35 protein-coding genes are annotated in these 43,766 nt (G+C 63.5%); 20 read left to right on the top strand and 15 right to left on the bottom strand.

Annotated features, from left to right (window positions below):
- Window positions 1–641: 641 nt before the first annotated feature.
- The 3 genes from AAHM40_RS22385 to AAHM40_RS22395 are packed head-to-tail and all read left to right on the top strand — an operon-like array spanning window position 642 to window position 2,376.
- Window positions 642–1,040, top strand: a complete 399-nt coding sequence (locus AAHM40_RS22385) for a thioesterase family protein (protein ID WP_342246630.1) — start codon at window positions 642–644, stop codon at window positions 1,038–1,040.
- 12 nt (window positions 1,041–1,052) lie between these two features.
- A complete protein-coding gene (locus AAHM40_RS22390) occupies window positions 1,053–1,955 on the top strand; it encodes an alpha/beta fold hydrolase (protein WP_342246631.1) in 903 nt (300 codons plus the stop codon).
- A gap of 1 nt (window position 1,956) precedes the next feature.
- On the top strand, window positions 1,957–2,376 hold the full coding sequence (locus AAHM40_RS22395; RefSeq protein ID WP_342246632.1) for an acyl-CoA thioesterase: 420 nt from the start codon (window positions 1,957–1,959) through the stop codon (window positions 2,374–2,376).
- Window positions 2,377–2,477: 101 nt separating this feature from the next.
- On the opposite strand, the gene AAHM40_RS22400 is transcribed toward AAHM40_RS22395, so the two are convergent.
- Entirely contained in the window at window positions 2,478–2,780 is a 303-nt protein-coding gene (locus AAHM40_RS22400) for a hypothetical protein (protein WP_342246633.1), read from the bottom strand.
- A 206-nt stretch (window positions 2,781–2,986) separates the two neighbouring features.
- On the opposite strand from AAHM40_RS22400, the gene AAHM40_RS22405 reads away from it, so the two are divergent.
- Together AAHM40_RS22405 and fusA are read left to right on the top strand one after the other, a co-directional pair.
- Window positions 2,987–4,027 carry a threonine aldolase family protein gene (locus AAHM40_RS22405; protein WP_342246634.1) on the top strand — a complete coding sequence of 347 codons (1,041 nt, stop codon included), beginning with the start codon at window positions 2,987–2,989 and terminating at the stop codon, window positions 4,025–4,027.
- A gap of 809 nt (window positions 4,028–4,836) precedes the next feature.
- Window positions 4,837–6,930, top strand: a complete 2,094-nt coding sequence (gene fusA, locus AAHM40_RS22410; RefSeq protein WP_342246635.1) for an elongation factor G — start codon at window positions 4,837–4,839, stop codon at window positions 6,928–6,930.
- 283 nt (window positions 6,931–7,213) lie between these two features.
- Here fusA and gstA read toward each other — a convergent pair whose 3' ends face one another.
- Both gstA and gbcB read right to left on the bottom strand, forming a co-directional pair.
- A complete protein-coding gene (gstA, locus tag AAHM40_RS22415; RefSeq protein WP_342246636.1) occupies window positions 7,214–7,819 on the bottom strand; it encodes a glutathione transferase GstA in 606 nt (201 codons plus the stop codon).
- 293 nt (window positions 7,820–8,112) lie between these two features.
- Window positions 8,113–9,216, bottom strand: coding sequence for a glycine-betaine demethylase subunit GbcB (gene gbcB, locus AAHM40_RS22420; protein ID WP_342246637.1), 1,104 nt, complete (start codon window positions 9,214–9,216; stop codon window positions 8,113–8,115).
- A gap of 362 nt (window positions 9,217–9,578) precedes the next feature.
- Between gbcB and gbcA the strand changes: the two genes are divergently transcribed.
- From gbcA to AAHM40_RS22445, 5 genes are all read left to right on the top strand, one after another.
- Complete coding sequence (gene gbcA, locus AAHM40_RS22425) at window positions 9,579–10,868, top strand: glycine-betaine demethylase subunit GbcA (protein ID WP_342246638.1); 1,290 nt, start codon at window positions 9,579–9,581, stop codon at window positions 10,866–10,868.
- 527 nt (window positions 10,869–11,395) lie between these two features.
- Window positions 11,396–11,713, top strand: a complete 318-nt coding sequence (locus AAHM40_RS22430; RefSeq protein WP_342246639.1) for a hypothetical protein — start codon at window positions 11,396–11,398, stop codon at window positions 11,711–11,713.
- A 438-nt stretch (window positions 11,714–12,151) separates the two neighbouring features.
- Window positions 12,152–12,727 (top strand): fimbrial protein, encoded by a 576-nt coding sequence (locus AAHM40_RS22435; RefSeq protein ID WP_342246640.1) that lies wholly within the window; start codon window positions 12,152–12,154, stop codon window positions 12,725–12,727.
- A gap of 76 nt (window positions 12,728–12,803) precedes the next feature.
- Window positions 12,804–13,556, top strand: a complete 753-nt coding sequence (locus AAHM40_RS22440; protein ID WP_342246641.1) for a fimbrial biogenesis chaperone — start codon at window positions 12,804–12,806, stop codon at window positions 13,554–13,556.
- A gap of 236 nt (window positions 13,557–13,792) precedes the next feature.
- Window positions 13,793–16,228, top strand: a complete 2,436-nt coding sequence (locus AAHM40_RS22445; protein ID WP_342246661.1) for a fimbria/pilus outer membrane usher protein — start codon at window positions 13,793–13,795, stop codon at window positions 16,226–16,228.
- 29 nt (window positions 16,229–16,257) lie between these two features.
- Here the strand turns inward: AAHM40_RS22445 and AAHM40_RS22450 are convergent, their stop codons facing one another.
- On the bottom strand, window positions 16,258–16,893 hold the full coding sequence (locus AAHM40_RS22450; RefSeq protein WP_342246642.1) for a response regulator transcription factor: 636 nt from the start codon (window positions 16,891–16,893) through the stop codon (window positions 16,258–16,260).
- A gap of 163 nt (window positions 16,894–17,056) precedes the next feature.
- Here AAHM40_RS22450 and AAHM40_RS22455 point away from each other — a divergent pair, with 163 nt between their 5' ends.
- A complete protein-coding gene (locus AAHM40_RS22455; protein ID WP_342246643.1) occupies window positions 17,057–18,253 on the top strand; it encodes an EAL domain-containing response regulator in 1,197 nt (398 codons plus the stop codon).
- Here the strand turns inward: AAHM40_RS22455 and AAHM40_RS22460 are convergent.
- Window positions 18,247–21,861: a transporter substrate-binding domain-containing protein gene (locus AAHM40_RS22460; RefSeq protein WP_342246644.1), complete on the bottom strand. Its 3,615-nt coding sequence runs from the start codon at window positions 21,859–21,861 to the stop codon at window positions 18,247–18,249. The two genes, AAHM40_RS22455 and AAHM40_RS22460, sit on opposite strands and share 7 nt — an antisense overlap.
- Window positions 21,862–22,368: 507 nt before the next feature.
- On the opposite strand from AAHM40_RS22460, the gene AAHM40_RS22465 reads away from it, so the two are divergent.
- Complete coding sequence (locus AAHM40_RS22465) at window positions 22,369–23,001, top strand: response regulator transcription factor (protein ID WP_342246645.1); 633 nt, start codon at window positions 22,369–22,371, stop codon at window positions 22,999–23,001.
- 28 nt (window positions 23,002–23,029) lie between these two features.
- Here AAHM40_RS22465 and AAHM40_RS22470 read toward each other — a convergent pair whose 3' ends face one another.
- From AAHM40_RS22470 to choX, 4 genes are all read right to left on the bottom strand, one after another.
- Window positions 23,030–23,509, bottom strand: coding sequence for a thioesterase family protein (locus tag AAHM40_RS22470; RefSeq protein ID WP_342246646.1), 480 nt, complete (start codon window positions 23,507–23,509; stop codon window positions 23,030–23,032).
- A gap of 85 nt (window positions 23,510–23,594) precedes the next feature.
- Complete coding sequence (locus tag AAHM40_RS22475; RefSeq protein ID WP_342246647.1) at window positions 23,595–24,560, bottom strand: L-carnitine dehydrogenase; 966 nt, start codon at window positions 24,558–24,560, stop codon at window positions 23,595–23,597.
- A 165-nt stretch (window positions 24,561–24,725) separates the two neighbouring features.
- A complete protein-coding gene (locus tag AAHM40_RS22480) occupies window positions 24,726–25,610 on the bottom strand; it encodes a 3-keto-5-aminohexanoate cleavage protein (protein WP_342246648.1) in 885 nt (294 codons plus the stop codon).
- Between the two features lie 66 nt (window positions 25,611–25,676).
- Window positions 25,677–26,615 carry a choline ABC transporter substrate-binding protein gene (gene choX, locus AAHM40_RS22485; RefSeq protein ID WP_342246649.1) on the bottom strand — a complete coding sequence of 313 codons (939 nt, stop codon included), beginning with the start codon at window positions 26,613–26,615 and terminating at the stop codon, window positions 25,677–25,679.
- A 225-nt stretch (window positions 26,616–26,840) separates the two neighbouring features.
- Between choX and AAHM40_RS22490 the strand changes: the two genes are divergently transcribed.
- Window positions 26,841–27,836, top strand: coding sequence for a GlxA family transcriptional regulator (locus AAHM40_RS22490; RefSeq protein WP_342246650.1), 996 nt, complete (start codon window positions 26,841–26,843; stop codon window positions 27,834–27,836).
- A 229-nt stretch (window positions 27,837–28,065) separates the two neighbouring features.
- Here AAHM40_RS22490 and AAHM40_RS22495 read toward each other — a convergent pair whose 3' ends face one another.
- From AAHM40_RS22495 to AAHM40_RS22515, 5 genes are read right to left on the bottom strand one after another with little or no spacing between them, the layout of a single operon-like run.
- On the bottom strand, window positions 28,066–28,287 hold the full coding sequence (locus AAHM40_RS22495; protein ID WP_137823420.1) for a formate dehydrogenase subunit delta: 222 nt from the start codon (window positions 28,285–28,287) through the stop codon (window positions 28,066–28,068).
- Complete coding sequence (gene fdhF, locus AAHM40_RS22500) at window positions 28,284–31,160, bottom strand: formate dehydrogenase subunit alpha (RefSeq protein ID WP_342246651.1); 2,877 nt, start codon at window positions 31,158–31,160, stop codon at window positions 28,284–28,286. The genes AAHM40_RS22495 and fdhF overlap by 4 nt, the downstream gene beginning before the upstream one ends.
- Complete coding sequence (locus AAHM40_RS22505; protein ID WP_342246652.1) at window positions 31,157–32,716, bottom strand: formate dehydrogenase beta subunit; 1,560 nt, start codon at window positions 32,714–32,716, stop codon at window positions 31,157–31,159. The genes fdhF and AAHM40_RS22505 overlap by 4 nt, the downstream gene beginning before the upstream one ends.
- Window positions 32,710–33,192: a formate dehydrogenase subunit gamma gene (locus AAHM40_RS22510; protein ID WP_342246653.1), complete on the bottom strand. Its 483-nt coding sequence runs from the start codon at window positions 33,190–33,192 to the stop codon at window positions 32,710–32,712. The genes AAHM40_RS22505 and AAHM40_RS22510 overlap by 7 nt, the downstream gene beginning before the upstream one ends.
- A 10-nt stretch (window positions 33,193–33,202) precedes the next feature.
- A complete protein-coding gene (locus tag AAHM40_RS22515) occupies window positions 33,203–33,361 on the bottom strand; it encodes a hypothetical protein (RefSeq protein ID WP_342246654.1) in 159 nt (52 codons plus the stop codon).
- 430 nt (window positions 33,362–33,791) lie between these two features.
- Here AAHM40_RS22515 and AAHM40_RS22520 point away from each other — a divergent pair, with 430 nt between their 5' ends.
- The 7 genes from AAHM40_RS22520 (at window position 33,792) to AAHM40_RS22550 (ending at window position 42,023) form a co-directional block, all read left to right on the top strand.
- Window positions 33,792–34,769: a dipeptidase gene (locus AAHM40_RS22520; RefSeq protein ID WP_342246655.1), complete on the top strand. Its 978-nt coding sequence runs from the start codon at window positions 33,792–33,794 to the stop codon at window positions 34,767–34,769.
- Between the two features lie 121 nt (window positions 34,770–34,890).
- On the top strand, window positions 34,891–35,421 hold the full coding sequence (locus AAHM40_RS22525; protein WP_342246656.1) for a DUF5943 domain-containing protein: 531 nt from the start codon (window positions 34,891–34,893) through the stop codon (window positions 35,419–35,421).
- Window positions 35,422–35,436: 15 nt separating this feature from the next.
- A complete protein-coding gene (dgcA, locus tag AAHM40_RS22530) occupies window positions 35,437–37,497 on the top strand; it encodes a dimethylglycine demethylation protein DgcA (protein ID WP_137823423.1) in 2,061 nt (686 codons plus the stop codon).
- 158 nt (window positions 37,498–37,655) lie between these two features.
- Window positions 37,656–39,614, top strand: a complete 1,959-nt coding sequence (dgcB, locus tag AAHM40_RS22535; RefSeq protein WP_342246657.1) for a dimethylglycine demethylation protein DgcB — start codon at window positions 37,656–37,658, stop codon at window positions 39,612–39,614.
- Window positions 39,615–39,744: 130 nt separating this feature from the next.
- Window positions 39,745–40,977 (top strand): electron transfer flavoprotein subunit alpha, encoded by a 1,233-nt coding sequence (gene etfA, locus AAHM40_RS22540; protein WP_342246658.1) that lies wholly within the window; start codon window positions 39,745–39,747, stop codon window positions 40,975–40,977.
- Entirely contained in the window at window positions 40,967–41,746 is a 780-nt protein-coding gene (etfB, locus tag AAHM40_RS22545; RefSeq protein WP_342246659.1) for an electron transfer flavoprotein subunit beta, read from the top strand. Before etfA ends, etfB begins: the two co-directional genes overlap by 11 nt.
- Before the next feature lie 31 nt (window positions 41,747–41,777).
- Entirely contained in the window at window positions 41,778–42,023 is a 246-nt protein-coding gene (locus AAHM40_RS22550; RefSeq protein WP_028630518.1) for a hypothetical protein, read from the top strand.
- Between the two features lie 223 nt (window positions 42,024–42,246).
- On the opposite strand, the gene gbdR is transcribed toward AAHM40_RS22550, so the two are convergent.
- Complete coding sequence (gene gbdR, locus AAHM40_RS22555) at window positions 42,247–43,347, bottom strand: choline metabolism transcriptional regulator GbdR (RefSeq protein ID WP_342246660.1); 1,101 nt, start codon at window positions 43,345–43,347, stop codon at window positions 42,247–42,249.
- Between the last annotated feature and the right edge of the window lie 419 nt (window positions 43,348–43,766).

Consider the following 43,766-nt stretch of genomic DNA (forward strand, 5'->3'; position numbering starts at 1 on the left):
AATGGCCATGCCGGTTCCTCGACTTGTGGGAGAGATCTTGTGGGGGCGAATTCATTCGCTATGCCTGCGTTAGCTGTTGCGAGAGATTTACCCTCTGGCCAAGAGCCCCTACGGGCAATGCAGCTGCCTGCAACACGCAATGCAGACATAGCCAATTCATTCGCCGAGCAGGCCGCAGGCCAGCTCTACCCCCGCAGACAATTCTCCCGATCCGGCCCCTGGAAAATCTGTCCGTATCCGACCCGAAAATGCACCTGCCCACCGCCCTCGCCCACAGAATCCGGGGATCATGCTGTGGATAAGCTGTAGAGCCACCGCCAGGGCCCTTGCGCCACGCCACTTGCAGCCAAGTGATCATTTCTTGAGCCATTTCAGATGCTTGGCGAAGCGAATGCCCCCAGAAACTGTGCAATGGGCTGTGGATAAGGTGTGGGCGCAGCTCCCGGACGGCGGCGGGTCAAGCCTTCCCGGCGACTGATCAAAAAACGTACACACACGCCAGGAAATTAAACACACGCTTAAATTTTGTAACCCGCGCCAACCCCGGCTTTGGCTGCTGGTATAAAAGTTTCCGTTCAAATTATGAGCAGCCCGAAACCCAGGCTAACGTTCAAGTCACAAGAGCAACGGAGACCCGCCCCATGAATCCCGGCACCCAGGCAGAGGCTGATTTCATCGTCCTGCCCAGCGACACCGCCAAGGCCCTGCCTCTTTCCCCAGACGACGATTTCCCCGAGGTGTTCGCCACCTCGCGCATGATCGCCCTGATGGAGCTGGCGGCATCGCGCTGCATGCGTCCCCTCTTGCAGGACGGCCAGCTTTCGGTGGGCGTCGGTGTGGATATCCGCCATCTCGGCGCCACCCCGGTGGGCGTCCGCGTATCGGCCCGCGCCACCTTCCTCGGTCAGGAAGGCAAGCTCTACCTGTTCAAGGTCGAAGCCTTCGACGAGGGCGGCCTGATTGGTGAGGGCCTGCACAGCCGCGCCATCGTCGCCACCGACCGGCTGCTCGCCGGGGCCCATTCCCGCAACCAACGCTGAACCGAGTTCCCCATGACACGACCCGATGCCCGGCCCCGGCGCTTGCGGCTGCCAGACGGCCGCACCCTGGCCTACCAACTCTACGGCGCCAGCGAAGGCCGCCCGCTCTACTACTTCCACGGTTTTCCCGGCAGCCGCCTGCAAGCCGCGCTGCACCATGAACAAGCCCTGGCGGCCGACGTCTGCCTGGTAGCGCCGGATCGGCCCGGTTTCGGCTGGTCCGACTACCAGGCCGGCCGCAGCATCCTCGGCTGGGCCGAAGACGTGGCCTTCATGGCCGATACCCTCGGCCACCGTCGCTTCGGCGTGCTCGGGGTGTCCTGTGGCGGCCCCTATGCGCTGGCCTGCGCACATCGATTGGGTCAACGCCTTGACTACGTCGGGCTGCTGGCCGGCATGGGGCCAATGGACATCCCCGAACTGCGCACGACGCAGTTGCCGGCACTCAAGCTGATGTTCGGCCTGGCCCGCGTCCACCCCAGGCTGGCCAGTCCGCTCCTGGCGCTGGACAGCCTGCTGTTCAGGCATAACCCGGAACGGGCGGTAAAGGCGTTGGCCGGTCTGCTGGCCGAACCGGACCGCCTATTGCTGGCAGCCGCCCCAGAGGCCGCAGGGGATTTCGCGGCGTTTCTCGCCGAAGCCTATCGCCAGGGAATCCGCGGCGCCTGCACGGAAGCCGCGCTGATTGCCTCGCCCCGCCCCTTCGCGCTGGAAGACATCCGGGCGGCCGTGCACCTCTACCAAAGCGGCCTCGACCGCCACGTACCGGCGGCGATGGGTCGCCACCTGCAGGCGCGGCTGCCCCACGCGAACCTGCGTCTTTATCCACAGGAAGGCCATCTCTCCATCGTGATCAACCAGTTCCCCCAGGTCCTGGCGGATTTCAGTCATTCCAAGCAGAACGAGGCAGCCTGACATGAGCGACACCCTCACCTATCGCGGCGCGGTCTATCCCTGGCACTGCGACCACATGGGCCACATGAACGTGATGTGGTACGTCGGCAAGTTCGACGAGGCCACCTGGCAGCTCTTCACCCTGCTGGGCCTGGCACCGTCGCGCCTGCGCGAGGAGAACGCCGGCATGGCGGCGGTGGAACAGCAGATCGAATACCGCCGCGAATTGCACGCAGGCGATGTGGTATCCATCCACTCCCAGGTGCTGGAGATGAAGGACAAGTCGATCCGCTTCCGTCATGAGATGCGCAACGACGAAACCGGCGAAATCGCCGCCGTCACCACCCTGGTGGGCGTTCACCTGGATACCCTGGCGCGCCGGGCGCGTACCTTCCCCGCCGATATCCGCGAGCGTGCCGCCGCCTGGCAACCGGCCGACTGAGGTCTATCCCCATAAAGCGTGGACGGTCCTGTGGACAAACTGTGGGATCGGCCACACAGCCCGCGTGTTGCCTGGCCCGCCACCGACCGATCAAATTTCGATCAGCCGTTCAGCTGGCTCAGGCAAGCCTGGGAAACCTTCAGCAGGCGCTGGTGGGTCTGCTCAGGCAGCGGGGTCTTCTGATCCTTCAACGTTTCCAGCTCGGCGCTGCTGAACTCGCTGCTGACCTGGTCAGCCGCACAACTGCAGTACCGCTGCAGCTTGTCCTGCGCGATGCTGGCCTGGGCGCTGGTCTTGCACTCCTGGATAAAGTGGTCGCGCTCACCGCTGGGCCACTCGGCGGCAACGACCGGCAAGCCTATCAGGGCGGGAACGAACAGGGCGATCAGGGTTGCGTAACGCATGGCGGTTCTCCTTCCTGGGTGGGGCGTCGCCTTTAAGCGCGCTCTTGGGTTCTGAGGTGCCTTGAGAGGGTTGAGTTCCCGGCTCCTGACCAGGCGCCGATGGCAGAAAAGGATGTCGCCTCGAGCGAATCCCGCGCGTCCAACCTGGCGTAAAGTTAGCCTCCATACGCCTGTGCCTGCAGGCGAACGGACAGAAGGACCAGGACATGACCGACCAGACCCAGCAATTCGCCAGCGACAACTACTCCGGTATCTGCCCGGAGGCCTGGGCCGCGATGGCCGAGGCCAACCACGGCCATGAGCGCGCCTATGGCGAGGACCAGTGGACGGCCCGCGCCTCCGACCATTTCCGCCAGTTGTTCGAGATCGACTGCGAAGTCTTCTTCGCCTTCAATGGCACCGCCGCCAACTCCCTGGCCCTGGCCTCTCTGTGCCAGAGCTACCACAGCGTAATCTGCTCCGAGACCGCCCACGTCGAAACCGACGAATGCGGCGCGCCGGAGTTCTTCTCCAACGGCTCAAAGCTGCTGCTGGCCAAGACCACCGACGGCAAGTTGACCCCCGAGGCAATCCGCGAGATCGCGCTGAAACGCCAGGATATCCATTACCCCAAACCCCGCGTGGTCACCCTCACCCAGGCCACCGAAGTGGGTACCGTCTACCGCCCCGAGGAAGTCCGCGCCATCAGCCAGGTGTGCAAGGAGCTGGGCCTGAACCTGCACATGGACGGTGCGCGCTTCTCCAATGCCTGCGCCTTTCTCGGCTGCTCGCCGGCCGACCTGACCTGGAAGGCCGGGGTGGATGTGCTCTGCTTCGGCGGCACCAAGAACGGCATGGCGGTAGGCGAAGCCATTCTTTTCTTCAACCACGACCTGGCCGAGGACTTCGACTACCGCTGCAAGCAGGCCGGCCAACTGGCCTCGAAGATGCGCTTCCTCGCCGCGCCCTGGGTGGGCCTGCTGCAGGACGACGCCTGGCTGCACTACGGCAGGCATGCCAATGCCTGTGCACAACTGCTGGCGGAACTGGTGAGCGACGTACCCGGCGTCAGCCTGATGTTCCCGGTGGAAGCCAACGGCGTGTTTCTGCAGATGTCCGAACCGGCGCTGGAGTACCTGCGCGCCAGGGGCTGGCGCTTCTACACCTTCATTGGCGCTGGCGGTGCCCGCTTCATGTGCTCCTGGGATACCGAAATGGACCGCGTGCGCGAGCTGGCGGCGGATATCCGGGCGGCGATGGCGGTTTGAGCCCAGCGTGACCGAGCACTGTAGGGGCGAATTCATTGGCCAGGAGTAGCGCAGCTGCCCTGTTTAGCACGGCCGGGCAGACCTCGGGTCTGCTTGGCGAGTGAAATCGTCCCTACGTGTTTCCGCCCTCATTTCGCTGCCTTACCCCCGCTTTCCGTGGACCAACCTGTGGACAATCTGTAGACCCACAGCTGCAGCCCACGTCCGCCGCGGCCTTCTGCCTTCTGGATATTTCCTGATCTATTTCAACAACTTGCCACCTCTTCCACACAAAATCTGTGTAGCGAAAGGTACACAAGCTGTGGAAAACAGCCTGTAGACCTCGTCCCACCTGAGGCACAGCAACTTGATCACTTAATGACCAGCAGCCCGCGCCACGACGATTACCCCCAGCCGCTGTGGATAGTCCTGTGGAAATGTTGTTGATGCCGCTGTATAGCTCAGGCCCCGTCACTCCTGGCGCCCTGCCAATTTGATGCACTAAAGGACCCGCCCGCCAAAAACTTGCGCACACAATCCGTGCATATCCCTGTGGAAAAGCCGTTTGTAAATCAACTGGAAGCAGCAAACACGGGCTGTACAGAGCATCGATCAGTTGTCGCTCGACCGGAGTTTCTTCCCATGGGGCGGCCTGAAAGTCATCTCTAACAGTGGAAAACCGCGTTTTTACTCACAAAGCCAGTGGAGTCTTCTGTGCATAAGCTGTACAGAGCCCTTGCGGCGCCAGAAACGGCGCGGCTTAGCGGATCTCGTACATTTTTCGATCAAGATCAATACGTTGCGGCAAAACCCGAGCATCCGGAGCAGCCATGGCGCACCTGCCTATACTGGAAACACCCCAGCGCGCGGAGGCACTCATGGCGAACTACTCGGTGGAATCCATTCGAACGATCGCCCTGGTCGGCCACGGCGACAGCGGCAAGACCAGCCTGACGGAAGCCTTGCTGCACCGCAGTGGCGCCATCCCCAACGTCGGCACTCTGGAGCGCGGCGACACGGTGTGCGACTTCGACCCGCTGGAGCGCGAGTACCGCCATTCGCTCGCCTCGGCCCTGGCCCACTGCAGCCACGCCGACGCCGAGCTGAACCTGATCGACACCCCTGGCTACCCGGACTTCATCGGCCAGTCCATCGCCGCCCTGGCCGCGGTAGAAACCGCGCTGGTCGTGGTCAATGCGCAGAACGGCATCGAGCTCACCACCCGCCGCATGATGACCATGGCGGCCGAGCGCGGGCTGTGCCGAATGCTGGTGGTGAACAAGATCGACGCCGAGCGGGTGGACCTGCCGGCCCTGCTGGCCAATCTGCGCGAGGTCTTTGGCAAGGAAGTGCTGCCGCTCAACCTGCCGGCCGATAGCGCTAGCCGCGTGGTGGATTGCTTCTTCACGCCTGCCGGCGAAGCTGACTTCTCTTCTGTGACCGACGCACACCAGGCGCTTGTGGACCAGGTGGTGGAAGTCGACGAGGACCTGATGGCCCGCTACCTGGAACAGGGCGAGATCGCCCCGGAGGAACTGCACGAGCCCTTCGAGCGGGCGCTGCGTGAAGGGCACCTGATCCCCCTGTGCTTCACCTCCGCACGCACGGGCGCCGGCGTGGCCGAGCTGCTGGATATCCTCGCGCGCCTGGCGCCCAACCCCACCGAGGGAAACCCACCGCTCTTTCTCAAGGGCGAGGGAGCGGACGCCAAGGCCTTCCGCTCCCGGCCTGACCCGCAGCAACACGTGCTGGCCCACGTATTCAAGGTGGTAATCGACCCTTTCGTGGGCAAGCTCGGTATCTTCCGGGTGCACCAAGGCACCCTGGTGCGGGACATGCAGCTGTTCGTCGGCGACGGCCGAAAACCCTTCAAGCTCGGCCATTTGCTGCGCTTGCAAGGCAAGCGCCATGAGGAAGTGACCCGGCTGATACCGGGCGACTTCGGCGCCCTGACCAAGGTGGACGACGTGGAGTTCGACTCGGTGCTGCACGACTCCCACGACGAGGACCAGATTCACCTCAAGCCCCTGGATTTCCCAGCACCCATGCAGGGCCTTGCCATCGAGGCCAAGCGCCGTGGCGACGAGCAGCGCATTGCCGAAGTGCTGAACCGCCTGCAAGCCGAAGACCCCTGCGTGAAACTCGACTACCAGGCCTCCACCCAGGAGACCGTGTTGCGCGGCATGGGCGAACTGCACCTGCGCTACCTGCTGGACCGCATAACCGGTTCGTACAAGGTGGAGGTGGAGACCCGTCCACCCAAGGTCCCCTATCGAGAAGCTATTACGCGCCCTGCCGAGGGCCACAGCCGGCACAAGAAGCAGACCGGCGGTGCGGGCCAGTTCGGCGAGGTGTTCCTGCGCGTCGAGCCATTACCCCGGGGCAGTGGCTTTACCTTCATCGATGAAGTAAAGGGCGGCGTGATCCCTTCCCAGTTCATCCCCTCAGTGGAAAAGGGCGTCCGCTCGGTATTGGCCTGCGGGCCGCTGGCCGGGCTTCCGGTACAGGATGTCAAAGTCACAGTCCATGACGGCAAGCACCACCCGGTGGACTCCAAGGACATCGCCTTCCAGGCCGCCGGGCGCAAGGCCATGCTCGCCGCCCTGCGCGCGGGCGGCGAAGTGGTGCTGGAGCCCGTAGTCACCGTCGAAGTGACGGCGCCGGAGGCAAATCTGGGTGATATCACCACTGACCTGATCGGCCGCCGCGGCCAGGTGACCGGGACCGAGTCCCTGTCCCAGGGACTGGCGCTGGTCTTCGGCCAGGTGCCCCTGGCTGAACTGGACGGCTACGCCGGGCGCCTCAAGGCCATCACCCAGGGCCACGGCGCCTTCAGCATGGTTCTCAGCCACTACAGCCCCGCCCCGCAGGATGTGCAGCAGAAACTGGCAGGAACCTACAAGGCGGTGCAGGAGGAGGATTGAACCAGCAGGTGGATGCGCATTTCTTTGTGGGGGCGAATTCAATGGCAATGCCTGCCCTTTGAAATATCAGGGGGCAGCTGCGCTGCCCTTGACGAATGAATTCACTATGTCTGCGTTAGCTTGTAGCGAGAGAATTACCACCGGGCCAAGAGCCTTGTAGGAGCTGGCTTGCCAGCAAAACGGGGCCATTCGCTGGCAAGCCAGCGCCTACGGGCAATGCAGCTGCTTGCAAACCGTCATGCAGTCAGAGCCACTGAATTCGCCCACACAATGACGGTGCCACTCAGACCAACCCCTCCGCTTTCAGCGCCTCCTGCACAGCCGGACGACTCGCCACGCGACCCTGGAATTCCAGGAGCTCGGGGCAGTCGGAGATGTCCATTCTCAGGAAGCCCGCCCAGTTCGCCACGGTGAAGAGGTAGGCATCCGCTGCCGTGAAGTCGTCACCGGTGAGGAACTGCCGGCCACGCAGCTGCTCCGACACCCACTGCAGGCGCCGGTGCGCCATCCCGGCGTAGGTCGCCTTCGCTTTGTCGTCCAGCGCCGGGTTGAACAGTGCACCAAACGACTTGTGCACCTCGCTGTTGATGAACGCCTGCCATTCCATGACGCGGTAGCGCAGCAGCGAGCCAGCAGCCGGCATCAGATCGGTGCGGCCGGCCTGATCGCACAGGTACTGGCAGATCACCGGCACTTCGGTCAGCGTCTGGCCGTTGTCCAGCTCAAGCAAGGGCACATAGCCCTTAGGGTTGCTGCGGTAGTAGTCATCGCCGGCGGCGGTCTTGTGGGCACCCAGGTCAACCTTTTCCAGGGCGAAGGGTTTGCCGATCTCCCGCAGGAGGATATGCACAGCGAGCGAACAGGCTCCGGGGGAATAGAAGAGTTTCAACGCAAAGGCTCCTCTGGCAGGCCGCAATGTACCGGCACAGGCAATGCGCCGGCGGGAAAACAACCTGACAAGCATAGCCGGGGTTAACCCCACGAACAGTGGACCAGCCTGTGGACAAGCTGTTCGTCCCTGGCGCCTGGCCGCGGCCTGCGGGAGTTGCCGAGATTTGGTTATTTTTCCAGCGAATTCAGCGAGTTGCGCACAGCAACTGTGCATCGCTGCGCCCACAAGCTGTGGACAGATGGCGCCAGCCCGCGACGAGCGCGGGCTGGCAGGAGTTGCTCAGAAAACCATCAGTAGTCGATGGCCACGTCGCCCTTGGGAATGCTGCAGCAGGAGAGGATGTAGCCCTCGGCCACGTCTTCGTCGGTGATGCCGCCATTGTGCTCCATGTCCACTTCGCCGGCGGTCTTCATCACTTTGCAGGTACCGCAGATGCCCATGCCGCAGGCCTTGGGAATATGCAGCCCGACTTTGGCGGCGGCCGAATGCACGGTCTCGCCGGGAGCGACGCGAATGCTCTTGCCGGTGCCGGTGAACTCCACCAGGTTCATATCGCCGGCGGGTAATTCCGCCGCGGCCTCGGCCGCCTCGGCGGCATGCTCATTAACTTCCGCACGGATCTCCGGCGGGGTCGGGCCGAAGGCTTCTTCGTGATAGCGCTTCATGTCGAAGCCGGCCGCTTCCAGCAGGCGCTTGATCGCCGCCATGTAAGGCGTCGGACCGCAGCAGAAAATCTCGCGCTCCATGAAATCACCGGCGATCAGGTCGAGCATCGCGCGGCTCAGGTAGCCGCGATACCCTGACCAGGTCTCGCCGATCTCATACTTCTCGCAGATCAGGTGCAGCTTGAAGTTGCTGATGCGCGAGGCCATGTGGCGCAGCTCGCGGTGGTAAATGATGTCCTTCGGCGTGCGCGCGCTGTGGACGAAGATCATGTCCACCGCGCCGTTGGTATCGAAGAACCAGCGCGCCATGGACATCACCGGGGTGATGCCGACACCGCCGGAAAGGAACAGCACCTTCTCCGACGGGAAGTCGATGGCGTTGAACAGGCCCACCGGGCCGTGCACGGGTATCACATCACCTTCTTTCAGGTTGTCGTGCAGCCAGTTGGAAACCTTGCCGCCCGGCACGCGCTTGATGGTCAGGGAGAAGCTGTAGGGCACCGAGGGCGAGCTGGAGATGGTGTAAGAGCGCATGATCGGCTGGCCGTCGATCTCCAGCTCCAGGGTCACGAACTGCCCCGGCTTGAAGAAGAACACCATCGGCTGGTCAGCCATGAAACAGAAGGTGCGCACGTCCCATGTTTCCTGGATCGCCTTGACGCAGCGAACCATGTGCCGGCCGTTGGTCCAGGTCTGGGTCGTGATGGGATTGAGGAAATTGTTGGTCATGGACGCTGCTCCGCGCGTGGCCGGATATCGGCCTAATGTGGCGGATTGTGAATAACGCAAAAACGGCCCATTTACCTGTCCGCGACATTCACATGCTCATCGCGACCTGCCAGCAACCACCGGGGCTTGCGCGTCGGAAACGGATGTTCCCATGTCGCCCGTGGATAAGGTCGTACCTCTGCGCGCCAGCACACTCAGCTCCAGCCGAACCATAAGGCATTTGAGCGAACCACCCTCGCACCCGCAGCAGGGCAGCCAATCGGCAGGCGAGAAACGAGGGCAGGTCACGCCGCCTTGCGTGACAACCGAACCAGCCACTATTGCGGCGGTCGCGAACGCGACCAGCCATTGAGGAGTTACCGATGGACGTCACTTCCACCCTGAGCTTGGGCGATCCGCTTGAACCCGCACGCAAGGCCACGGCCGACATGCTCCGCGAACGCGACCACAGCTTCTCCCTGCCGCAGCCGTTCTATAACGACGAGCGACTGTTCCAGATCGACATGCAGGAGATCTTCCACAAGGAGTGGCTGATCGCCGGCATGACCTGCGAGATCCCCGCCAAGGGCAATTACCTGACCCTGCAGATCGGCGACAACCCGATCATTGTCATCCGTGGCGCCGAAGGCCAGGTGCATGCCTTCCATAACGTCTGCCGCCACCGTGGCTCGCGCCTGTGCGTCAGCGACAAGGGCAAGGTTGCCAAGCTGGTCTGCCCCTACCACCAGTGGACCTATGAGCTGGACGGCCGCCTGCTGTTCGCCGGCACCGAGATGGGCGCCGACTTCGACATGAAGGAATACGGCCTCAAGCCGGTCAACGTGAAGACCGCTGGCGGCTACATCTTCATTTCGCTGGCCGAGAATCCACCGGCCATCGATGACTTCCTCTCGACCCTGGCCCATTACATGGAGCCTTACGACATGGAGAACACCAAGGTGGCGGTACAGACCACCTTGATGGAAAAAGCCAACTGGAAGCTGGTGCTCGAGAACAACCGCGAGTGCTACCACTGCAATGGTTCGCACCCGGAACTGCTGAAGACCTTGCTGGAATGGGACGACGTCACCGACCCGCGCGCCAGCCAGGCGTTCAAGGATCAGGTCGCTGCCTGCACCAAGGCCTGGGACGAGGAAAAGATCCCCTACGCCCACGCCAGCTTCGGCCTGCGCAACCGCATCGTGCGCATGCCCCTGCTCGACGGCACCGTCTCCATGACCATGGACGGCAAGCAGGGCTCGAAGAAACTCATGGGCCGCATCAAGAACCCGGACCTGGGCTCCATGCGCATCCTTCACCTGCCGCACTCCTGGAACCACTGCATGGGCGATCACCTGATCGTATTCACCGTGTGGCCCATCAGCGCCCAGGAAACCATGGTCACCACCAAATGGCTGGTACACAAGGACGCGGTTGAGGGCGTGGACTACGACGTTGCCCGACTGCGTGAAGTCTGGGATGCGACCAACGATCAGGACCGTCGCCTGGCCGAAGAGAACCAGCGCGGCATCAACTCCACCGCCTATCAGCCGGGCCCGTACTCGAAGACCTACGAGTTCGGCGTGATCAACTTCCTCGACTGGTACAGCGAACGCGTACTCAACAACCTCGGAGACACCCCGGCCACCAAGCTGCGCCAAGTCAACGAGTAACACTTTCAGGGAGCTCCGCGAGGCAGCTGCGGCGGCCTCCCGGGGCCGGGGGAACAGTCATGTCAGTCTGCCTCGGCTTCGCCATCCTCCTGACGCTCTATGGACTGGCTTCGAGCCTGCTCAAGGCCTGGTCCGAACGCTCACACTGAGGTCCCCTCAAGGACCACCCTCGCCCTCGTCGGGATGTCGGCCCTGACGGGGGCTTTTTTTTTTCCCGCCAGGGGGCGCTCGCCCCTTCACAGCGGAACCTGGACTGCGCTTCCCCACGCCATCCAGTCCCCTTCTTCGTCCAGGCGGCGTACAGCCAAATCTGAAGACTATGGCGCTATTTCCTAGGAAATAGCCTGTAGGAATATTCCGATCCAGAAGTTTTCGAGAATCAGCTCACACATCCCAATTGGACGAAGGAATTGGTGAGAACTTGCGCAGGAAGGGTCATCAGTTCCTACAAGTAAATGGGACCTCATAGATCTAGCAAGTAAGAAATTTCTGATCTTTACTATGCATAGTCTCACGGAGGAAAGATTATGAAACGAGTCATGTTTGCTATTGCTTTCGCGCTTTCTGCAGCCCCTGCCATTTCTTTCGCAGGAGATGAAGGAAAAATTCATGGAGTTATTAACTTTGTGGGAATTATCGAGAGAGGCCCATGCTCACTTCTTACATCTGACTGGTTTGTACATTCTGGCCGTACAAATGGGATCAGCCCTCTCCATGCAGGTGTAATTCCAGCCCCGGGGAATATGTGCGCGGGAATCGCCGATACGTCGTCGATCCATGCCTTCGACGTAGTGAGTGCGGACACATCCGTTAAAGGGAAAGTGGTGGTCGTGACGTTCAACTGACTCAAGGATTAAGTCGCGTGGAGCGGGAGGATAGGCCCCGACACTTCGTCCTGATGGACTGAGAACTCACCCAGAGATAGAAACAGCAATGGCGAGACGGCCAACCCCATGCGCCGTCTCGCGACGCGCGCGATCAGGTGAGCCATTCCGCCACTACACAAGGTTCTGAAATGGATATATAAGGCGAAATATCCTGACACATTCAACAAAGACCGAAATTCATGAAACCTTGATTTCAATCAACCTGTACATATCCATACTCACATCCTCACCGCAACGCGCATAACTAGAAAAAACCAATAGAAATCGACTACTGCTTTCATCGGCCATTCCTTACGCAGCCAATAACCCCATCCGATATACCAGAAATTGATCGCGGCTTATCTTGCTCGGGCATTTCCATGCACCCCGATTGCCAACACTTTTATGGAGTTATCGATGAAAAAAATTTCCCTCGCTTTCCTGACCATGTCCATGCTCGCAGCCGCTGGCTCGGCAGCTGCTGCTGATCCGGTCAAAGCCGGCTCCGGCCAGATCAACTTCACCGGTGTCATCAACAACGACGCTTGCTCCATTGACAATGCCGTCGGCAAGGAAAAGGCCATCAGCGTTGACCTGGGCTCAGTCTCCATCAAGGACATGGGCACCGACACCGCACCGATCGGTGGCCGCGCCGTGGCCAGCGACTTCAATCTGAAGGTCAATTGCAATGCCGGCACCAAGGTTTCCATGCTGTTCGACGCCAAGTCCGGCTCCGGCATCGTCGTCGGCAAGAAAGTCCTGGCCCTGAACCCTGGCCTGGATTCCGCCAAGAACGTCGGTATCGCCATCCTGGACAGCAGCGGCGCGGTCGTCGACCTGAGCGCCCCGGCTACCGCCAAGATCGCAAGCGACCTGAACAACAACGATGGCACCCTGACCTTCGCCGCCGCCTACGTGACCACTGGGGATCCGAAGACCGCCACTGCGGGTAATGGTAACGCGACCCTGCCGTTCACCCTTGAGTACGAGTAAGTAGAACTTCAGGTTCCATAGCCTGGCGGGGCCGAATGGCCTCGCCACCTCGTTATCGGTTCAAGTGGTAAAGCCAATGCTCCGTCGCACCCTTTCCGCATCCTTGGCGGCACTCGGCATCCTGTTGGCCGCGCAGGTCCATGCCGGGATCTCGCTCAGCTCCACCCGCATCATCTTCAATAGTGCCGACAAGGAAGCCGGCGTCACCGTTCGCAATACCGGCGAGAAAGTCCTGATCCAGTCATGGCTCGATAGTGGCGACGCAGCGGACGACAATCCCCCGTTCGCCGTTACCCCTCCGCTGGCGCGTATTCCCGCCAACGAGCAGCAGTTGCTCCGAATTCTCTACGAAGGCCGTGGATTACCAGATGATCGCGAATCAGTGGTATGGCTGAACGTCCAGGAAATTCCACAGGCCATCGAAGGAGAAAACATCCTTCAACTGGCAGTGCGCCAGCGAATCAAGGTGTTTTTCCGTCCAAGCGCGCTTGCCGCGGAAGCCCAGCGCGCGCCCGAAAAACTCCGGTGGACGCTCGAACCAAGGAATGGCAATGCACTGCTCCGGGTTAAGAACCCGAGCCCGTACTACGTATCCATGGCCGATGTGCGACTGAATGGCGGCGGCAAGAAAATCGTTGCCAGCGACTCCACGATGGTCGGACCTGGCGAAGAGAAAGAGTTTCCTATCGCCCAGGCATTGCCTTCAGGTGGTCTGGTGCTGAGTTTCTCCAGCATCAATGACTATGGGGCCCAGGTTCCCTTCACCGCGAATCTGACAGCCGGAAACGCCGCTGCCGCCATGGCCAAGCGCGCTGCACACGACGGCTGACCACGTCGCGAACTGCCACTCACACGCTTCCCCCTCGCTTACTCCACAACTGCGCACGTCCGGTTGGGCGGGGTGGGCCAGGTTTCTGCAGGTCCTGAGACATGAGCAAAAGACCCAGTCACTCCTTCGGATTGTCAGGGCAGACGAGTGCTGCCGAATGTCTGCCTCTGCCCATCATCTACCGCAGCAAACTCGCCCTGGCGATCACTTTGGCGCTCCCGTCCGTGGCGCTCGGAATGGAGCCTGTGATTCTCCCGGCAGATGACACTCAGATCGAATCGTTCAACACCACGTTCCTGCGAGGTGTCCAATCCCCGGTCGACCTGCAGCTTTTGCTGAACGACAACAGCACCCTGCCGGGCAACTACCGGGTAGACCTCTACAGCAACCTGGTGATAGCGGGACGTCGGGACGTCGAGTTCGTGCGTAACCCGGATACGGGCAATGTCGACGCATGCCTGACCTATGACCTGCTGCACCTGCTGGGCATCGACATGCTCAAGCTGATCGCACAAGGCAAGCTCAACCCGGAAGCCCCGGAGACCTGCTATGACCTGCCCACGCTCATCGACCAGGCCACGCTGCGCTATGACTCGACCCGTCTGCGTCTCCACGCCAGCATCCCCCAAGTGGCCCTGGTGCGTGGGATGCGCGGCTATGTCGACCCGGCGCTGTGGGACACCGGCGTCACGGCTGCATTCATCAACTACCAACTAAACACCTACCGGAATCGCGATAACTACAGCCGTCAGACTTCGAACAACCTGGGGCTGCGCAATGGCATTAACCTCGGTGCGTGGCGCCTGCGCAATGAGTCCAACTTTCAGAGCGGAACCGGTCGTCCCAGCAAGTTCACCAGTAACCGAACCTTCCTACAGCGCGATGCGACCTCGCTGCGCGGCCAGTTGAGCATCGGCGAGATTTACTCCGACGCCGACCTGTTCGACAGCGTGCGCTATCGAGGGGTCAAGCTGGCATCCGACGAGGGCATGAAGGCGGACAGCGAGCGGGGCTATGCACCGGTCATCCGCGGCATCGCGGAAACCAACGCCACAGTGGAAATCCGCCAGAACGACTACATCCTGTACTCGACGACCGTATCGCCCGGCCCCTTCGAGATCACCGACATCTACCCGACCGGTTCGAACGGCGACCTCGAGATCACCATCATTGAGGCCGACGGTCGCCGTCGTGTCAGCAACCAGGCATTTTCCAGCCTGCCGATCATGGTGCGCGAAGGACAGGTGAAGTACAGCGCGTCAGCGGGCCAATTCGACAGCAACAGCGATGGGCTTGAAAAGCCGAAATTCGTCAGCGGGACCCTGGCCTACGGCTTGAGCACCAACCTCACCGCCATTGCAGGGGCGCAGGCAACCAAGGATTTCAACGCCATCTCGCTCGGCGCAGGAAAAAACACGGCGATAGGAGCGGTTTCCGTCGATATCACCCACTCTTCGAGTCAGGTGAAGGGGCTCTCGGCAAAAGGCAACAGCTTGCGGGCCCTGTATGCAAAGACCTTTACCGGCACGGATACGAGCTTCACCCTGGCGGCCTACCGCTACTCGACAGAAGGCTATCGGACTCTTTCCGATCACGTGCGGGAGTTGAGCGAAGGTGCTCAATACAGAACCGGCCGCTCAAAGATTCGTACCGACCTGACGGTCAACCAGACGCTGGGCGAACGCAAGTACGGCAACCTCTACATCAATGCGAGTGACGAACGCTATTGGGACCGTGGCGGTTCACGCAGCCTGTCCGCCGGCTACTCCAATGGCTGGAGGGATGTCAGCTACAGCTTCAGCGTCACCAAGACCAAGGATGTCGGCGGCTTCCGCCCATCAAATGATGACACCCAGCTCAACCTTTCTGTGTCCTTTCCGCTTGGATCCGGGCCCCGGACACCCAGGGCCTATATCACTTCCAATCACCAGAAGCATGGCGACAGTACCCAGATGGGGGTGAACGGCTACCTGGACGAAGCGGGCGAGCACTCTTACTCGATTCAGGGTGGCAACAGCAGCGGTGGTGGAAACTCCGGCTCCGCCAGCCTCAATAGCCGCACGGCCATCGCCGACCTGACCCTAGGCTATAGCAAGGGAAGCGGCTATTCCGCCGAGAGCTTCAACGCGTCAGGCTCCGTGATCGCCCATGCTGGCGGCATCAACCTTGGCCAACCGGTTGGCGAAACCTTCGCACTGGTTGAGGTACCCGACATCGCTGGTGTCGGCGTCAGTAACCACTCCGGTGTGAGGACCGGCTACAACGGTTACGCGGTTATCCCCAATACCCAGCCGTACCGGGTCAACTGGATCACCCTGGACACTCGAAACCTCGGCGGCGACATCGAAATCGACAACGCCACGCAACAGGTGGTCCCGCGACGTGGGGCAATCACGCTCGCGCGCTTCTCCGGCAAGAGGGGGCGGCGAGTCCAGTTCGAACTGTTCGACCGCGAAGAAAAGTCCATTCCGTTCGGTGCTTCGCTCGAAGACATCGACGGCAAGCAACTGGCCATTTCAGACCCGAGCGGCAAGGCACTGGCGTTGGTCGACGAGGACCACGGCACGCTGATCATCAAGTGGGGCACCGAGCAATGCAGCTCAAGCTACTCGCTGCCACCGAAGGACAACGCCAGCAACTATGAACGCTATCGCCTCACTTGCGCGCGCTGAGGGACACCCCCGTCTCAATGCTGGCCAACCTAGCCATCCTGTCGCGTGGAAAGGTCGTTGCGCCGGGCGAATTCGATCAATTCCAGCAGCGAGCCGAGGTTCAACTTCTGCTGTATGCGGGTCTTGTAGGTGCTCACCGTCTTGTTGCTGAGCAGCATCCGCTCGCCGATTTCCTTGTTCGAAAGCCCCGTCGCCAGATACTGGAGCACCATCAATTCCTGATTGGAAAGGCGCTCGACCAGCTCCACCTCACTAAGTGCAGACATGGAGCCGACATTCAAGGTGCTGGCCGGAAAAACGGTGAAGCCTGCACTGATGGCATTGATGGCGGTTAGCAGGTTCTGTAGGTCTTCTTCCTTGCTGACGAAGCCCTTGGCACCGGCCTGGAAACACCGCTGGGCGAAGCCTTCCGCAGGTTGCGAGGTCAGTACCAGGACGTGGCTGTCGAGGCCAAGGGCCCGAATGCGGGCAATCACGTTGAGACCGTCCAACCGCGGGATGCCGATGTCCAGTACGACGATGTCCGGCTCGTGCTGGCGGATCAACTGCAAGGCGTCGACACCGTTGTCAGCCTCGCCTACGACCTCCATCCCGTTGCGCTCCAGCAACATGCGGACGGCCATGCGAATGACCGGATGGTCGTCGACGATCAGGGCACTTCTCATTGCAACCTCGATTTAGGGGAGACGCCCTCGACGCTGTCCCCGACTGTGGCAGCGAGCTCGCTACCGATGAAAATTCCTACAAACCTACAGGAAGCGTCGCCTAGCTGGAGCAGCGCGTCCCTCTGTAACTTGGCGGCTATCCCAATTCCTGTCGAGCCCCGGTATGAAGAACCCAAGCATTCTGGTTCTGGAAGACGAGCCTTTCCAGCGCCTGATCGCGGTCACCGCCCTGCGCCAGTTGGGGCTCCAATGCATCCATGAAGCGGCAGACGGCGCCGAAGCGCTGGCCCGGCTGGATGCGTGTAGCGGCGTGGACATCGTGCTGTGCGACTTGCGCATGGCCGGCATGGACGGCGCGGCCTTCCTACGTCATGCCAGCGAAGCGGGTGTGGTCCGCTCGGTAATCCTCAGCAGTGAGGCAGCCCCGGATTTGCGCCAGGCCATCGTCTCCATGACCCGCAGCCTCGGCCTGCAATTTCTCGGCGACCTGGGCAAGCCGTTCGACATGGAGCGCGCTGCAGCGCTGATTGCGCGCCACACGCCCGAACCCGCCACGGTACCTGTACCAGGGCAGTCGCCGGACTACCCCTCGTTGGACGACATTCTCCGTGGCCTGGATCAGGGAGAGTTCGAAGCCTGGTTCCAGCCCAAGTTCCACCTTGGCAGCGAGACATTGCAGGGTGCCGAGGTCCTGGCCCGCTGGCGCCATCCACAGCACGGTGTACTTTCGCCGTCGCAGTTCCTGCCGACCATGGAAGCCAACGACCTGATCGACCGACTGTTCTGGCAGCTCTTCGCCCAAGGCCTCGCATTGCAGCAGGACCTCGCCTGCACCGGACGACGCGTGAACCTGGCATTCAACCTCCAGCCCCGGCAGCTGAGCGACCAGAGCCTGGCCGGACGTATCGGCAAGGCCCTGGCGGTCGCAGGCCTGCCCGGCGAGGGCCTGACCTTCGAGCTCACCGAGACGGGATTACTGGAAGCTCCCGCGACAAGCCTGGAAGCCCTGGTAAGACTGCGCCTGCTGGGCTGCGGCCTGGCCATGGACGACTTCGGCGCTGGCTACTCGTCGCTGGACCGCCTCTGCGAGTTGCCCTTCAGTCAGGTCAAGCTGGACGCCAGCTTCGTGCGCAAGCTGATGATCCAGCCGCGCAGCAGCGCGATCATCAGCAGCGCCGTCGCCCTGACCAAATCGATGGACATGACGCTGGTGGTGGAAGGTGTGGAAACCGCCGAGCAGCGTGACCAGTTGCTCGCCCTCGGCTGCCAGGTGGCCCAGGGTTACCTCTTCGCCCGCCCGCAGGACCGTGACAGTTTCCTTTCCCTGCTGGCTCGCAAGGGCACGCCGGGCATTCACTGATTGCCGGAAGCCATCTGCGCCAGCAGCGCCTCTTCCAGTTCCAGCAGCGCCAGGCGTAGCGCGCCTGCGGTCGCGCGCAGGTCCGATAGTTCCGGCGCAGGCGTCTTGCACGCCTGCTCGAGGTTCACACAGGCAGCGATCAATGGTTCGGCCCGAATGACCCGCGCCGCGCCCTTGAGCCGGTGGGCAAGCTCGGACAGACCATGTGCATCGCCCTGCTCAGCGAGTTCGACCAGGGGCCGCAAATCCCGGCGATTGGTCTCCAGCAGCTCATTCAGCAGGTTCTGGATCAAGCCGGGATCGTCCCCCGTCAACGGCGCCAGAGGCGCAAGGTCGAACAACCCCGGCACGTCTGCACCGTGCGGCGCCGGTGAGCTCGCGGCGACATTGACCGCCGGTTCTCCGCCCTTTGCGGCACGCAGTTTTTCCTCCAGCAGATCGAGCCCGATGGGTTTGATCAGGCAATCGTCCATTCCCGCCTGGATGCTGCGTTCGACCTCCTCCCGCTGGGCATCGGCGGTCAAGCCGAGAATCAGTGTTGGCGCCCTCTGAGCATCGCGCTCGCCTTCACGGATGGCACGTGCGAGGTCGGCGCCGCTCATGCGTGGCATGTGGCAATCGGTGGCGACGACGTCGAAGTGCCCAGCACGCCAGGACACCAGGGCATCCACGCCATTCTCCGCCTCGACCACGTCGTGCCCGAGAAAGCCGAGCTGCTGGGCGAGGATCTGCCGGTTCACCGGATGATCGTCCACCACCAGCACCTGCAGCCTTCGCCGTTCCCGCGTCACCGCAACCCCGCCGGCGTCCGGCACATCCACCGGGTCGAGGCGGTGCAGCCTCAACTCCACATCCACGCGCGTTCCCTGGCCGGGCGCGCTGGTGAGCACCAGACGGCCACCCATCATGTCGCAGAGGGAGCGGCAGATGATCAGCCCCAGCCCCGCCCCTTCCGTCTGGTGATATCCTCGCTCGACCTGCACGAACGGCCGGAACAGGCGGTCCTGGTCTTGCGCTGAAATGCCGATACCGGTGTCTTCGACACAGAGCCCCACCCGCAGCAGTCCCGCCTCGGACTCGTCGCCCTCGATCCGCAACCGAACACAGCCCTGGCGAGTGAACTTGATGGCGTTGCTGACCAGGTTCGAGAGGATCTGCTTGAAGCGCATGCTGTCCACCAGCACATCGCCCTGAATACTGGAGTCGATATCCAACACCAGGCTCAGGCCCTTCTGCCGCGCCAGGCCGTCGAACACCCGTGCTACCGATTCCACCAGCTCGCGCAAGTTGGCTCTGTGGGGCGCCAGACTGAGCCGACCAGACTCGATCCGGGCGATATCGAGGATGTCGCCGATCAGTACCAGCAGGCTGCGCGCCGAACCGTAGGCAACTTCGATGCTGGAGCGGTCGATGGGCTGGTCCCCGGCGCGCTTGAGCGCCAGTTCGAGGATGCCGATCACCGCATTCATCGGCGTGCGGATCTCGTGACTCATGGTCGCGAGGAAGGTGGTCTTGGCGCGGCTCGCTTCATCGGCCAGGTTTTTCGCGGTCTCCAGCTCCTCCACCAACTGGCGATGTCCGGTAATGTCGAGCCAGCCACAGATCACGCCTTTCACGGTGCCGGTGGAATCCTGGAAAGGCTGGACCCAGTGGTCGATCCACAGGGTCTGCCCGCCAATCTGAACAGTGCGCACGCCCTGCAGCATCTGCCCTTCCGTCATGGCCTGGCGATAGAGCTGCTGGAACTCCGGCGCCGACTCGAAGATCTCCGGGGGCAGCTCCGAAGCCATCCGGCCGCGCACGGTATCCAGCGACAGGCCCATGGCGGACAGGTAACTGCGATTGCAGGACAGCAGGCGACCGTCCGCATCCCGGACGTAGAGCGGGGGCGGCATGCTGTCGATCAGGGTCTCGATGAAACGCAGCTCGTCGTTCAACTGGCGTTCCGCGGCTCGGCGACGACGCACCTCGCGGCGCTGGTGGAAAACCCAGGCCAGTACCAGCAGCAGCAACAGTCCGGCACCGATGACGATGCGCTGGATCAGGGCGCCGTAGTCGCGCCAGGTCTGCGGGCTCATCCCCGGACTGCCCCGCCAGCGGTTTGAGATGGCGTTGAGCTGGTCCGGCCCGAGGCTGGCCAGCGTCTTGTCGAGGATGGAGTGGAGCTCGGTGTCGGCGCGGCGAACTGCGAAGTTGGCAGTGACCGGTTCGATCCCGACCAGCCCCCTGATGACCAGGCGCCCATCGAACAGCCGCGTGATGTAGTAGCGCGCTATGGTGACGGGCACCAGCGCGCTGTCGGCGCGTCCGGCCGCAACCAGGTTCATCGAATCCAGGTAGGACCCGGCTTCCGCCAGTTCAAGCTCCGGGTAGGCTGCCTTGATCTCGGCACGGGCCACATTGCCCTTGCCCATTGCCAGGCGCTGTCCCGCCCCGCTCCCCGACAGCGCCGCGGCTGTGACGTCCTGACCTGCGCGAGCCACCAGCGCGAAGGGCACCCTGGAGATGGGGCGGGTGAAACGCAGCTGCGCCTCTCGCTCCTTGCTCGCGGTGAGGATGGCGAGGTCCGCCTCGCCCCTGAGAACACTGTCGATCTGTCTGGCGAAGCCACCGGCCCGACTGACTGCCTCGAAGCGCAGGCCGGTCCGCAGGGACGCAGTTTCCAGCAGGTCGGCGACAATGCCGCGGAACTGCCCGTCATCATCGAAGAACGCCAGCGGCGCCATATCGTCGTCGATGACCAGGCGCACCAGCGGGTGGCTGTCCACCCAGCGTTGTTCCTCCGCCGACAGCGGCAGCCGCTCGCTGACAGGCGTCATGCCGCTGCCCACCCAGCGCCGCGAAACCTCTTCCAGCTGCGAGGGTCCCACTGCACGCAAGGCGGCATCGATGCCCCGCAGCAGGCGCTGGTCATCTGCGCGCATGATGAAGGCGATGCCGACATCGGGCTGGTCGATGAAGCGCTCGAATTTCACCAGGCCGTAGAAGCTGCGATTGAGCTGGTAATACACCGGCAACAGCTCGCCGAGCAGCAGATCGGCCTGGCCGAAAGCCACTTTCGCCATGGCGTCGTCCACGGACACGGCGACCACCTGTTGCGCACCGGGATATCGCTCGCCGAGCGCCTGGACGTGGCCGGGCACAAGGGCGACGCGCAGGCCGTCGAGGTCCTGCGGCAGGACGCGATGGTCGTCATAGCGGCGGAACAGGGCCAGTCGGTCGGTGGCGAACGCCTGGCTGCGGATCACCTTCGCGCCCCTGCCGTCCCGCCCATTGCCGACAAGAAGATCGATTTCCCCGGCGGTCAGGGCACGCAGCAACGCTGGACGGTCAGGATACTGCCGTAGCCTGATCTGCATGCCGAGCCACTGGCTGACCAGGGCGGCGGTATCGGCCGCGATACCTTCGTAGTTGCCATTGCGCTGGGTGATTTCCAGGGGCGCGGTGCCATCGGCGGCCACGCCCAGCGTCAATTCACGCTTCTGCCGCAACCAATGCCAGTCGTCCTCGCTGATGGCCAGATCCTGCTGGTCGACCACCAGTTGGCTGGAAAGGACCAGGCGATGATTATCCGCGGCGGCATGGCCCGCCGTACCGATCAGGGTCATCCAGCACACGAACCAGAGGGACCGAACAGACGATCTGAGGAAAGAAGGAATACGCAACTGGCCGACCTGTCTGGGTGAATTCAACAATCAGAACCTTATTCGAAGTGGAAGCCTTTTGTGGCACCTCCATCGCGGCAGAGAGGGCCGCCTACAGGGTCTGTAGGAAAGTTCCTAAACGACCGATCAGAAGGAAAACCAACAATATACTTCCGGCCCTGCGGACCTACTGATTGCTTCGAATCACGCCAGTTGACGGAGCAACGAGTTTCAAACCTGTTGAATTTGGGTGCGCAGGAATTGGAGTAGTCCGAAGACGATTCGCTCAATTCTGAAGAAGTTTTCAGAGCGAGCCAACTTGACTTCCTTCATCTCCAAACGCGTTGGACAACCTGCCCCGGCGGGCAGGTGCACCCAGCGAACTTCGATCAACCCGTGCTCCCAACGGCGTCTTTCAGAAGGCGCGCGCCGTCCGTATTCATTGGGAAGCCTGACGAGGAGAACCGACCGATGAACAAGGTATTGCTGATCGACAACCAGCCTATGCTCCGCTTTGCCACTCGCGTACTGATGGAGCGCGAGGACTACGAGGTTGTCGGCGAAACGGAAAGCGGCGTCGAAGGCCTCAGCATGGCCCGGTCGCTACGACCCGATCTGGTCATCCTGGACATCGCCATTCCCAAACTCGACGGACTGGAAGTCCTCGGACGGCTCAGCGCCATGGACTCCAATCTCAAACTGCTGGTACTCACTTCCCTGCCAGCGTCGCTCTATGCCAACCGCTGCCTCCAGGCAGGTGCCACGGGCTATCTGTCCAAACAGGAACAGGCATTCAGCCTGATTTCCGCTGTGCGTTCGGTGCTCTCCGGCTACAGCCTGTTCCCCAGCACTGTGCACCTTCCGGAAGCCTCGCGGACCGGGCAAGACGGCGACAGCCGCTTGCTCGACAGCCTCTCCGACCGCGAGCTGGCAGTCCTGCAGAACCTGGCCGATGGCAAGAACAACCAGGAAATCGCCAAGCAGCTGTTCATCAGCCACAAGACGGTCAGCACCTACAAATCCCGCCTGATGGACAAACTCAAGACCCGCAATCAGGTCGACCTGATCGACTTCGCCCGCCGCTACGTGGTGCCCAATTCCTGAGCATCACGCCTTTCCGGGAGCCGCAGCCTCAACGAGGCGGCGGCAACCCGATCACACACCCTACGTGACGTGGCGGCGCCAGCTCACAATGAGCTGCGGCAATCGCCTCGACCTTCTCACCTACCGGCAAGGCAAAGGCCGCCGATCGCGACGTCTCAGCATCCACGTTCATCAACATCTGCTCGCTGGCTGCCAGCAACTCCTCCCCGCCCGACAAATACAGCCCATGGTGGATATGCAGCCGCTTGGCGTCGTGGGCGAGTAGTTGGGTCCGCACTTCCACTTCCGCTCCCAGCTTCACTTCCGCCAGGTAGTTGAGATGGCATTCCAGCGTGAACAGCGTGTGGCCGGTGGCGGTGCGACCCTGTTCATCGAGGCCGATCTCGTCCATCAGGGCGTCGGTGGCATAACTGAAGATCAGCAGGTAGAAGGCATCCCGCAGATGGCCGTTGTAGTCCACCCAGTCGGGCAGGATGGCGGTGCGGTAGGTGGTCAGGGCGGTGGGCATGCAATGGCTCCAGGTTTGCCCCTCTCCCCAACCCTCTCCCCAGAGGGGAGAGGGGGCTGGATCGGAGTGGCGGATGGACTCGAGGTCAGTCGGCAAAGGCGAAGCCGTGCTGTTGCTTGGTGTCCTTGATGGCACCGAGCACCGCCAACAGACAGTCGTCGCGGTAGCGTTCCAGCTCGGCGATGCTGCGCGAACCTTGCTGTTCGGAGGTGCCCTCCACCACGCGGTCGATCAGCGTCTCGGTGAGTTCAGGCGCCGGCAGGTAGGTCCAGGGCAGTTGCAGGGCCGGGCCGAACTGGGCCATGAAGTGGCGCATCCCGGCGTTGCCGCCTGCCAGGGTGTAGGTCAGGAAGGTGCCCATGAAGGACCAGCGCAGTCCGGCACCAAATCGGATCGCATCATCGATCTCTCCGGTGCTGGCGACGCCATCGTTCACCAGGTGCAAGGCTTCGCGCCAAAGCGCCTCCAGCAAGCGGTCGGCGATGAACCCCGGTACTTCCTTGCGCACATGCAGCGGGCGCATGCCCAGCGCGGTGTAGATCTCGATGGCGGTCTGCACGGCTTCCGGTGCGGTCTTCTCGCCGCCCACCACCTCCACCAGTGGCAGCAGGTAGACCGGGTTGAAGGGGTGGCCGACCACGCAGCGTTCAGGGTGCACCGCGTCGGCGTAGAACTCGCTGGGCAAGAGGCCCGAAGTGCTGGAGCCGATGATCACGTCCGGGCGCGCCGCCGCGCTGATCTTCGCGTGCAGGTCGAGCTTGAGGTCGAGGCGCTCCGGAGCGCTCTCCTGGATGAAGTCGGCGTCGCGCACGCATTCTTCGATGGTCTCGACGAATCGCAGCCGCGCCTGGGAGGCGCCTGGGGCCAACCCCTGTTTCTGCAGCGCCGGCCAGGCGTTGGCGATGCGGGCGCGCAGAGCGGCTTCGGCGCCGGGGGCCGGGTCCCAGGCGATGACATCGAGGCCGTGGGCCAGGGCGCGGGCGATCCAGCCGCTGCCGATGACGCCGCTGCCGAGGGCGGCGAAGGTCTTGATCTGTGTGACGAAGGACATGGTGGCACTCCAGCGGTAAAGGTGATTGCCTGTAGGAGCGAGCTTGCTCGCGAAAAGCGTCCGCTGCGGGGCCAGTTCGCGAGCAAGCTCGCTCCTACGAAGAGCATTACGGTCAGCCCTCGCGGCGCATAGTCAGTTTCGGGCTATGCGCCCTACGGTTCGGAATCAACGGCGCTTGAGGTTCATCTTCTCGCGCCCCTCGGCCGGGGTCAGGGCACGTCCGCCGAGTCGCTGGATGATCTCGATGGCACGCTCTACCAACTGCCCGTTGCTAGCGTGCACGCCGCGGTCCAGCCAGATGTTGTCTTCCAGGCCCACGCGCACATTGCCGCCCAGCAGCATCGCCTGGGCGACCATGGGCATCTGCATGCGGCCGATGCCGAAGCCGGCCCAGTTGCAGCCCGCGGGAAGGTTGTCGGCCATGGCCTTCATGGTGGTGGTGTCAGCCGGTGCGCCCCACGGGATGCCCAGGCAGATCTGGAACAACGGGTCGTGAAGCAGGCCTTCCTTGAGCATCTGCTTGGCGAACCAGAGGTGGCCGGTGTCGAAGATTTCCAGCTCGGCCTTGACCCCAAGCTCGGTGATACGTTTTGCGCCGGCACGCAGTTGTGCCGGGGTGGAGACGTAGATGAAGTCGCCGTCGCCGAAGTTCAGGGTGCCGCAATCCAGGGTGCAGATTTCCGGCAGCAACTCTTCCACATGGGCCAGGCGCTCCAGCGGGCCGACCAGGTCGGTACCGGTGCCGAACTCCAGGGGCTGTTCGCCCTTGCCGATCTCAAGGTCACCGCCCATGCCAGCAGTGAGGTTGATGATGATGTCGGTGTCGCTCTCGCGGATGCGCTCAACCAGCTCGCGGTACAGCGCCACGTCGCGGCTGGGCTTGCCAGTCTTCGGATCGCGCACATGGCAGTGGGCAACCGTTGCGCCGGCTTTTGCCGCCTCGATGGCGGCAGCGGCGATTTCCTTCGGAGTGACGGGAATGGCCGGGTGCTTGCCGACGGTATCGCCGGCGCCGGTAACTGCACAGGTGACGATGACTTCGTAGTTCACGGTTGTTTCATCCTTCTGCGAGGCGATCGGAAACCGCGCGCGGCGAACCGCGCACGTGGCGTTGCGTTACTTGAGGGTAGCGAGAGCGCTGTCTATGCCGCTCTTGCCGTCGAAGGTGGTCACACCGGCGAGCCAGCCCTTGACCACTTCAGGATTGGCTTTCAGCCACTCGCGGGCGACCTTGGCCGGGTCCTTGCGATCCATGATCGGTTGCATCAGCTCCGCTTCCTGCGCGCTGGTGAAGCGCAGGTTGGTCAGCAGGCGGTCGGCGTTGGGGCAGCGCTGGGCGAAGTCCGGCGCGCTGACAGTGGAGACGGTGGCGGCGCCATCGTTGGGGCCGAACACACCCTCGCTGCCAGTCAGGTAGGTGATGGGCATCTGGATGTTCATCGGATGCGGCTTCCAGCCAAAGAACACCACGGGTTTGTTGTTCTTCACCGCGCGCTTGACTGCGGTCAGCATGGCAGCCTCGCTCGACTCCACCAGTTTGAAGCCACCCAGGCCGAACTGGTTGGTATCGATCATCTTCTGGATCGCGGTATTGGCGCCGGAGCCGGATTCAATGCCGTAGATCTTGCCGTCCAACTGATCCTTGAACTTGGCGATATCAGCGAAGGTGCGCAGCCCCTGCTCGGCAGTGTAAGTGGGTACGGCAAGTACGGCGATGGCATCGCTCAGCGAAGGCTCGCTGGCGACCTTGACCGACTTGGATTCGAGGAACGGCTTGATGTTGTCGTCCATGATCGGCTTCCAGTAGCCGAGGAAGACATCGATCTGCTTCTTCTGGATGCCGGCGAAGATGATCTGCTGCGATGCCTGGGTCTGGGTGGTCTGATAGCCCAGGCTGCCGAGCAACTCGTTGGCGACGGCGGTGGTGGCGACGACATCGGTCCAGCCGACCACACCCACGCGGATTTTCTGGCAACTGGCGTCTTCGGCGGCGAATGCGGCGGAACTGGAGAGGGCGAACAAACAGCAACCAGCGAATGCAGTAAGACGTTTCATTGATGCTCCCCTTGCGGCCAAACGGTTCATGTAGTTGTTGTGCAGGAGCCGGGGGCGACTCCTTCCGTTTTCGGGCGCCACTTCAACCCGATGGACACAAATTACGCAGCGCCGAAGCGCCCGATTCGAACTAAAACGACTACCTGTTGAACAGGAACGACCACCTTTCTTGCACGCATGGGCACAGTGCCTTTTAGTGCGTTATCGCCTTCGCGGAAAGCGCCCATGCCCCAGACCTTCAGCTTCCTTCTGTTGCCAGGATTTTCCATGATGGGCCTGATGTCGGCGGTGGAACCCTTGCGGGTTGCCAACCGATTTCGCGGCGAGCTGTACCGCTGGCGCCTGCTGAGCCTGGATGGCGGCCCGGTGCCGAGCAGCAACGGAATGTCACTGAACGTGGATGGGGGACTGGATGCGCCGCCCGAGGCCGATTGCCTGTTCGTGGTGGCCGGTTTCGATCCCCTGGCCAGCTTCGGTCCGCGCCTGGCTCACTGGCTCAACCGGGCCGAACGCGAGGGGCTGCGACTGGGTGGCATCGACACGGGCAGTTTCGTGCTGGCCGAGGCCGAACTTTTCACCAGCCAACGTCTGACCCTGCACTGGGAAGCCATTGAAGCCTTCCACGAGCGCTACCCGGCGCTCTGCGTCACCCAGGAACTCTTCGAAATCGATGGTCGGCGCATCACCAGCGCCGGCGGCACCGCCAGTCTCGATCTTATGCTCACGCTGATTGCCCGCAGCCACGGCGAAGCCCTGGCGCTGCAGGTCTCCGAGCAGTTCGTACTGGGTCGCATCCGCACCCAGCAGGACCACCAGCGCATGCAGATCGCCAGCCGCTTCAACGTGCATAACAAGAAACTGGTGCAGGTGATCGGAGAGATGGAGCGACACAGCGAAACGCCGCTGAACTCACGCGAACTGGCCGAATTGGTGAGCGTGACTCCACGCCAGCTGGAGCGGCTTTTCCGTCTGCACCTGAAGGAAACGCCGTCGAACTTCTACCTCGGCCTGCGTCTGGACAAGGCCCGCCAACTGCTGCGCCAGACCGACATGAGTGTGCTGGAAGTGGCTCTGGCCTGCGGCTTCGAATCCTCTTCGTATTTCTCCCGCGCCTACCGCACGCGGTTCGCCACTCGCCCGAGCCAGGACCGGCATGAACACCCGGATCAGGAACCTGTGGGGGCGAATTCATTCGCCAAGCAGGCCGCAGGTCGGCCCTGAAACCTTGCAGGGGGCAGCCAGGCTGCCCTTGGCGAATAAATTGGCTCTGTCTGCATGACGTGTTGCAAGCAGCGGCGTTGCCCGTAGGAGCTGACTTGCCAGCGAATGGCCCCGTTTCGCTGGCAAGCCAGCGCCTACAAGGCTCTTGGCACGCTGGTAAGTCTCTCGCAACAGCTAACGCAGACAGCGCCATTGAATTCGCCCCTACAAGGAATAGCCCAACCGCTTGCTATACCGCCCTCCCCTGCTCCGCCAACGCCTCCTGCACCAGGGGGTGCAGGTTCTCCCCATGGTGCTCCACCTGCCAGGCCATCAGCTCGATTCGCATGGCCGGAGTCCAGAAGCTCTGCAGGTGGGTACGGACACCCTTCACCGCCTGGTCCTTGTCCGGTTCGGTAGCAAAGAACTGGGCGATCTGGTTGGCCATCTTGATCAGGTTGTCGGTGCTCATCGGCGTACCTCGGCTTTCTCGGTCCTACGGCGCTCCTTGAGCAAGCGCCGCTGTTCGTCACTGAACTCCTGATAGCGTTTCTGCCATTCGGAAGGCTGATAGACCCGCGTGACCTCCACTGCGGTGACCTTGTATTCCGGGCAGTTGGTGGCCCAGTCGGAGTTGTCGGTGGTGATCACGTTGGCCCCCGATTCAGGGAAGTGGAAGGTGGTGTACACCACCCCCGGCGCGACTCGCTCGCTGACCCGGGCGCGCAGCACCGTCTGCCCCGCGCGACTGCCCACACCCACCCAGTCACCTTCGTGAATGCCACGGCTCTCCGCGTCAGTCGGATGGATTTCCAGGCGGTCCTCTTCATGCCAGGCGACGTTGTCGGTGCGCCGGGTCTGCGCACCGACGTTGTACTGGCTGAGGATACGCCCGGTGGTCAGCAGCAGCGGGTAGCGGCTGTTGACCTTCTCCTCGGTGGGCACGTAGCCGGTGAGCATGAAGCGACCCTTACCGCGCACGAATTCCTCGATGTGCATGGTCGGGGTACCGTCCGGGGCGGCCTCGTTGCACGGCCATTGCAGACTGCCGTGACGGTCCAGCTCGGCATAGCTGACCTTGGTGAAGGTCGGCGTCAGCCGGGCGATCTCGTCCATGATCTCGGACGGATGCTTGTAGTCCATGCGGTAACCCAGGGCGTTGGCCAGCAACTGGGTGGCTTCCCAGTCGGCCTTGCCGCCCAGCGGGTCCATCACCTTGCGCACGCGGGAGATGCGCCGCTCGGCATTGGTGAAGGTGCCGTCCTTCTCGAGGAAGGAGCTGCCCGGCAGGAAGACGTGGGCGAACTTGGCGGTTTCGTTGAGGAAGATGTCCTGCACCACGACGCACTCCATGGCCGAAAGGGCCGCGGTGACGTGCTGGGTGTTGGGGTCGCTCTGGGCGATGTCCTCGCCCTGGCAGTACAGCGCCTTGAAGGTGCCACCGAGGGCCGCCTCGAACATGTTGGGGATGCGCAGACCCGGATCGGGCTGCAGGGTCACACCCCAGGCCTGCTCGAACTGGGCGCGTACCGTGTCGTTGGAGACATGGCGGTAGCCCGGCAATTCATGCGGGAAGGAGCCCATGTCGCAAGAGCCCTGGACGTTGTTCTGCCCGCGCAACGGGTTCACGCCGACACCTTCGCGGCCGATATTGCCGGTGGCCATGGCGAGGTTGGCGATGCCCATCACGGCAGTACTGCCCTGACTGTGCTCGGTGACACCCAGGCCGTAGTAGATGGCCGCGTTGCCGCCGGTGGCGTAGAGACGGGCGGCGGCGCGGATGTCATCGGGCGACACGCCGCAGACCGGCCCCATGGCCTCCGGCGAGTTCTCCGGCTTGCCGACGAAGTCGCGCCAGCGGGCGAAGTCCGCCGGTTCGCAGCGCGCGTCGACGAAGTCCTGCTTGACCAGTTCTTCGGTGACGATCACATGGGCCAGGGCGTTGAGCATGGCCACGTTGGTGCCCGGACGCAGCGCCAGATGCAGCTCGGCGCGGGCGTGGGGCGAGTCCACCAGGTCGATGCGCCGCGGGTCGATGACGATCAGCCGCGCGCCTTCACGCAGGCGCCGCTTGAGCTGGGAGCCGAACACCGGGTGGGCGTCGGTGGGGTTGGCGCCGATCACCAGGATCACGTCGGCCTGCATCACCGAGTCGAAGCTCTGGGTGCCAGCGGATTCCCCCAGAGTCTGCTTGAGCCCATAGCCGGTGGGCGAATGGCAGACACGGGCGCAGGTGTCGACGTTGTTGTTGCCGAAGCCGGCACGCACCAGTTTCTGCACCAGGTAGGTCTCTTCGTTGGTGCAGCGGCTGGAGGTGATGCCGCCAATGGAGTCGCGCCCGTACTGGAGCTGGATGCGACGGAACTCGCTGGCCGCGTAGGTCACCGCCTCGTCCCAGCTGACTTCCTGCCAGGGATCGTCGATGTGCTTGCGGATCATCGGCTTGGTGATGCGATCCGGGTGGGTGGCGTAGCCCCAGGCAAAGCGTCCCTTGACGCAGGAATGGCCGTGGTTGGCCTGGCCGTTCTTGTCCGGGACCATGCGCACCAACTGGTCGCCCTTCATCTCGGCGCGGAAGGAGCAGCCGACGCCGCAATAGGCGCAGGTGGTGATGACGCTGCGCTCCGGCTGGCCCAGCTCGACCACGCTCTTTTCCATCAGCGTCGCGGTCGGGCAGGCCTGCACGCAGGCGCCGCAGGACACGCATTCGGAGTCGAGGAAATTCTCGCCACCGGCCGCGCTCACCCGCGAGTCGAAGCCACGGCCGCTGATGGTCAGGGCGAAGGTGCCCTGGGTTTCCTCGCAGGCGCGTACGCAGCGGTTGCAGACGATGCACTTGCTCGGGTCGTAGTCGAAATAGGGGTTGGAAACGTCCTTCTGCTCGTCCAGGTGGTTGGCACCATCGTAGCCGTAGCGCACCTCGCGCAGGCCCACCTGGCCGGCGACCGTCTGCAGCTCGCAGTTGCCGTTGGCCGAGCAGGTCAGGCAGTCCAGCGGGTGATCGGAGATGTACAGCTCCATCACGTTGCGGCGCAGAGTGGCGAGCTTGGGCGTCTGGGTGTGGACGACCATGCCTTCGCTCACCGGCGTGGTGCAGGAAGCCGGATAGCCACGCATGCCGTCGATCTCGACCAGGCACATGCGGCAGGAGCCGAAGGCTTCCAGGCTGTCGGTGGCGCACAGTTTGGGAATGGTGGTACCGAGCAGCGCGGCGGCACGCATCACCGAGGTGCCGGCCGGTACGCTGATTTCGCGACCGTCGATGCTCAGACTGACCTGCACCTCGCTTTCGCGGGCTGGGGTGCCCAGGTCGATGTCGCTGGCGGGGTCGAAGAGGTTGATCATTGGTCGGCCTCCGGGGTCTTCAGACCGAAGTCGGCGGGGAAATGCTTGAGGGCGCTGGTCACCGGGTAGGACGTCATGCCGCCCAGAGCGCAGAGCGAGCCATAGGTCAGCGTGTCGCAAAGGTCCTTGAGCAGGATCACCTGCTCGTCCCGCGCGGCGGCGTCTTTGGCCGCCAGCAGGCGATCCACCACCTCGACGCCACGGGTGGAGCCGATGCGGCAGGGCGTGCACTTGCCGCAGGACTCTTCCGCACAGAACTGCAGGGCGAAGCGCGCCATGTGCGCCATGTCCAGGCTGTCGTCGGCCACCACAACGCCGCCGTGGCCGAGCATCGCGCCCATGGCGGCAAAGGCTTCGTAGTCCAGCGGCGTATCGAATTGAGCAGGCGGCACCCAGGCGCCCAGCGGTCCACCCACCTGGGCGGCCTTCAGCGGACGGCCACTGGCGGTGCCACCGCCGTAGTCTTCCACCAGCTCGCGCAGGGTCAGGCCGAAGGCCCGCTCCACCAGCCCGCCGTAGCGGATATTGCCGGCCAGCTGGAAGGGCATGGTGCCGAGCGAGCGGCCCATGCCGAAATCACGGTAGAACTTCGCGCCACGGGCGAGGATGGTCGGCACCGAGGTCAGGGTGAGCACGTTGTGCACCAGGGTCGGCAGGCCGAACAGGCCCTGCAGCGCCGGCAGCGGCGGCTTGGCGCGAACCACGCCGCGCTTGCCTTCGAGGGAATCCAGCAGCGCGGTTTCCTCGCCGCAGATGTAGGCTCCGGCACCCACACGCACTTCGAGGTCGAAGGCGCGGCCGCTGCCGTCCACATCGGCGCCGAGGTAGCCGGCGGCGCGGGCGATATCCAGCGCCGCGCGCAGGGTCTGCACAGCCTGCGGGTACTCGGAGCGCACGTAGATGTAGCCCATGGTCGCGCCGACGGCGAGGCCGGCGATGGTCATGCCCTCGATCAGCAGGAAGGGGTCGCCTTCCATCTGCATGCGGTCGGCGAAGGTGCCGGAGTCGCCTTCGTCGGCGTTGCACACCACGTATTTCTGTTCAGCGGCGGCGCCGAGCACGGTGCGCCACTTGATGCCGGCCGGGAAGGCCGCGCCACCCCGGCCACGCAGGCCGGAATCCAGCACCGCGGCGACGATTTCCTCGCCGCCGAGCGCGATGGCGCGCGCCAGGCCTTCGTAGCCGCCATGGGCCAGGTAGTCCTCCAGGGACAACGGCCGGGTGATTCCGGCGCGGGCGAAGAGCAGGCGCTGCTGGCTCTTGAGGTAGGGGATCTCCTCCACCGGCCCCAGGGCCAGCGGATGGGTAGAGGCGTCACCGGCGAGGGCGTCCAGCAGGGCGGGCACGTCTTCCGCCGTAAGCGGACCGAAGCCCAGGCGGCCTTCGGCGGTTTCCAGCTCCAGCAGCGGCTCCAGCCAGTAGAGGCCACGGGAACTGGTGCGATGCAGCTCCAACGGCAGGTTACGCCGCTCGGCCTCGCGGGCCAGGGCTTCAGCCACGTCGTCAGCGCCCACAGCGCGGGCAACGGAATCACAGGGGATGCACAGCCTCAGCATGACCCATCCTCCAGGCAGTCGTTCACCAGCGCACTCAGACGCTCGGGGGTGAGCCGCGCGTGTAACTGGCCGTCCAGTTCCAGCGCCGGCGAGCAGGCGCAGGCGCCCAGGCAGTAGACCGGCCGCAGGCTGATCCGCCCGTCGGCACTGGTACCGTGGTCGTCCAGCTCCAGGTGCTCGCGAAGCTGCGCGGCCAGGCGCTCGGCGCCCATGCTCTGGCAGGACTCGGCACGGCACAGACGCAAGGTATGGCGCGCCGGCGGCGTGGTGCGGAAATCGTGGTAGAAACTGATCACCCCGCGCACCTCGGCCAGGCTGAGGTTGAGGGCATGGGCGATTTCGGGAATGGCGATTTCCGGGATGTACCCGGCGCCTTCCTGGATGGCGTGGAGGATCGGCAGGAGGGCACCGGGGGTGTCCTTCTCGCGCTCCAGCACGCTGTGGATCAGAGGCAGGTGAAGCGTCTCGTCAGGCATACAGCATTCCTCAGCATCGCGGACGACGCAGGCCGTCGCCGGTCGTCCGGAAGTCGTCGGCTGCGGCGTACCACCACATCACGGAAGCGTGGCCTTGCTGGTCGCCGTCCTTGCGCCACGGTCGGGCGTCTTCGCGCGCTTGGTCCGGGGCATTCGGGGAGCTTGCCATCCCCGGCGTTCGGAGGTTGCACCCGAGCGACCCTGCGCGTCCTGAAACCGACTTCGGGTGACGGGGAGGGAAATCAGGCTCCCGTTCCTTCTTTATAGGCGGTACGGGGACATGCATGGAGAAGCACGGACCTGCGGTTGGCGTTCGGAGGGCTGTAGGGGCGAATTCATTCGCCAAGGGCAACGCAGTTGCCCCCCTTGTGAGTCCAGGGCGGACCTGCGGCCCGCTTGGCGATTGAAATCGCCCCTACAAAGGCACGCGCCCACCGCAGCAATCTGCATTCCGAACCCGGCTTGCCCATTCGCGACCGGCTTGACGCTTTCGGCAATACCCCGGTCGCTTTTGCGCGATAGCGCCGAATCCCCCAGGGATATGCTCCCCCCAAAGCGCCGGCAGAAGATTCGGCGCATGGATAACAGGGGACAGCCTGATGAGCCCAGCCGAACTGCACGCCGACAGCATCGTCATCGACGGTCTGATCATCGCCAAGTGGAACCGTGAACTCTTCGAAGACATGCGCAAAGGCGGTCTGACCGCGGCCAACTGCACCGTGTCGGTCTGGGAAGGCTTCCAGGCGACGGTGAATAACATCGCCGCCAGCAGCAAGCTGATCCGCGAGAATAGCGACCTGGTGATCCCCGTGCGCACCACCGCCGACATCCGCAAGGCCAAGGAGCAGGGCAAGACCGGCATCCTCTTCGGCTTCCAGAACGCCCACGCATTCGAAGACCAGATCGGCTATGTGGAAGTGTTCAAGCAGCTCGGCGTGGGCATCGTGCAGATGTGCTACAACACCCAGAACCTGGTCGGCACCGGTTGCTACGAGCGTGACGGCGGCCTCTCCGGCTTCGGTCGCGAGATCGTCGCCGAGATGAACCGAGTCGGCGTCATGTGTGACCTCTCCCACGTCGGCTCCAAGACCTCCGAGGAAGTCATCCTCGAATCATCGAAGCCGGTCTGCTACTCCCACTGCCTGCCGTCCGGCCTGAAAGAACACCCGCGCAACAAGTCCGATGAAGAACTGAAGTTCATCGCCGACCACGGCGGCTTCGTCGGTGTGACCATGTTCGCCCCCTTCCTCGCCAAGGGCATCGACTCGACCATCGACGACTATGCCGAAGCCATCGAGTACGTGATGAACATCGTGGGCGAAGACGCTATTGGCATTGGCACCGACTTCACCCAGGGCCATGGCCAGGACTTCTTCGAGTGGCTGACCCACGACAAGGGTTACGCCCGCCGCCTGACCAACTTCGGGAAGATCGTCAACCCGCTGGGCATCCGCACCGTGGGCGAGTTCCCCAACCTCACCGAGACCCTCCTGAAACGCGGCATGCCCGAGCGCGTGGTGCGCAAGGTGATGGGCGAGAACTGGGTACGCGTGCTCAAGGACGTCTGGGGCGAATAAGCGCTCTTCTCCCCTCTCCCCCCGGAGAGGGGCCAAACCCTCACCCCAACCCTCTCCCAGAGGGAGAGGGGGTTAATTCGGCCCACAGCCGGGCCCAATCGAATTCCGGAGCTAGAACAACATGGCCAAACACGCCCCTGAAATGCCCATCGAAGTTGATAGCGAAACCGGTGTCTGGACCACCGACGCCCTGCCCATGCTGTATGTGCCGCGCCACTTCTTCGTGAACAACCACATGGGCATCGAAGCCGAGCTGGGCCCGGAGCGTTACGCCGAGATCCTCTACAAGGCCGGCTACAAGTCCGCCTGGCACTGGTGCGAGAAAGAAGCCGAGTGCCATGGCCTGGACGGCGTGGCGGTCTTCGAACACTACATGAAGCGCCTGTCCCAACGCGGCTGGGGCCTGTTCCAGATCGAATCCATCGACCTGGACAAGGGCACCGCCCAGGTACGCCTGAAGCACTCCGCCTTCGTCTACGTCTACGGCAAGGTCGGCCGCAAGGTCGACTACATGTTCACCGGCTGGTTCGCCGGCGCCATGGACCAGATTCTCCAGGCCCGCGGCAGCAGCGTGCGCACCGTTGCCGAGCAGCTGTACAGCGGCTCGGAAGAAGGCCACGACGATGGCCTGTTCATCGTCAAACCTCTGTAAGGCGAGGCTCGGGAAATGGCATTCGAAGCAATGTTCCAGCCGATCCAGATCGGCAAACTCACCATCCGCAACCGTGTGCTGTCCACCGCCCACGCCGAGGTTTATGCCACCGACGGCGGCATGACCACCGACCGTTACGTGAAGTACTACGAAGAGAAAGCCAAGGGCGGAATCGGCCTGGCCATCTGCGGCGGTTCCTCGGTGGTGGCCATCGACAGCCCGCAGGAGTGGTGGAGCTCGGTGAACCTGTCCACCGACCGCATCATCCCACACTTCCAGAATCTGGCCGACGCCATGCACAAGCACGGCGCCAAGATCATGATCCAGATTACCCACATGGGCCGCCGCTCGCGCTGGGACGGATTCAACTGGCCGACCCTGATGTCGCCCTCTGGCGTTCGCGAGCCGGTACACCGGGCCACCTGCAAGACCATCGAGGTCGAGGAGATCTGGCGGGTGATCGGCAACTACGCCCAGGCCGCCCGTCGGGCGAAGGAAGGCGGCCTGGACGGCGTCGAGCTGTCCGCCGTGCACCAGCACATGATCGACCAGTTCTGGAGCCCGCGCGTCAACAAGCGTACCGACGAGTGGGGCGGCACCTTCGAAGGCCGGATGAAGTTCGGCCTGGAAGTGCTCAAGGCCGTGCGCGCCGAAGTGGGCGACGATTTCTGCGTGGGCATGCGTATCTGCGGTGACGAATTCCACCCGGACGGCCTGTCCCACGAGGACATGAAGCAGATCGCCAAGTACTACAGCGACACCGGCATGCTCGACTTCATCGGCGTGGTCGGCTCAGGTTGCGATACCCACAACACCCTGGCCAACGTGATCCCCAACATGAGCTTCCCGCCGGAGCCCTTCCTGCACCTGGCGGCGGGCATCAAGGAAGTGGTCAACGTTCCGGTCCTGCACGCGCAGAACATCAAGGACCCGAACCAAGCCACCCGTATCCTGGAAGGCGGCTACGTGGACATGGTCGGTATGACCCGCGCCCACATCGCCGACCCGCACCTGATCGCCAAGATCAAGATGGGCCAGGTCGACCAGATCAAGCAGTGCGTCGGCGCCAACTACTGCATCGACCGCCAGTACCAGGGCCTGGACGTGCTGTGCATCCAGAACGCCGCGACCTCCCGTGAATACATGGGCGTGCCGCACATCATCGAAAAGACCACCGGCGTGAAGCGCAAGGTCGTGGTCGTCGGGGGTGGCCCGGCAGGCATGGAAGCGGCGCGCGTGGCGGCCGAGCGCGGCCACGACGTCACCCTGTTCGAGAAGAAGGATCAACTTGGCGGCCAGATCACCACCGCCTCCAAGGCACCGCAGCGCGACCAGATCGCAGGCATCACCCGCTGGTACCAGTTGGAACTGGCGCGCCTGGGGATCGATCTGCGCCTGGGCACTGCGGCCGACCCGGACACCATCCTCGACGTGCGCCCGGACATCGTCGTCCTGGCCAACGGTGGTCACCCGTTCATCGAGCAGAACGAGCACTGGGGGGCTGCAGAAGGCCTGGTGGTCAGCAGCTGGGACATCCTCGATGGCACCGTGGCACCGGGCAAGAACGTCCTCGTATACGACACCATCTGCGAGTTCGGCGGCATGTCGGTCGCGGACTTCCTGGCCGACAAGGGCGCCCAGGTTGAGATCGTCACCGACGACATCAAGCCAGGCATCGCCGTGGGCGGGACCTCCTTCCCGACCTACTACCGCAGCATGTACCCCAAGGAAGTGATCATGACCGGCGACCTGATGCTGGAGAAGGTCTACCGCGAGGGCGACAAGCTGGTGGCTGTGCTGGAGAACGAGTACACCGGCGCCAAGGAAGAGCGCGTGGTCGACCAGGTCGTCATCGAGAACGGCGTACGGCCGGACGAAGGTCTTTACTACGCACTCAAGCAGGGCTCGCGCAACAAGGGCCAGATCGACGTCGAGGCGCTGTTCGCCATCAAGCCGCAGCCCTGCCTTAGCCAGCCCGGCGACGGCTACCTGCTGTTCCGCATCGGCGACTGCGTGGCCCAGCGCAACACCCACGCGGCGATCTACGACGCTTTGCGTCTGTGCAAGGACTTCTGATGAGCGCTCCCCTCTCCCTTTGCGAGAGGGGCCGGGGGTGAGGGGTGGCGAGGGCCGGTACGGACTCCCAGTAACGCCAAGCTTCCCTCACCCCGACCCTCTCCCAGAGGGAGAGGGAGCTATCCGTGCCGCTTTCAGGTCCCGGTAGGAGACCAACCATGCTGAACACCCTTCTTCCCATCCTGCTCTTCGCTGCCTTGGCACTCGCCGTGCTGGGCGCGTTGAAGCGCTTCTTCATGTGGCGCCGGGGTCGACCGTCCAAGGTCGACTGGATCGGCGGCCTCATGAAGATGCCGCGCCGCTACCTGGTGGACCTGCACCATGTGGTCGAGCGCGACAAGTACATGTCCAAAACCCACGTCGCCACGGCTGGCGGCTTCGTGCTGTCGGCCCTGCTGGCGATCGTCGTGCACGGCTTCGGCCTGCACAGCCGGATCCTCGGCTTCGCCCTGCTGGCGGCCACGGTTCTGATGTTCGTCGGCGCCCTGTTCGTCGCCAAGCGTCGGCGCAACCCGCCGGCACGGCTGTCGAAAGGCCCCTGGAATCGCTTGCCGAAGAGCCTGCTGATGTTTTCGGCGAGCTTCTTCATCGCCACCCTGCCGGTGGCCGGCATCCTGCCGGAAGGCTTCGGCGGATGGTTCCTCGCCGGTATCCTCGCCATTGGCGTGGCCTGGGGCGTGTCCGAGCTGTTCTTCGGCATGACCTGGGGCGGGCCGATGAAGCACGCCTTCGCCGGCGCCCTGCACCTGGCCTGGCACCGCCGTGCCGAGCGTTTCGGCGGCGGCCGCTCCACCGGCCTCAAGGCGCTGGACCTGGCTGATCCGAATGCCCCGCTGGGCGTGGAGAAACCCACCGATTTCACTTGGAACCAGCTGCTCGGCTTCGATGCCTGCGTGCAGTGTGGCAAGTGCGAAGCGGTATGCCCGGCCTTCGCCGCCGGCCAGCCACTGAACCCGAAGAAACTGATCCAGGACATGGTCATCGGTCTGGCCGGTGGTGATGACGCCAAGTTCGCCGGCAGCCCCTACCCTGGCATCCCGCTGGGCGAGCACAGCGGTGGCCCGCATCAGCCGATCGTCTCCCTGCAAGGCAAGGCGCTGGTATCCGCCGAGACCCTCTGGTCCTGCACCACCTGCCGGGCCTGCGTCGAGGAATGCCCGATGATGATCGAGCACGTCGACGCCATCGTCGATATGCGCCGCCACCTCACCCTGGAGAAGGGAGCGACCCCGAACAAGGGCGCCGAGGTGCTGGAGAACCTGATCGCTACCGACAACCCTGGCGGCTTCGCGCCTGGCGGCCGCTTGAACTGGGCCGCAGACCTGAACCTGCCGCTGATGAGTGAGAAGAAACAGGCCGAGGTGCTGTTCTGGGTCGGCGATGGTGCCTTCGACATGCGCAACCAGCGTACCTTGCGCGCCTTCGTCAAAGTCCTGAAAGCCGCCAATGTCGATTTCGCCGTGCTCGGCCTGGAAGAACGTGACAGCGGTGACGTGGCCCGTCGCCTGGGTGATGAAGCTACCTTCCAACAACTGGCCAAGCGCAACATTGCCACGCTGAACCAGTACCGCTTCAAGAAGATCGTGTCCTGCGACCCGCACAGCTTCCATGTGCTGAAGAACGAGTACGGCGCCCTGGGCGGCCAGTACGAGGTCCAGCATCACAGCACCTTCATCGATGAGCTGATGCAGCGCGGCAGCCTCAACCTTGGCCAGCACAAGGGCGGCAGCGTGACCTACCACGACCCTTGCTACTTGGGCCGCTACAACGGTGAGTACGAGGCGCCGCGCAACGTGCTCAAGGCCATCGGTATCGAAGTGAAGGAAATGGAACGCTCCGGTTTCCGCTCACGCTGCTGCGGTGGTGGCGGCGGTGCGCCGATCACCGACATCCCCGGCAAGCAGCGGATACCCGACATGCGCATGGTGGACATCAAGGAAACCGGTGCAGAGCTGGTGGCCGTGGGTTGCCCGCAGTGCACCGCGATGCTCGAAGGCGTTGTGGCGCCGCGTCCGGAGATCAAGGACATCGCCGAACTGGTGGCGGATGTACTGATCGAGACAACGGTGGAAGCAAAAAAGCCGTCGGCGGCTAAAGCTGCCGTGGAGGTGGCGTGATGGTACGCACAGCACCGGCAGCAGGTGTAGGAGCGAGCTTGCTCGCGAACCGGCACCGTGCCGACATCATCCCCTTCGCGAGCAAGCTCGCTCCTACGATGCATACCCACTCGCCATTGGAGGTCCGCCCATGAGCGACATCATCCGCCGCGACCCGCGTGCCGAGTGGATCGCCCGCAACCGCCTGCACCCGCTGCATGCCGCCATGCAGCAGCAAGGACAGACGAGCTGGATGGGTCCCAACGGCATTATCCGCAAGAATCCACACACGATTGCCGCCGGTTTCATAGGCCCCAATGGCCTGAAACGGATCGACCGCAGCGGCGCCCAGCAGGGCACCGCTGGCAAGCGCAGCGCTACAACCGAAGTGGTGCAGCTGCCGCTGCATGTCGTCGAGCAACCGGCGTTCCACATCTGCGTGGTGCCTGACATGGTCGGTGGCCGCCTCTCCAGCCACGACAAGGACCTGCTGGGCCTGGCCAACAAGCTGGCCGGCAACGACGGCGCGGTGGTCGCCGTGCTCTTCGGCGAAGATAAGGAGGCGGCCTTCGACGCCGCCGGCGTCGACCGCGTCCTGCGCATCGAGGGCGAGGCCTTTGACGGTTATGCGCCCGAAGCGCGCGTGCTGGCCTTGAGCGCGGTGGAAAGCCAGTTCGCCCCGCGTCACTGGTTGCTGCCCGACAGCCGCACCGGTGGCGGAGAACTGGGCCGCCGGCTGGCCGCCAAACTTGGCGAGCGCCCGGCCACTCGCGTCTGGCAGGTCGCCAACGAACAGGCCATCGGCCGCGCCGGTGCCGGCCGCGAGGACTTGGTGCGCGCTGTGCCGCGCCTGATCCTCGCCGCTGCCGAATGCGCCGAGCCGGTCAGCGAAACCCGCCATGAAGCCCGTCCGCTGGAACTGGCAGCGAACATCGCCCACAGCCTGGCGCGCATCGAAGACCTCGGCCCGGTGGCCGTGGACCCGGCGCAGATTCCCATGGCCGAGGCGGAGTTCATCCTCTCCGGTGGCAACGGGGTCAAGGATTGGCAGCTGTTCCACGAGGCCGCCGTGGCCCTCGGCGCTACCGAAGGTGCCTCCCGCGTGGCGGTGGACGACGGCTTCATGCCGCGCAACCGCCAGGTGGGTGCCACCGGTACCTGGGTCACCGCGCGGGTCTACCTGGCCGTCGGTATCTCCGGCGCCATCCAGCACCTGCAGGGCATCGGTGCCTGCGACAAGGTGGTGGCGGTGAACATGGACCCGGGCTGCGACATGATCAAACGCGCCGACCTCTCGGTGATTGGCGACTCTGGCGCCATTCTTGCCGCCCTGATCCAGCTGGCCACCGAATACCGTCAGGGAGGGGCACGCGATGCCGCATGACACACTGAAGATCGTCAGCCTGGTCTCCATCGGCGCGCATCCCACCTCGGGCCGCGCACGCCGAGCCGACCAGGACGCCCGCGCCGTGGAACTCGGCCTTCGCCTGGCCGGCCCGCGTCTGCGCGTGGTCCACGCCGGCAACCCCCATGAGGAAGCCCTACGTGCCTACTTGGGCATGGGCCTGGATGAACTCATCGTCCTCGAGCAGAGCGCGCAGGACGACGCCCTGCCGCCGCTGGGCGACTTCCTCCGCGAGAGCGGCGCCCAGCTCGTTCTCACGGGAAGCCAGGCGGAAACCGGCGAAGGTTCAGGCATGCTGCCCTACCTGCTGGCCGAACGCCTGGGCTGGCCACTGGTGGTGGGTCTGGCCGAAGTGGAAAAAGTTGATAACGGCGTGGCTCAAGTGCTGCAAGCTCTGCCCCGCGGCCAGCGCCGACGGTTGAAGGTACGCCTGCCCTTCGTCGCCAGCGTCGACAACGCCGCCCCTACCGCACGCCAGAGCGCATTCGGCCCTGCCCGCCGTGGTCGCATCGAGGCCGAAGACGTGGAGCTGGTGGAGGATGTATTGTTCGCCGAGGCCCAGCTGCAACCGGCCCGCCCACGGCCCAAACGGCTCAAGGTGATCAAGGCCAAGACCGGCGCCGAGCGGATGAAGGCAGCCACCGCCAAGGCATCCGGAGGCGGTGGCCAGGTACTCAAGGACGTCTCGCCGCAAACGGGGGCCGAAGCTATCTTCAAACTGTTGCTGGAAGAAGGTGTGCTGCGCTGACCGCGCGGCACCATTTGGGAGGAATAGCGCGATGATGCATGCCGATCTGATCGACCAGGAAGATTTTCGAGAGCGCCTGGTGGCGCTGGGTATCAGCATCCCGCCGGGCGTCACTGCCGAGCAGGCCTGCGAACAGGCCGTGAGCGGCCTGAGCCCGGAGCGCGCCTTGGCCCTGCGCCGCCTGGTGGAAGAGCTGCTGGGCGGCAGCGCCACCCTGCTGCCCAATGTGCGCGAAGCGATTTCGCGCACCCTGCTGCCGGCCCTGGTGCCGCGCTGAAAGCCGATACCCGGGAACGACAAGGGCGCCATAGGCGCCCTTTTTCATTGCAGCGAAATCATTCGAAGCCTTGTAGGGGCGATTTCAATCGCCAAGCGGGCCGCAGGTCCGCCCTTCGGAGCTGAATTGGGCAGCTTCGCTGCCCTTGGCGAATGAATTCGCCCCTACAGGCAATCCAATTCAACCTGCAGGTCCATTCGCCAAGGCGGGCGAGGCGCGCCCCCTAGACCACCCGCACGCTGGCGAAGGTCGACTCACCCTGGGCGCGGCTCAGGGCCACACCGGCAGTGGAAGGATTGCGCACCAGTTCGTCCGGCACCGGCATCAGCGCCACCACGTTGGCATTCTGGCCGGCGCGCTCGTCACGCGGTGGGATGCCGAAGTACTCGCGGTAGCACTTGGAGAAGTGCGGGGTCGAAACGAAGCCGCACACCGACGCCACCTCGATGATGGACATCGCGGTCTGCTTCAGCAGTTGGCGTGCGCGGATCAGGCGCAGCTTGAGGTAGTAACGCGATGGCGAGCAGTGCAGGTACTTCTGGAACAGGCGCTCCAGCTGGCGGCGCGAGACATCGACGTAACAGGCCAGCTCGTCGAGGTCGATGGGTTCTTCCAGGTTGGCCTCCATCAGCGCGACGATTTCCTGCAGCTTCGGCTGGTTGGTGCCCAGCATGTGCTTGAGCGGCACGCGCTGGTGGTCCTGCTCGTTGCGGATGCGCTCGTAGATGAACATCTCCGAGATGGCTGCAGCCAGTTCGCGGCCGTGCTCGCGGGCGATCAGGTGCAGCATCATATCCATCGGCGCAGTGCCGCCAGACGAGGTGTAGCGGTTACGGTCGATGGAGAACAAACGTGTACTGATGCCGGCACGGGGGAAGGCTTCCTGCATCGCGGCCAGGCACTCCCAGTGCACGCTGCACTCGAAGCCGTCGAGCAGCCCGGCCTTGGCCAGCGCCCAGCTGCCGGTGCACACGGCGCCCAACTGACGGCCCTGGCGGGATTGCACCTGCAACCAGTGCGTATGTTCGCGGCTGACGCTGTGCTGAATGTCGACACCGCCGCAGACGATCACGGCATCCAGGACCGGCGCGTTATCCAGGCCACTGTCGGGGGTGATCTGCAGGCCATCGCTGGCGCTGACGGGGCGGCCGTCCTGGCTGAGGGTGTACCAGCGGTAGAGTTCACGACCGGAGAGGTGGTTGGCCATGCGCAGCGGTTCTACCGCGGACGCCAGGGAAATCAGGGTGAAGTTGTCCAGCAGCAGGAAACCGATGGACTGGGGAACACGGTTCTGGGGTTGAGCCCCTTGGTTGAACTGTGACATCAGTGAAACCCTCAGGCTAGGCAAGGAGCGGAGCCCCGTTTCGAGGCTTTTTCTTATGGCCTGGTACTGCGAAACCAGGGAATACCAAATATAGGCAAAGGCCGTGCCTAACTTGATTGGTCATTCAATTAAAAACAGTCGAATACATCCAAGGCCCGTGCCAGCGGGCCTAGGCGAGAGCGACAGAAGCTTTCTGTTTGCGACCGCCAGAGCCCGCGTCTGCAGGGCCCTGGGGACTTAGGTAGCACTGATGGTGTCGGCGGATGTCACCCCGTGCCGCAGGACACACCCTTCAGTAACAGACGAACGGTTCCTACAGTGACTATTGAGTCACACCACCGTTCGGCGCATTGCGCACCATCGCGGGGCAGTGACGGAGTCGCCGGGCAATCACGAGTCAGCACTCGATGGCGCTGACC

Source organism: Pseudomonas sp. OTU5201, assembly GCF_038440135.1.
In the GTDB taxonomy this organism is placed as follows: domain Bacteria; phylum Pseudomonadota; class Gammaproteobacteria; order Pseudomonadales; family Pseudomonadaceae; genus Metapseudomonas; species Metapseudomonas resinovorans.

Coding starts and splice junctions, on each gene's coding strand:
- AAHM40_RS22385 (WP_342246630.1), top strand. CDS start 642: ATGAATCCCGGCACCCAGGCAGAGGCTGATTTCATCGTCCTGCCCAGC.
- AAHM40_RS22390 (WP_342246631.1), top strand. CDS start 1,053: ATGACACGACCCGATGCCCGGCCCCGGCGCTTGCGGCTGCCAGACGGC.
- AAHM40_RS22395 (WP_342246632.1), top strand. CDS start 1,957: ATGAGCGACACCCTCACCTATCGCGGCGCGGTCTATCCCTGGCACTGC.
- AAHM40_RS22400 (WP_342246633.1), bottom strand. CDS start 2,780: ATGCGTTACGCAACCCTGATCGCCCTGTTCGTTCCCGCCCTGATAGGC.
- AAHM40_RS22405 (WP_342246634.1), top strand. CDS start 2,987: ATGACCGACCAGACCCAGCAATTCGCCAGCGACAACTACTCCGGTATC.
- fusA (WP_342246635.1), top strand. CDS start 4,837: ATGGCGCACCTGCCTATACTGGAAACACCCCAGCGCGCGGAGGCACTC.
- gbcB (WP_342246637.1), bottom strand. CDS start 9,216: ATGACCAACAATTTCCTCAATCCCATCACGACCCAGACCTGGACCAAC.
- gbcA (WP_342246638.1), top strand. CDS start 9,579: ATGGACGTCACTTCCACCCTGAGCTTGGGCGATCCGCTTGAACCCGCA.
- AAHM40_RS22430 (WP_342246639.1), top strand. CDS start 11,396: ATGAAACGAGTCATGTTTGCTATTGCTTTCGCGCTTTCTGCAGCCCCT.
- AAHM40_RS22435 (WP_342246640.1), top strand. CDS start 12,152: ATGAAAAAAATTTCCCTCGCTTTCCTGACCATGTCCATGCTCGCAGCC.
- AAHM40_RS22440 (WP_342246641.1), top strand. CDS start 12,804: ATGCTCCGTCGCACCCTTTCCGCATCCTTGGCGGCACTCGGCATCCTG.
- AAHM40_RS22445 (WP_342246661.1), top strand. CDS start 13,793: ATGGAGCCTGTGATTCTCCCGGCAGATGACACTCAGATCGAATCGTTC.
- AAHM40_RS22450 (WP_342246642.1), bottom strand. CDS start 16,893: ATGAGAAGTGCCCTGATCGTCGACGACCATCCGGTCATTCGCATGGCC.
- AAHM40_RS22455 (WP_342246643.1), top strand. CDS start 17,057: ATGAAGAACCCAAGCATTCTGGTTCTGGAAGACGAGCCTTTCCAGCGC.
- AAHM40_RS22460 (WP_342246644.1), bottom strand. CDS start 21,861: ATGACCCTGATCGGTACGGCGGGCCATGCCGCCGCGGATAATCATCGC.
- AAHM40_RS22465 (WP_342246645.1), top strand. CDS start 22,369: ATGAACAAGGTATTGCTGATCGACAACCAGCCTATGCTCCGCTTTGCC.
- AAHM40_RS22470 (WP_342246646.1), bottom strand. CDS start 23,509: ATGCCCACCGCCCTGACCACCTACCGCACCGCCATCCTGCCCGACTGG.
- AAHM40_RS22475 (WP_342246647.1), bottom strand. CDS start 24,560: ATGTCCTTCGTCACACAGATCAAGACCTTCGCCGCCCTCGGCAGCGGC.
- choX (WP_342246649.1), bottom strand. CDS start 26,615: ATGAAACGTCTTACTGCATTCGCTGGTTGCTGTTTGTTCGCCCTCTCC.
- AAHM40_RS22490 (WP_342246650.1), top strand. CDS start 26,841: ATGCCCCAGACCTTCAGCTTCCTTCTGTTGCCAGGATTTTCCATGATG.
- AAHM40_RS22495 (WP_137823420.1), bottom strand. CDS start 28,287: ATGAGCACCGACAACCTGATCAAGATGGCCAACCAGATCGCCCAGTTC.
- fdhF (WP_342246651.1), bottom strand. CDS start 31,160: ATGATCAACCTCTTCGACCCCGCCAGCGACATCGACCTGGGCACCCCA.
- AAHM40_RS22505 (WP_342246652.1), bottom strand. CDS start 32,716: ATGCTGAGGCTGTGCATCCCCTGTGATTCCGTTGCCCGCGCTGTGGGC.
- AAHM40_RS22510 (WP_342246653.1), bottom strand. CDS start 33,192: ATGCCTGACGAGACGCTTCACCTGCCTCTGATCCACAGCGTGCTGGAG.
- AAHM40_RS22515 (WP_342246654.1), bottom strand. CDS start 33,361: ATGGCAAGCTCCCCGAATGCCCCGGACCAAGCGCGCGAAGACGCCCGA.
- AAHM40_RS22520 (WP_342246655.1), top strand. CDS start 33,792: ATGAGCCCAGCCGAACTGCACGCCGACAGCATCGTCATCGACGGTCTG.
- AAHM40_RS22525 (WP_342246656.1), top strand. CDS start 34,891: ATGGCCAAACACGCCCCTGAAATGCCCATCGAAGTTGATAGCGAAACC.
- dgcA (WP_137823423.1), top strand. CDS start 35,437: ATGGCATTCGAAGCAATGTTCCAGCCGATCCAGATCGGCAAACTCACC.
- dgcB (WP_342246657.1), top strand. CDS start 37,656: ATGCTGAACACCCTTCTTCCCATCCTGCTCTTCGCTGCCTTGGCACTC.
- etfA (WP_342246658.1), top strand. CDS start 39,745: ATGAGCGACATCATCCGCCGCGACCCGCGTGCCGAGTGGATCGCCCGC.
- etfB (WP_342246659.1), top strand. CDS start 40,967: ATGCCGCATGACACACTGAAGATCGTCAGCCTGGTCTCCATCGGCGCG.
- AAHM40_RS22550 (WP_028630518.1), top strand. CDS start 41,778: ATGATGCATGCCGATCTGATCGACCAGGAAGATTTTCGAGAGCGCCTG.
- gbdR (WP_342246660.1), bottom strand. CDS start 43,347: ATGTCACAGTTCAACCAAGGGGCTCAACCCCAGAACCGTGTTCCCCAG.